The sequence below is a fragment of the Embleya sp. NPDC050154 genome (assembly GCF_044460165.1).
Lineage (GTDB): Bacteria > Actinomycetota > Actinomycetes > Streptomycetales > Streptomycetaceae > Embleya.
Window position 1 is genome coordinate 1 of record NZ_JBITJP010000044.1, and the last position, 41,892, is coordinate 41,892.

Here is a 41,892-nt window from a genome sequence, read left to right on the forward strand (position 1 = left end):
CCGCGACTCATCATCCACCTCGCGACTTCCCACACCCACGCATCGCGCGCCGCCGAGACCCGCCGGGGTACCGGCGGCGAGGATCCCGTGAGCCTGCGCAGACGTGCCGTCGAGTCGTCGACGCCGGAAACTGGGATGTTTCGAAGACGCCGAGCGGTTGTGGCGGACCGCTGCCGACACGAAGCATGTTCACGCTCAGACCGACCTGGGACGGATGTTCGCCGAGCAAGGGAACCACGACGAGGCCGCGGCGTTGCCGAAATCAGCCGAGATCTGCCACCAATGTTCTGCACAGCCACCCAAGGTTGAACAGCGCAGCCGTGTCGCCCGCGTCGGCACAACGCCGCTACCAGGTCTCGGCCTCCTCGTACCCTCTGGCGAAGTCTCAGGAGACGGTCTGGCTGACAGGCTGGTTTACGCCCCTCTGGGTCGATGCGTGTCTCATCGGAGTGGGCGTTTCTCATCGATGTCTGCCGTGACCGATGAGTTTCGTGCGGATCCGTGGTCGGTACGGCTGGATACACCGACGGCGATGGGTCTGTGCCGGGAACGTGCCGGCGCGGGCGGAAGCACGGGGAGGCAGTGATGAGCGTCGACGACTTCGACCGAGGGTACGCGATCCGGTCGAGCGGGCAGGGGACGCGAGTGGGTGGACCCAGCGTATTGGTGGCGGGGGCGAGCATCGCAGGGCCCGCGCTGGCCCACTGGCTGCGCCGGCGGGGGGCCGAGGTGACCGTGGTGGAGCGGGCACCCGAGTTGCGCGCGCAGGCGGTGGACGCGCGGGGGCGCCAGGGAGGTCATCGGGCGCATGGGGTTGGCCGCGGCGGGAGTTGAGACCCTCCATCGTGTACGTCTCAAGATCCGCGCCCTGCTCTCATCCGCGACGCCATTATCGCGTCGCTGTGAGAACGCGCTGGTCAGCCGTCGCGCCCATCAGCGGTCCGCACCGTTGGTCCGATGTCGGGAGACCTGTTCACGTGCCGCCCGCCACCGTGACCGTGTCTGCTCGACCACGCTGTCCCACTGCCGGCGGACCTCGTGGTCGGAAGGGCGTCGGCCTTCACGGATCCGACCGAGCTCGTCTCGTACTTCTCGTCCCAGCGCAGCCGATGCGACGAGGACGAGCATGGCCGCGAAGAGGGCCGAGATCATCGCGAAGACGGCACCGACCACCCCATAGCGCGAGACGGAGGCGTTGAACAGACGCGGCAGGTAGAGGCCGGCACCCACGGAATAGACCGCTGTCAGAACGGCCGCGGTGACACCGAAAGGGATCAGGTCGGGCCACACGATCCGCTTCGCCGACAGGATCCAGCCGCTCCAGACGAGAAACACGGCGGTCACCGGTGCCTCGCCGACGGCGGCCACCACACCGTGCCTGCTCCCGCCGAGGACGGCGGAAAGCCACCCGATGACAACCGTGTAGCCACCGAGAGCGAGGATCCACCACAGGTCGTTTCGCGTGTTGCGCACGCTGAGCGGCTTGAGTTCCCACGTCTGTTCGAAGAGCCGCTGGGCGGCTCGCGCGAAGCTCAGCAGCGAGATCAGCAGGAACACCGCCCCGAAGGTGCCCACGCTCGCGTTCGTGCTTTCGGCAGGGGAGAAGAGGGATTCGACCGCCTCGGCGCCCGCTCCGGTGAGACGGTAGCGCTTGATGATCCGCCCCCCGGAGTCGTAGCGGACGAAGTCGCCCAGGACGGCGCTACCGAGGATCGCCAGCGGAATCAGTGCGGTGAGAGCGCTGGACGCCAGGGCCATCGAGCGGTCGAAACCAAGGATCCGCTGAAACCGATTGACGACGCGCAGCGCGAAGGCCGGACGCAGCCAGAACGTCAGCGTTCCGACGAGACGCTCGCGATTGATCCTCGCCGTCCTGCCCTCCGTGAAAAGTCGGAACCTGCATGGCGGCGCGAGCTTAACGGACGATTCTGGGGTCGATGACGGGACGACACGGATGTTTCCCTCAAACGGCTGTCCTGCAAGACCTCCTCCGCATCACCTGTGCAAGCCACAGTGCACCGCGGGGCGGGCGTGGTCGACCTGCAGTGTTGGATCGAGAGAGCTGCGCAAGAGCGCTGAGGATTCTCGCCGGAGGGTTGTGCCCGAGACCGGCGCCTGGTTGTCGGCGCTACGCCCGCCGCATCCGGAGTGCGGTGAGGGCCTCGACGTGCTCTGGCGCCCAAGAAGCCTGTCGTTGGCGTGTCAACAGGGGGGCGTCGCAACGTGCCGGACTTCACGCCCGAGCGCGGGCCGTTCAGGAACCAGGGTGCTTCGACGTCCCGTTCGACGTCGGTGACGGTCATGCCGTCCACGCCGACGGTTTGGACGCCCTGGTCGCTCGCGACCAGGGCGAACGCCACGATGATTGATGGGGAGTAGTCGAGACCAGAACGATCTCGTCAGGCGTCTCCCGCTTCGAAGTCTTCAAGGACGCCCACGACCATTTCGCGCAGGAGGCGATGCATAGGCTGTCGCGAAGGTGCCGGCGTCGTTGGGGTTTGGGGCCCACCGAGCATCGCCGCGACTCGCACGGCACAGCTCCACGACAACGTCACACCGCTGCCGCCGTGTCCGTAGTTGTGCACGACTACCGGTTCATTGCGGGATTCGGCCTCGAGTCGGACGCCGCCACGACCCGGGTCGCGCGTGCAGCGGTAGCCGACGACGGCCCGCATCGACCGATCGCGGACATCAACCCCCGTGAGGCCGATGATCAGCTCGCGAGCACTCTCGGCGTGGACGGGTTCCGGCAGGAGGCGTGTCAGCCGCAAGTGCGTCGACCACCTCGCCCGGACCGCGAGCGTGTGCGCCAGGGCGAGAGCCGGCGCGGCCGGCATCACGGCCACCCGCTGCAGCGCCGCCTGCGGCCCACCCGTTCCGGAATGTCAGCTCGTCGACCTGTCTGTTGGGGCGCCCCGTAACCCTCGGCTGCTGCCACCGGATGTGAGGCAGGCCCGTTCTCTTTGCCGATCCAGGGACTGCGGATCAGCACCTCGATCGGGTCGAGAGGCGGCGGCACGGCGCGAAACTATTTGAACGACAGTACTAGTTGTACTATGGTTCAACTTGTTTGCCGGGGGTCTCACACGGACGGGAGAAGCCGATGCGTGCAGGAGCGAGAGAGTGGGCGGGATTGGGGCTGTTGGCGTTGCCGACGGCACTGTTGGGACTGGACGTGACGGCGCTCTATCTCGTGGCACCGAGCATGACGGCCGATCTCTCGCCCTCCGGGGCGCAGTTGCTGTGGATCATGGACGCGTACGGATTCTTCATCGCCGGTTCGTTGATCACGATGGGAACCCTGGGCGATCGGATCGGCAGGCGGCGCCTGTTGATGATCGGCATGGTCGCCTTCGCTGCGGCCTCGGTGTTCGCCGCGTTCGCGCCCACGGCCGAGTTGTTGATCCTCGCGCGTGCGCTGCTGGGAATAGCCGGCGCCACGCTCATGCCCTCCACGCTGTCCCTGATCTCGAACATGTTCCCCGATGTCCGCCGGCGCGCGGTCGCGATCGGCGTGTGGGCCACGATGTTCGCCCTCGGTATGGCAGCCGGACCCATCGTGGGCGGGCTGCTGGTCGACGCCTTCTGGTGGGGCGCGGTGTTCCTCTTGGCGGTGCCCATCGCGGTCATCGTCCTGATCGGCGGGCGCACCTTGCTGCCCGAGTACGCCGACCCCTCGGCGGGTCGGCTCGACCTGATCAGCGTGGGTCTGTCGCTGGCTGCAACCCTGCCGGTCATCTACGCCGTCAAGCACATCGCCGCCCACGGGACCGGCGGCCGGCCGGTGGTGCTCGCCGTCGCGGGCCTCGCGGCCGGTGCAGTGTTCGTGCGCCGGCAGCGTCGCCTGGCCGACCCGCTGCTGGACGTATCCCTGTTCGCCGATCGGGCCTTCACCGTTGCGCTCCTCGTGCTGCTGATCGGACTCGTCGGCGTCGGGGGCTCCATGTATTTGGTCACCCAGTACCTCCAACTCGTCGAAGGCCTCACACCGTTCGCGGCGGGATTGTGGATGGGCCCGCCGGCGCTGGCGATGTTCGCCGCCGCGGTCGGCGCACCCTTGATCGCCCGGCGCATTCGACCCGGCTACGTCATGGGCACCACCCTCGGTGTCTCCCTCGTCGGCTATGCGTTGCTGGCGACCGCCGGGCTCGGCGACGAGGTTTCCGTCGCGATCGGGTTCGCGTTCGTCTATCTCGGCCTGGGAGCGATCGCCGCCCTCGGCACCGACATCGTCGTCGGCGCGGCCCCGGCATCGAAGTCCGGCTCAGCCGCCTCGATGTCCGAAACCGTCCAGGAACTGGGCATCGCCGTGGGAGTCGCGCTGCTCGGCAGCCTCACCACCGCGGTGTACCGCGCTCAGGTCCGCGTGCCCGAGGAGCTTTCGCCGGAATCGTCGAACGCGCTCACCGACAGCCTGAGCGCGACGGTCGCGATCGCCGAGGATCGCCCGGGCGTGACCGTGGAAGCGGCCCGACTGGCCTTCACCACGGGTCTGAACGTCGCTTCCCTGATCGCCGGTGTGGCCATCGCCGCCGCTACCGTGCTGTGCCTTTCGATGCTGCGCCACGTCCCCCGCCTTGGACACAACCAGGACATCGACGCCAACATTTGAACAATGGTCCGACTATTCTGGAGGTAGGCGCGAGGAGGACTGCATGGCTGACAACGACCCCGATGAGCACGCCGACGGACGCCGGGCGCGCGGAGAGAAGCGCCGCGCCGGAATCATCGACGCCACCCTCGCCGTGGTCACCCGCGACGGTGCGGCAGGAGTCACCCACCGCACTGTCGCCAAACAGGCCGGCATCACCACGTCCCTGAGCACCTACTACTTCGCCACCCTCGATGACCTGCTGGTCGCCGCCCTGACCAGCGTCGCAGACGCCTATACCGCCCGTGTCCGCACCATCATCGACGGCGACGGTGACAAGCTCACCGGGCTGGCCGAACTGATCGCCGAGACCGCCGGCTCGGGAAGGGATCGAGCCCTCGCCGAACGTGAATTGGCGACTCTTGCCGCCCGCCGTCCCGCCTTGCGCCCAGTGGCACGGCGCTGGCGAGAGAACATCGCCGAACTGGGCACCACCCTCACCGACGACCCCCAGGCCATCGCGGCCCTCGTCGCCGCCTCAGACGGGCTCTGCACCGCGATCCTCCTCGACAACGGCCGCGCCGACATCGGCCATCTCCGCGCTGTTCTCCACCGAGCCGTCGACAAGTGACCGACGAGGCCAAGCCGCTCTTTGAGCGTTGGCAGCCCCGTCGATTCGCAGAGGCGCTCACCGACCCACCCCCATCAACCATCGGCAAGCGCGCCCAGATCCAGGGCGCGGTCCCGGTTGTGGCGATCGGTGCTCGTGGCCAGGAGGCGGCGGGCGTGATCGGCCAGTTCGCTGCGATGCCCGCCCAGGAGAGGGTGTTCGGCGAGGGGGATGGTGGCGACGAAAGCCGCGTCGCGGACGTCCGCGTTCTCGTGGCCGAGGAAGGGCCGGACGGCGGCGAGGATGACCGGCCGCAGGTCTCGAAACGCGCGCATCTCCGCGTACTCGTGGAGGAACCGCTCCCCGTGCCGGCGTTCGCCTATGGCGACGCATTCGTTGTCCGGGTCGTAGGTGATGTCGCCGAGCCATTCCAGCAGTCTCACCAGGGTCGGGCGTGACGGCGCTGCGGCGTCGGGGTCGAAGTCGCCTGCTGTGAGGTGGGGTTGGTCGAGGATGGCCGCGACGTAGCGGGCCACGGGCACGGTGGCCTCGTAGATGGTGTTGTCGACGAGGGTGACGTGCGGCGCGATCTCATCAAGCAGCAGGACGAGTTGCGGCAGGTCGGGACACCGGGGGAACGACGCCGATCCACGGGTTGTGCTGGGCTTTCCACACGACGATGGCCTGCACCTGCTCCCAGGGCAGACGGGCGAGGCACTCGCCGCGGATCGTCGTGGCGCAGATCGCAGGCCCGTCGACGTCAGCCCTGAAGTACCAGTCGCCACGCAGGGCGCCTGCCACCGTGCGGACCAGGACACCGCCGAAGAGTCCCCAGATCAGGATCGACATCATCGAACCGTGATCGGTGAAACCGGAGGCCACCATGACCGCGGCCGACGTTCGCGACCCGGCTCGGCGCAGGCCACCATTCGCTGTGACTGGTGGCGGTTTTTGAGCATCGGGGAGTTTGTGACAGGGGCCGGGGTCGACTACGCGGCGATGATCCGGGGACATCCGGCACGCCGGCGCAGTTCGGACGCGGCGTACTGGCTGGGATCGAGAGGCACGTGAGGCGACGCGTCGCCTACCTGGTGTATCTGCAGGAGGAGTTGTCCTCCGAGGAATTCATGCTCCTTGCAGCGGCGCCGAGCAGGGATGTCTCCGACCACTTCGGCATGCCCGGGTGGGAACCTCGTGTGCGGGCCGCGATGGACCGTCTCGGTGGCCAAGATCCCGACTTCGCGGAGCGGTTTCGGGACTGGGCCGGGCGAGTGGGCCGTTCACGATGGCGTTGTCGTTCATGAAGCTGCGAGCCCAACGTGCGGTGCCGCCGGTGATCGACCTCCCCGAGGGATGGCCGGGCGTGGCGCGTGCCGGCGGCACCGAGCTGGCACCGGCGGACGTGGTCGGTGGTCCCCACGATCCGATCGCCTTCGTCATCGGTATGCGGGTTCCGGGGTGTGTGCCGGTGTTGGTTCCCGGCGAGGGTGCCGGTGACGGCACGCTGTGGTTGACGGCCGGCGGTGCGGTTCCCTCGGTGGCCGCGGCGGGCTTTGCCGATGGTCGTCGTCCGAACGTCCTTCAGCCGGGGCCGCGTTCGCTGTGGACCGAGGTCGAAAAGGCTTACCGTTGGTGGGACCGGGTGGGTCGCCCGGAGGTGTTCGACTTCGGTCTGACCGTGACCGTCGGCGCGGGAGAGGTCCACCAGGTCCCCTGGTACGCGAGCCCGGATCGCGAGATCCCCGAACGCTCCTGACCCGGCCCTCGTCCCGCCGTGCCGGTCGGGCGGCAGGCGGTCCGGCAGCCGGTGCGCCGAACACGGGCGTGGTTGCTGTCGTGGACGACCGTGACCAACGGGGCTGTGCCGGTGGTGGGTGGTGGCCTGTGGTTCTCGCTCGGTTTTCCTGTCTGGTTTTCCGTACGACTTCCGGGCTCGGTTCCCGATGGGGGGGTGTCTTGTCAGTAGCGGGTCAGGGCCCGGTGCGTTCGGTTCGACGTCGATAACGAGGCAGGGGGCGCCACCGATCCGCCTGCTGGTTTGTGGGAGGACGTGGATCCGGTGGACGTGCCGGTATTCGGTGCAGGGTTCGGTCGGATCCGGGCTGACGTCGGTCCGGGCGGTGATGTCGGGTTTCACTCGGTCGGGCGCGTGAGGGTCGTGGCGGGCGGGGCAGGGGTGGTGGACGCCGTTCCCCTCTGTTTCCCGACCGGGGAGGGATGGCGTGTGGTGGGTGGGCGTCTCCTTCCGGCGGGGGAGGAGGCGCCCGACCGCACGGGTGCCGCCCGCGCCCGATGCCGTGTCGGGCCGCGCCGCCGGTTCGGGCCGTTGTGCCGGGAGTCACCGGATCGGCGCTGCGGTGTGCCGCGGGCGGCGGGCGCCGCTTCGCGGGCGGGTGGTCGGCCGACCACTTCACCGCGGTCCTGCGTACTGCGAACGTGCACCTCCCGATCCGTGTGGCGCCTGGTTCACGGTGGTGCGGGCGTGTGGTCGGTCCGGGTGGGGGTGACCGATGCGGGCAACTCGCGGGCGCTGGTGCGGAGTTTGATGCTTCGTTCCTGGGAGGTCCGCGAGAGGATCGCGAACGCGCGGTTGGCGTCCACGCCGTATCGGGCCATCGGCAGGCCCTTGGCCTGGTCGACGTCCGCCCGCGATGCCAGGGCCGGCGCAGGTGCCCGCCCCGTTGGCGGGACCGCTCCTGACGCGTCGGTTCCATGGGCGGCACCTTCACGGCCACGGTGTGGTCGAGTTCGCGGTCGACGCCTTGCCAGACCTCACCCATGCCGCGCGCGCCGACCGACTCCAGTTGACCGTCGCCTTGGCGTACCTGTCCGTGCAGGGCACGTTCAGCAGGCGTCCCAGCGCCAGGTCCCGGCCTCGAACGTCCAAAGTGGGACCCGCAGCCCCGCATCGCTGCGGGGCTGCGGACGCTGGAACCGGTTCCGTCGGACGAGGATCCCGTGCCGAGTGGGTCAGCGGTTCGGGGAGAGTTCGATGATCGAGCCGTTGGCCGCCCCGCTCACCACGATTGTGCCGTCCTCACGCGCAACCACATCCGACGTGAAGGTGAAGCCGGGAATCAACGTGATTCCGGTGATCTTGGTGGGCAGCCCGGTCGCCAGAACGGTTCGGCTCGCGGTCCCGGGAACGACGCGCAGCAGGCTGCCGGGAGCGGCGGGGTTCTGCTGGGCACTGCCCTGGGCATCGACGACGAGGAGTCGGCCCTGGCCGTCCAGCGTCACGCCTTCGGGCTTGTCGAGACCGCCGGCGACCGTGCCGGGGGTGCCGCCCTGGACCGGCACGGCAACCACGCGCCCGGCGCCCGCCTCGGCGATGTAGACCTGCTGCGTGTGGGCGTCGTACGCGAGGCCGGCCGGAGAATTCAGCCCCGTGGCGACTACCGTCCGGGCGCCGTCGGCGACGTTCACGCTGTAGACGTTGCCCAGTGCCTCGTCGGACACCAGCACGGTGCCCGCAGGGCCTTGCCGCACATGCCAGGGGATGACGAACCCGCTCGCGACGACGCTTCGGGTGCCGGTGCGGAGGTCGAGTTTCATCAGGCGTCCGGGACGCGAAGAGTCGAGCCAGTCGGTGTAGTACAACGTGGTGCCGATCTGCACGGCTCCGGGGGTGACGCCCTGGTTCCGGCTGATCAGGAATTGCGAGAGCGTCGTCACCCGGCCGCGGGGCGACACCGAGGCGAGCGACGTGGCACCGGCGACGAGGAGAGATCCGTCGGGGTTGAGGCTCAACGACGTGGGGGTGGCCAGCGGCCCGGTCGGGAAGACCCCGGTCAGCGTGCGCGTGCGCGGATTCACCCGCTGGATCCCGCCCTGCACGAAGTTCGAGACGTAGATCGTGCCGCTGCCCGGATCGATTGCCAGGTTGTCGAAGGCTCCGCGGCCGGCGGCGAGCAGCGTCTTGCTCCCCGAGGCCTGGTCCACCCGCCACACGTTGCCTTGGCCCGGAAGGTTCTCCACCAGGACCAACGACTCGGCCGGGTCGAGAGTCTTCGGCATCACCTTCACCGCCGACACCAGACCCTGGAACCGGGTGGAGAGTCCGGCGACAGAGCCCGGGTTGCCGGGGTCCACGACGGCGATCCGCCCGGCGTAGTACTCCGGTATGTATGCCAGACCGTCGGACGCCATGCCGAAGCCCTCCGGCACGCGAAGCCGGTGGGTGAGCTGCCTCGGAGCGGCTGCTCCTTGGGGATCGACCTGCCACAGGCCACCCGGGTGCGCGGGGTCGAACGCCAGATCGCTCACGAACAGCCGTCCGTCGGAGGCGAAGGCGATGCCGTTCGGCCCGGTGACCCCGTCGGTCACCTCGGAGGCGATGGTGGTCCGCGCGGAGCCGTCCGGCGCCATCCGGACCACCGACTTCTTCAAGGCGTTCGTGACGTAGAGGTTCCCGTCCGGGCCGACGGCCACATCGTCGGGAGATTGCAAGGCATCGGCCACCGGATCGGTGTCGTCCGCGATGCGCACGGCGGCACCCGTGGTGAGATCGATCCGCGTGATGCGGTCGTAGAGCGCCTGGGCCACATACAGGTTCCCCCGGCCATCCAAAGCCAACCCATTGGTTGATGGCAGCGGATTGGGCTGCACGAGGTAGCGCGCACTGTAGGCGTCGCTCTCGACCGCTGCCGCCGGCGCACCGCTTGGCGCCGCACCGCTTGGCGCCGCAACGCCGGGCGCCGCAACGAGCAGCGGAGCCGCTGTGAGGAACAGCACGGCGGACGGGCGGGTCGCCCACCTGCCGACAAGCCGGGATCGTGGTGTGCGAGCCATCCTGAAAACCTCCGTGTCACCAAGCACCTGCGACGCAGGCGGGTCTCGTTCCCGGTCGCGCGGCACAGCGGCGCCGGGCGACGAAAACCGTCTCGCGTCGTATACCGAGACCCTCGCAAGCGGCGCAGCATTGGAATCGGCGGTCCGCGCACAGCGAACAGGCGATCCGCGCACGGTGACCGGAAGGACCCCCGCACCTCCCGGTGGCCGTCCTCGGCCGGACACCGTCGGCGCGCCGCCCCTACGATGGGCCCTCGTCGATGGGCGGACGCTCCCCGATATGCCCACATTGGAAAGAAGTTGGCCGCATGACAGGTCCACGAGAACCCGACACGCCGCGTTCACGGAAGCGGTCGCTCGCGGGTTTGGGCTCCGGGAACGCCCCACGCCACCGCGTCGGTTCGGACGGTCGCCGGCGGTCGACGCCGCGCCCCGGTGCCGCGCCCTCGGTCGGCTCCGCTCCGGACGTCGACACCTGGCGCGAGATCCTGCGTGACGCGATCTTCCAGTTGGACGCCACCCCGTTCCGCCCGCCGGACCCTCGCGGCTATACGGGCTGGGTCAACGTCCACGACTTCGGCGCCGTCAGCATCAGTGATGTGGCCTCCGATCCGGTACAAGTCGCCCGAACTCCCCGCCTCATCAAGCGCAATCCGGTCGACATGTACCTCCTCCTGCTCGCAGTGCGGCCCAGCCGGGCCGCCGCCGGCACGTACCACGCTCTGCTGCGCCCGGGCGACGCCGTGCTGGTCGACTCGACCCAGCCCTACTCGCTCACCGCCGACGCCTTCGCCCACTACCTGTCCATCCACGTGCCACGCGCCGCGCTCCGGCGGGACCTGCGCACCGCTCCCGCCGTCGGTCGCGTCATCCCGGCCCACGACCCGACGCTGCGCGTGCTCACCGCGGTCGTCACCGAACTCGCCTGCAGCCCGCTCGGTCGACCGTCCGAGGTCCTGGCCGAACTCGGGCACACCACGTACGAGTTGCTCGTGTCCACACTTCGCACAGCCGCAGGACCAGGTATGTGGAGCTCCGACGTGCAACTCTCCCGGCGTGCACAGTCGACGCGCATGCGCGAGTTCATCCGCCTCCATCTGGCCGACCCGGACCTGTCCCCGAGAACGCTCGCCGCCGCTTTCGGCGTCTCGACCCGTTACGTCGACCTGGTCTTTCGCGAAGGCGACAGCTCTCCCGCCGAGTTCATCCGCGAGACCCGCCTCGACCAAGCCCGTCGCAGACTCGCCGATCCCCGGCAACGGCACCTTTCCGTCAGCTCGGTCGGCCAGTCCGTCGGCTTCACCGACCCCGGGGTCCTCACTCGCGGCTTCCGACGCCGGTACGGAGTCACCCCGGGCGAGTACCGCCGTACGCGCCTGCCGGAACCGCAGGGCAACGCCATGGAATTCGTCGACGTGACCGAACCGAAGGCGCAGATGGATGAACCGTGGGCGTGATTCCCGGGCCGATGGACGAGGAGCGAGCGGCACGCCCTCGCGGGCCCAGCCACGTTCGGCCACGCAGCGCGGGCCGGCACGTTCGCCTCGCGTTTTACGGATGTTCGCGAGGAGTTCTGCGGGTTTTCGGCCACGACAGCGTTGATTTCGTGCTGTTTCCTCCTTCCTGATAGATGCATCGTAACGGTTGGCCGGATATCGTCGGCAGGCCCCATGGCTTGTTCGTCTTCCCACGGACGGCCGATTCCGACAGCCCGGTCGCGCGCCACCCCTCACGTTCACACCGAGACCAGACCCGACCCGGGAACACATCGGCCGCAGAGACCCTGCCGGTTGCGAAAGTTCCCTGACGACCGTGAATCGCGTCACCTCCGATGCCGCCCACAGGCGGATCCCGACTGCGTATTCGAGATCACCAAAGGGTGCGATCCACACGACAGTTCATCGCACGACACCTATATCGACCAGGGAAATCGCCCTCGCCCGACTGGACATCGCCTGATGCAGATACCCCACGCACTCGCCGTGGTGCTGACCGTCGTCGCCGCCGCCGGCGTCATCGCAGTGCCCTGGCTGATCCGGACTGAACGGCGTGCACGCCGCCTTGGACGGGCATTGCACGAGGCCGAGGTCGGCACCGCCCGAGCCGAGCAGGCTCTCCAAGCACTCCGGATCGAGACCGACACGTGTCGTGTCGATCTCCGAGACGTCCACGAGGAGCTGCGTCACCTGGGCAAGGTTCGGCTCCCCGGCCTGATCACCCACCTCGCGCATCCCCACGTGCCCGTGCCGCCCCTGGACAATCCACGCTGGGCGGGGACCGAACTGGGCGAACTGCAACGACAGATCCTGGACGTCGTGGCCTCGGGCGTTCGCGACGAACGCATCCGCGTGGACGAGGCGGCGCAGGACATCCTGCGTCGCACGGCGGCCGGTTCACGAACCCTCTCCCAGCAGATGCAGCGCATCCTGATCGAGGCCCAGGACCGATTCGAGGATCCGCAGATCCTGGACAGCCTGGTCAAGCTGGACCACCTCAACGAGCGCACCAAGCGGCTGTGGCAGATCATGGCGGTCGCCTGCGGCGACTCGACCGGACTGTCGCGCGTGGACTCGCACTTGGAGGACCTGGTCGCCGGCGCCCAGGCGCGCATCGAGAGCTACCAACTGATCAGGCCCGTGAACAACCTCAGCGTCGAGCGACGCGTGGGCGTGGTCGCGCACGCGGCCGAACCGGTGGCCGTCATCCTCGCGGAGTTGATGGCGAACGCCGCCTACTTCTCCACGGGAACGGTGCCCGTCTCCGTCGCGATCCACGAAACGGCCACCGGAGCCTTGGTCGTCATCGACGACGCGGGCCCCGGAATCCATCCCGACGACCGGGAGTTCGTCGACCGGATGACCTCGGGCAGCAGGCGTGTGCTGTTGACCGAGCTCGGGTCACCGCCGCGGCTGGGCTTCGCGGGCATCGGCCGCTTGGTACGCGAGTATCCGATCGACGTGAACGTTTCGGTGTCCCAGTACGGAGGAGTGCACGCAGCCGTACACATCGCGAAGGACTTGCTGGTGTCGATGGATCCCGTCACTCAGCCGGTCTCGGCCGCCGCCGCCGTACCCGTGGGTCTGCTGCGGCAACAATCCCGGGCGTCGACGCCCGAAGCCGCGGCTGCGGCGCTGCCCGCCACCGCGCCCGACGGCATGCCCCGGCGGCGACGGCAGCGCCCGGACCCGAAGCCGGTATCGCTGGAGAGCGAACGACCGCAGGACGCGGACGAGGTGCGCCACCGCTTCGCCGGCTTCCAAGATGTCACCCGGCAGCACCGTGTCGACGCCGATCGTCCCAAATACATCGAAGGGAATCCCACATGACCCAGGCCCGTCGTCACTCGATGAACGAGCAGCCGGACCATTCAGCGTGGGCCGAGCGACTCGTGAGGTCCGAACCGGGCATCGCCAGCGCCCTGTTCTTCACCGCGGACGGTCTCAAGGCCGGTGCCCACGCGATGGACGTCGACACCCAGGACAGCGTCGCGAGCATGGGCTCGGGCCTGCACAGCACCGCGAAGGCGACGGTCCGCGCGATGGCTCCCGGTAACGGCGCCGAACTGGAGATTCGCAATGTGGTCGTGGACACCGATCAGGGCTACCTGATCGTCATGGACGCCGGGAAGAACACCCGCCTCGCGGCCTTCACCACGCCCGACGCGGAACTGGGCACGGCCGCCTACTCGATGCTCAAGCTGATCGCGCTGGTCGGGCGGGGCGTGGGCGCCGAGACACGGGAGGACGTCGCGCAATGAACGCACGCAGGCAGGCCCCACGGACCGTGCCTGCGTACCTGGCCACCGGCGGACGCAGCGCGACGCACCGGAACACCTACGACCAACTCACCAGGCTCTCACGGCTCGGGGAGTACGTACCCAACGGCCTGGACTCACCCCACCTTCGGCTCCTGGAGGTACTGGCCGGCGGGACGCTCACCATCGCCGATGCCGCGGCCTTCCTGCGCCTTCCCGTCTTCGTGATCCGCGTGTTGGTCGGCGACCTGGTGGACCTGGGCGTAGTGCAGGCCGTGCCGCCGGCCGACCTTCCCGACGTCGATCTTTTGGAGAGAGTGCTCAATGGACTCGTCAAGGCTCGCGAGAACGACCTCGCCCGTTGAACCGGCGTATCTCGACGAGTCGTCGACGTACCTGGTCAAGATCGTCGTCGCGGGCGGCCTCGGCGTCGGCAAGACGACGTTGATCCGCGCCGTCTCCGAGATGAGGTCGGTGCACACCGAGGAGGTGATGACGGCCGCGAGCGTATCCCTGGACAACCTCGAGTTCACTCCCGAGAAGACGACCACCACCGTCGCCATGGATTTCGGGCGGATCACGCTCGACCCCGGTGACACGATCCTCTACCTGTTCGGTGCGCCCGGACAGGGCCGCTTCAAAGAGGCGTGGGACGACGTCTCCTACGGAGCCAAGGGCGTCCTTGTCCTGTTCGACGTCCGCCGGCTGGACGCGAGCTTCGAAGCGCTCGACCTGGTCGAACGCAGCGGACTGCCGTACTGCGTGGCCGTCAACCGCTTCCCCACCTCACCCGATGTCAGCCCCGACGTACTGCGCGACCACCTCGACCTGGACGCGGACACTCCCGTGGTGTCCTGCAACGCCTTGGACTTCACGTCCTCGCTGGACGCGTTGATCGAACTGGTCCGCCACGCCCTCACCCGAATCCGCCTGGACGCCGCCTCGTGACCACACCGCTGTACTTGCCCAACGCCTACCAGCTGTACAGCCGGGAGTTCGCCCGGGACCAGCAAGGCCACTACCGCGACATGCGCGCCAACCACGGGGTGATCGCTCCGGTGGAGATCGCGCCGGGGGTGTACGGCCATCTGGTGATCGGCTATCGGGCAGCGCTGGAGTTGCTGCACGACACCGAGACGTGGAGCAAGGATCCCACGACCTGGGCCGCGAGCCTGTCGTCGGACCACCCCATCCTCGGCATGTTGGGGCCGCGTCCCAACCCGCTGTACACCGACGGCACCGCACACGAACGGTACCGCAGGGTGGTCACCGACTGCTTCGATCTGGTCGAGCCGCATCACCTGCGCGACCTCGTCCGCGAGATCGCCGATCAGCTCATCGACCGATTCGCCCACAGCGGGCAGGTCGACCTGATCACCGACTTCTCCCGTCCGCTTCCCTCCTACGTCTTCAACCGGCTCTTCGGCCAACGCGACGATGCCGCACCACAGTTGATCACCGCGCTGGCGAGCCTGCTGGAAAGCGGGGCGGGCGAGGCGGAGTTCTACGAGTACATGAACCGGCTCGTCGGTGCCAAGCTCGAGCGGCGCGACAACGACCTGACGTCCTGGTTCTTGGACCACCCGGCCGACCTGTCCACGGAGGAACTGCTGCACACTGTGGTTCTCACCGTCGCCGCCGGGCAGGAACCGACCACCAATCTGATCGCCAACACACTTTCGCTCATGCTCAGCGACAACCAGTACTACAACGACCTGTCCAACGGCGCGCTTAGTACCGAGCACGCGATCGGTCGCATCCTGCGGGAGCGACCGCCGATGAGCAACTTCGCCCCGCACTACCCCACACGCACGGTCAACTTCCACGGCACCACGATTCCGGCGCACACCCTCGTCATGGTGTCCTTCGCCGCAGCCAACACGGACCCGAACGGGCCCGGTACCGACCGGATCGCCGGGGGCGGCGCGCATCTGGCCTGGTCCGCCGGCCCGCACGCGTGTCCGGTGCGTCACGATGCTCTCGTGATCGCCACCACCGCGATCGAACAGCTCATCCGGCGCTGCACCGACCTCGAACTCACCATCCCCGAGGAAGAATTGGAAGCACGTATCGGCCCCTTCCACAGCGCCCTGGCGCACCTGCCGGCGCGGTTCACCCCGCTGCGGAGCACGAGGAGGGCAGGGAGTCGGGCGTGGCCGGGCAATCCGTTCTCGGCGGCGATCCCGACAACGACGAACTGACGTTCGTCGCCGAGCGGCCGGCGAGGCGGCGCCGAGACAGACGGAACGCGGGCCGTTTCGCCGAGCAGGTACCCGATCTGCGCTTCCGGTACGGACGTTGCACCGTGCTCCTGCGCACGATCCGCGAAGCGATCGCCCTCGCGCTCGGCGGCCGGGCCAGCCGCCCGTCTCACCGAGGTGCAGGCCATCGGCCTGGGCAAGGACGCCCTCCTGCGACTGATCCGGGCCCTGCCCGACCCGAAGGTCCGCACGGTCCGGGCGCTCGGGGTCGACGACTTCGCTCTGAAGAAGGGCCACGTCTACGGAACCGGGATCGTCGCCGAGTTCGGTTGGGACCCCGAGACCGTCCGCAGGTTCATGCGCGCCGACCCGGGCCAAGCCCGACCTCCTCCGCAAACGCGTCGTTCTCTACCGACGAAGATCAACACGAAGGAGATCGCGGAACTCGCGACAGAACCTTCGATCTGCCCGAAAGGGAGGGCCAGGGAGATGCTTGACAGTTCGGTCCTGGGACATCCCTGACGGTGTCTCGCGTGATGTTCGACGGTTCCGGTGATGGTTGACGGTCAGCGCGAGGCGTTGAAGCGGATGGTTCCTCCCAACGGAAGCGAGCTGATCCGCGACGAACCGTTGCGCCCCGGTGGAGGCGGGAAATCGCCTTCCGGCTCGGTCGCGACCCGACGGGTCCCGGATGTCACCGAGGCGGAAGCCCGGGCGCCGTGTCGGAGGTACTCCTGGCCCTTGTGATCGCCACGCGGTTCGACAGCCGGGGGTTCACCCTGGCCGACAGCGCGGCGGACAACGGCTCCCGCAACGGAGCGCGATTGTCGCCCTTGTGAAGACGCGCACCGGTGGGGTCGTGTGGAGCGGCTCGCCCGGGCCGATCGGACGGGGAACGCCGGTCCGACCGAGTCTTCGCTTTCGACGCGATCGGGATCAGGACCATGCCTTCGCCGGTCCGGCGGCCAGCCGGGTCACGGACCAACGTATGTCCTCGAGAAGGCGGTCGACGACCGTGCGATCGGTGCGCGGGTGGAGGATGCAGGCGCGTACGACCAGACCGACGCCGGGGAGTTCCGTCGTGGTCAGGTAGGTGTTCTTGCGGGAGCAGATCAGCTCGCACAAGCGGGCGTTCCGCCGGTCCTTGTTCTCCTGTCCGGCGTCGGCGGGGTCGGCGGCGGCGGTGAAGGTGACCACCGGCAGGACGGCGGGGTGGGCCTGGACCAGGTCGACGCCGGGCAGTTTCCTGATGCCTTCGGCGAGGTGGTGAGCGAGGTCCATGGTCGCGTCAAGGCGTTCCTCGAAGGCCCGGATTCCGTGCATCTTCAGCGGGAGCCACGCGGTGAGACCGCGTATCTCCCTGGAGAGTTCCGGCCCCAGGCCGCAGAAGTCGACGACGTCCTCGTTCTCGGTCAGGCCCGGGAGGTAGGCGGCACCGGGGACTTCGAAGGCGTCCGCGAGACGGCGTCGATCCCGGACAAGGAGTGCGGAGTTGCCGTGCGGGAGGAAGAGGGATTTGTGCGCGTCCACCGCGATCGAATCGGCGCGTTCGATCCCGGCGAGGGCGGCCTTTCCTCGGGTGGTGATGCGGAAGAAGCCACCGAAGCAGGCGTCGACGTGGAACCAGATGTCGTTGGCTTCGCAGTAGGCGCCGATGCGGTCCAGGTCGTCGATGGCGCCCGAGTTGGTGGTGCCGGCGGTCGCCACGACGCACATCGGGCTCAGCCCGGCCACGCGGTCGGACTCGATGGTCGCGATGAGTTCGTCGACGTCCAGAGTGTGGCTCGCGGTGGTGGTGATGGTGGTGATCGATGCCGCCGGCAGGCCGACGGTCCGGGCGGCTTTGGAGATCGAGAAGTGTCCTTCGCCGGAGACGTACATCCTGGGCGTGCGCAGGGTGGGGGAGATGCGCTCGTGGTGTCGGCGGGCGCAGACGAGGGCCATGAGATTGGCGATGGAGCCGCCGGTGGTGAGGTAGCCGAAGGACCCCTCGTCGTATCCGAGCATCGAGCAGTACCAGCGAATGACGTTGCGCTCGATCTGCTGGAAGCCCGGCGCGGCGATCCAGACACCGGCGAACCGGTTCACGGAGGCGGCCACGAAGTCGGCGACGGCGCTTTGGAGCAGGCCGCCGGAGGGGATGTGCGCCATGAAACCGGGATGGGGATGCATCGTGCCGTTGGTCATCGCCGGCCCGAAGAGCGTGTCCAGGAGCGGTTCGAGGTCCGTGGGTGCCGTGGGGACGTCGTCTTCGCGTAGTTCCTTCGAAACGCGCAGGCCGTCGGAGTAGGCCGCGACGTCGAGGGAGTCGTCGACGTAGGAGGCGGGATAGGCGCCGGCCGCGAGGTCTTGGTGGAACCTCAGCACATACGCGGACACGGTTTCCAGCAGTTGTCGCGACTGCGCGATCGAGAGGTTGAGTCCCGGCCCCGAGGGGCCGGCCGGTTCCGGGGCCTTGTCATGGGCGAATTCGGCCATGGATCGTCGTCGTCCCTCGTTCGCGGTGTGGGCGGAGAGTTGCAGGTGGGGCGGTATGCGATGCCTACGCGTTGTACAGTTCGGCGGGTCGCGATGACCCGACTCGGCGGCCGAATTCCTCGACGATTCGCTCCGCCTGGGACTCGGCATCGAAGGTGCGGAACAACTCGTACAGCAGCCGCCTGCCCCGGTCGTGCGTGTCCACGACCCGGTCGTAGGGGATCCGGGAGAATGCGACGCTCTCGTAGAGCCGGGTGAAGTCGTGCGGGTGTGCCTCCTGAACCAACCGCTCGACACGGTTGCGGTGTGCGAAGGTCGCGTCCGTCGTGTCGTCGGCCAAGGTGTCGAGGTGCGCACGTGAGAGGGCACTGATGGCGTGGCACGGACCGACGCGTGCCGCCGTGAACTCGGCCAACGTCTCGGGGACGAAGTCCCCCGTGTGACGTCCGCGAACGCGGTCGAGGATGTCGAAGAAGACGTGCGCGTCCTCGAAGCCGCAGTTGATGCCCTGGCCGTAGAACGGAACCATCGTGTGCGCGGCGTCGCCGACCAGGACGGCTCGGCCGTGGTGATAGCGTCCGGCCTCGATGATCCTGAGCGATGCGGGCGGCCGGTGCGGGAAATGGAGAGCCGTGCCCGGGAACAGGCGGGCGATGTCGGGGAATTCGGTCCGGAAGAATCGTTCCGTGTCCGCTGCCGTGGGCAGGTCTCGAAAGCTGGGAACGGCGAGATCGTCGACGCTCATCGGCAGGAACAGCGACGCCGAGTAGGAGTGGTCGCGGTTCGGCTGGGCGAGCAGCAGGTGGTCCCCTCGCGGCCAGACATGCAGTCCGGCAGGGAGATCCGGGTCCATGGCGGACTCGACCAGGATGTCCTGGCCGCGCGGGCCGGCGGGCATCCGTAGCTCGATGTATCCGTGCGTGATGTACTCCTGATGGACGTCGAGGCGGCTGCCGCCGCGGGACATCGCGTGGCGGACGACGCTGCCGGCTCCGTCGCATCCCACGAGAAGAGCGGCCTGTCCGTGGACGAGGTGGTCGCCGCCGGCGATGAACACGGCCCGGCCGGCGCGGGCATCGGCGCGGACGCACTCGTGGCCGAAGTGCAGTCGCGCCCCGGCGCGCTCGGCCTCGTCGAGCATGATGTGGTGGACCCGGTGACGGGGGATCGACAGCAGGTGGTGCCCGGGCTCGGAGCCGTACGCGTGCGCGGACAACGTCCCGTCGGTGTGATGGACGATGCGATGCCCGCACCGCACACCCTCGGACTCGAGCATGGTCCGGAGTTCGGGTTCGAGGACGCCGGTCCCGCGCAGGGTGAGTGTCAGATTGAAGGAATAGGTCCGCCGGGAGCCCGACGCGGGCAGCCTGGGATCCGGCCCCTTCTCGTAGACGTCGACCTCGAAAGCCCGGTCTCTGAGCCGTTTTGCCATGAGGCAGCCGATAGGACCCGCGCCGACGACTATTGCTTTCACTGCGTTCCCTCGATGACGAGCGGCCCCGCGAGAAGTCCGATGGTGGGGGTCCGGTGCGCGACGCGTTCGGCGTCGGCGGTGGGCCGGCCCTGTGGGGAAGGGGGCTCGCGGGCGTAGGCGCCCTGAGCGTGCGTCGAAGGCGGATGACACGTGACCACGTCAGGACCTCGGGCTTTCCCCGGCAATCGCGGCATTAAGAGGAATACGATCTTCCGCTTGCCCTTCGTGACTCGCTATCCATATTGCGCGGAGGGTGTGCCGGGCGCCGTCCGCACGTTGTGACTCCCAGCACCCGACATCCAACGGCGCTGGCCCGCGCTCGCCCAACCGGCGGGAACGGCCCGACCAACTCCCACTCGGAATCCGACGGACCACCACGCGCCACCCCCGACCATCATCGAACCCAGCCACGCACCACCGGGAATCCCCCGCGAGGCGTGGGGCAAGTCCCTCGGCTATCGCCGGGTGGTGGCGGATAGCTTGCGGGGCCCGCCGGTCGAGATCGCGGCGCACGATTACGGCTCCGGAACTCCCAGGCGCCGCGCACGGCGCCGGCGGCTACGGCTCGCGCCCGCTCGACATTCCCGCCACTCGGTGGACCGGTGGGCAGCACGCTGCCGACACATCGAAGGCGCAACGCCCTCATCGAACTCGACATCCCGTTCGTGCGCCCTGTCGCGGGGCTTCCACGCGCCTGGGAGCGCCACCGGGCCGGCGTCCTTGTCGGCTTGCGAACAGCGCTCGCCGGTCGCGGCATGCGCGGGCATCCGACGAGCGTGACGGGGTACCGGCGTGGCGAGAGTCGGACCAGTGGCGAGGGAGCACGAAACGATGACCGAGTACGGCTATTTCCTGTCCTGCGAGGAGTTCACCCCCAAGGAATTGCTCGACCAGGCCAGACGCGCCGAGCGGGCGGGCTTCACCCGTTTGGCGATCTCCGACCATTTCCACCCGTGGAACGACGCGCAGGGCAGCAGCCCGTTCGTCTGGTCGATGATCGGCGCGCTGTCGCAGGCCACTGACCTGCCGGTCACTACGTTGGTCACCTGTCCCACCGTGCGTCTGCACCCCACCATCACGGCGCAGGCCGCCGCCACATCCTTCGTTTTGCTCGGTGGGCGATTCGTGCTCGGCGTGGGCACGGGAGAGGCGTTGAACGAGCATGTGAACGGCAATCCTTGGCCTGCCTTCGCGGACCGGGGAGACATGCTCGAGGAAGCCGTCGAAGTCATGCGAAAGCTGTTCACCGGCCGCCTGATCAATCACCGGGGTCGGCACTACACGGTCGACAACGCGCGCCTGTACACCGCGCCCGAGGCGCCGCTGCCGATCTATGTGTCCGGCTTCGGGCCGAACGCGGCCGAACTCGCCGGGCGGATCGGCGACGGCTTCGTCACGATGACCCCCGACACCGATCTGGTGCGCGCATTCCGGGCCGGCGGCGGGCTCGACAAGCCGGTGATCGGAGGCGTCAAGGTGTGCTGGGGCACGGACCGGGACAAGGCCGTCGACACGGTGCATCGCCTGTGGCCCAATGAGCTGCTGCCCGGTGAACTCGCCCAGATCCTGCCCACACCCGCTCACTTCGAGCAGGCCGCCGAACTCGTCACCCGCGATATGGTCGCCGACGCCGTCACCTGCGGCGACGATGCCGACGAGCACGTGCGAACCGTCCGGGCCTACGCCGACGCCGGCTTCGACGAGGTCTACGTGGGCCAGATCGGTTCGCAGCACGAGATCTTCTTCGACGCCTACCAGCACCACGTTTTGCCCGCCCTGCGCGACTGACATGGGCGGTCGCCGCGAAGACGACGTGGCGATGACCCTCGCTGATCCGGCCGCCGGACGCGCCCGCGCGACGGTCGGCGTCGGTGATCGGCTCGCGTTCGATGCGTGCCTCCTGATGGGTGACCGTGACCGGCTTGACGCTTCCGACCGTGGACGGAGGCGTTGGTCAACCATTCGGTAGTCCGGAGGTGTTCACGCCGTTCGATGTGGTGGAAGCGCGTTTCGACACCGACCTGCACGCCCGGTGGCTTCCCGTGGGGTCGATTGCTGCTTGACTACGATGCCGATTCGCGTAGGTGGGCCGGTTGTGGCGGAAGCCTGTGCACGCTGGGAGAAGAAGAGCACACCCTTTCTGGCGGTCCTGGCCCGGTGTCCGTGACCGCGGTTCGTCGTCAGCGAGGCCACCGCCGCACGAGTTCGCAGGTGATCGTCGCGGTCGTCGGACGCATCGGAGCACCGTGGGATACGGCGACCTGCGCCTCATCACGCCCGGTGTTCGGTCGGGGACGTTTGGCGGGCGCTGCTCAGAATGCCGGAGGGAGCGTGATGCAGCACACTGCGGTATAGGGGCCGGCGCACTCCGCGCAGGCCATGGTGAGGTGTTCGGCGTGCTTGAGGTCCCGCTCTGGTTGTGGGGGGCGTTCGCCGCGACGGTGGTGGTGTCGCTGGCGGTGGACCTGCTGGCCCACCGAACCGCGCACGTCATCGGTTTCAAGGAAGCCGCCGCGTGGAGTGCCTTGTGGGTGAGCCTCGCCCTGATCTTCGGCGCGGTCGTCTTCCTCGTCCTCGGCACCACTGCGGGCACGGAGTACACCACCGCGTGGCTGCTGGAGAAGAGCCTGTCGGTCGACAACCTCTTCGTCTTCGCCGTGATCTTCGCCTACTTCAAGGTTCCCCGCGCCTACCAGCACCGCGTGCTGTTCTTCGGCGTCATGGGCGCCCTCGTCTTCCGCGGGATATTCCTGTCTCTCGGCGTCGCCGTCGTCAGTCGCTTCACCGCCGTGCTGTTCGCCTTCGCTGCCATCCTCTTCTACAGCACCTACAAACTCCTCAACGACGAAGAAGAAAGCTTCGACCCGGGCAAGAGCTTCACCGTCCGGCTGCTCCGCAAGATCATCCCGGTCCGCGACGAATACGCGGGCACGAAGTTCTTCGTCAAGGAGGCCGGCAAGCGAATCGCGACCCCGCTGCTCGCGGTGATCGCCGCCATCGAGGCCGCCGACCTGATCTTCGCCGTCGACAGCGTCCCCGCCGTCCTCGCCGTCAGCGACGACGCCTTCATCGTCTATACCAGCAACGCCTTTGCCATTCTCGGCCTGCGGGCGCTCTACTTCATGTTGGCGGGCCTCCTGGACCGTTTCCACTACCTGAACAAAGGCCTGGCGATCATTCTCGCCTTCATCGGGGTCAAGCTCATCCTTCAGGCTTCCCACAAGATAGTCAGCCCCGGGATCCCGGAAATCCCCTCACCGGTGAGCCTCGCGGTCATCGTCATCGTCCTGACCGGTTCCGTGGTGCTCAGCCTCAGAAGGCCGACCCCGACAGGCGATCCGGAACAGGTTGACAAACCGAGGGACGCCTCCGCAGCCACCGAGCACTTCGAGGCGCCCAACGCCCCACCCGTGGTGGATGGCCCCGAGTCCCCGGCCGGTTCACCGGGTCGAGACGGGGAATCCCCTCTGCCTCGAGTCGGCGACGAAGAAAAACACTTTCCGACATATAAAAATGAACATACTAGAAGAAATAGTCAAGATGAAGAGTGAGGTCGACGCGTACGTGTGTCCGACCTGCAAACAGCCCGTGCCAACCGCAGTCCACTGCCGCAAAACCTTCGGGGGATTCGTTCCCGTGCGGGGTCCGGGTGCAGTGCATGTCAAAACCGAGACCGTCCCGACTTCCGGTTGGAACCCGGCCGCAAGCAACGTGGGCTCGGAGTGACACAGTGCGCCCCGCCCCCACGTCCGCGTGGGGGCGGGGCCGAGCCGTTCGTGCGCCTGGACCAGGCCCGCTGTGCGAGGACCCACCGTCACCGGCCGTTACTTCGCCTCGTGTTGCTCGTGCGGGGTGACGCGGTGCGGCGGTTGACGCTCGAGGTGTTGGACGGGCTGAACGCGGACGACGCCGCCGGTGGCGGAAGCGCCGCGGAAGCGGCGCTCGCACGCATCAGCGCCGAGGCTGCGTGGGGTACGACCGTGGCGGCCTGGGCCGACCTCCTCGCACGCCTGGACCCGACGGACCGCGACCACGACATGTTCGGAGACGGCTCGGCCGGCGTGGACCGCACGTCGCGCAACGTTGCGCGGGGCCTGGTCGACGCGGCCGCCTGCGGCGAGGAGTTCGCGTTGATCGCGGCGCGCGAGGCGCTGCTGAAACTGTCGGAGCTGCATCCGTGGGCCACGACCTGAGGCGCCGGCGTGGGCGGTGCAGCGCGCCCTCGACGCGGCCGGTGGGCTGTGGCGGGTGCTCGCCGTGCTCGCGCTGCCTCTCGTCGTGGTGCATGGCGAGGCCGACCAGGACATCCGGACGAGGCCCGAGCGCGCCGCGCTGGACCGGATGACGCGGCCTGACCGATCACAGGCTTCCTGCTCGCCGCCCGCTTGGGGCGTCGCGATCGGAGCCCTGGTCGTCGGCGCCATCCTCACCCTGATGCCCTGGAAAGCGGGCGGCGGCCAGGACACCGACCTCCACACGCCGACCCCGGCCGTCAACGTCACGGTCTACGGTGCGCCTGGTGGTCCGGGGTTGGCGGGTATCGGTACTGCCGGGCTGCTCGGTGCCGGGGGTGGCCGGTTGTTGTCCTCCAATTCGACCTTGGCGAGAGAGGCCAACACGACCACTGCGGTGATCAGCACGGCACACAGCACCGCCACGAACTGGCGCCGGGGGCTCGTGTGTGGTTGGGCCTCGTCGAGGCGGCGGTTGAGAGCGGCGAGGCGGGCGGCGAGGTCGGGATCGTCATCGGCGAGGCGCTGTTCGATTCCGGCGAGGACGCGGTCGTCGCCGTTCGAGGTATCCATGTCGGTTCACCTGCCTTGTGCCGACGGCCGCCTGCGGGGACGGGCGGTGAGAGGCCGCCGGCACGGGTTACGCGGGTCCGGTCTTGGCGGCTGTGGAGGCTTGCTCGGGTGGTTGTGGCGTATCGGTGGACGCGGCGGTGGCGGGTTGGCGCAGCAGGTCGACGAGGGGCAGGATTTCCATGGGGAGGGGGAAGATGAGGGTGGAGTTTCGTTCCCCGGCGACTTCGGCCGTGGTCGACAGGATGCGCAGGTGGAGGGCTGCGGGGTGTTCCTCGAGGGGGATCGCGGCGGCTCCGAGCGTTTCGGCGGCTTCGAACTCTCCGCGCGCGTGGATGACCTTGGCGCGTCGGTCGCGTTCGGATTCGGCCTGCCGGGCATGGCGCGCCTCATGGTCTCGGGCAGTTCGACGTCCTTGACCTCGACGAGGGTGACCTTGATGCCCCAAGGGTCGGTGACCTGGTCGATGATCTGCTGTGGGCGTTGGTTGATCTCGTCGCGGTTGACGAGGAGTTCGTCGAGGTCGACCTGGCCGAGGATGCTGCGCAGGGTGGTCTGGATGTGGTTCTCGACGGCGACGACGGAGCGGTTGGGGTCGACGACGTTGAAGTAGGTGACGGCGTTGACGCGGACGGTGACGTTGTCCTTGGTGATGACGTCCTGCGGTGGGATGTCCATGGTGACGGTGCGCAGGGACACGCGGACCATGCGGTCCACGAACGGGATGATGAGGAACAGTCCCGGGCCCTTCGCGCCGATGTCGACCCAGGCCTGGCCGGTGGGTCCGTCGGCGTGGTGGACGACCGCGTCGTGTCCGACGAGTGCTTCCTGGCCGGTGGTGGGTCGGGCCTTGCGGGCTCGCCATGCGAGGCGCCCGGCGAGCAGCGCGCCGGCGCCGGTGACCACCGCGGTCGGCCACAACACCGCGGGGTCGACGCCGACGTCGCCGTCGAACAGCAGGAGACCGCCGAAGACCAGGGCGGCGGTGCCGCCGACGGCGAAGACCCCGAATCCGGCCGTGAAGACCTCGGCGGCGAACGACGCCGCCGCGAGCAGCAGCAAAAGCAGGCCCGCGACGTCGAACGGCAGGACACTCAAGGCGGTGAGCCCGAGGACCAACAAGACGACGCCGGCGACGCCGGCCAGGCCCACGGCGGGAGCGGCGAGTTCGTAGACGACCGCGAGCGTGCCGATGAACAGGAAGAGGAAGGCCAGTTCCGGGTTGGCGAGGGTCTGGCGTACGTCATCGAAGAAGCCGAGGTCGTGCCCGACCTCCTTGGCCCGGGCCGTCTGCAGCGTCACCTGCCGGTCGGGTGCCACGGTGACTTCACGGCCGTCGAGGCCGGCGAGCAGCTCGCCGCGGGTGGCGGCGGTGAGGTCGACGACTCCGTTGTCCAGCGCCTGCCGGTCGGTGATGGCCGTACCCTCGCGGACCATGTCCTCGGCAAAGGCGGTGTTGCGGCCAGGCTGTTCGGCGATGGCGATGGCGATGGCGATGGCGACGGCGAACGCCGCAGCGTCGTTGACGACTTTACTGCTCGCCGTATCGCCGCTTCCCGTGACGGGCGTACCGGCGCCGATGTGGGTGCCCGGCGCCATGGCCGCGACGTTCGAGGACAGCACGATGTATGCCCCCGCCGAGGCCGCCCGCGCGCCCGACGGAGCCACGTACACCACGACCGGCACGTGCGCGCCGAGGAAGTCGCCCACGATGTCGCGTGTCGATTCCAAAAGCCCGCCCGGAGTGTCCAGCTCGACGATGTACGCCTGGTGCCCGTCCCGCTCGGCGACCCGCACGCCGTCGGCCAGATGGTCGGCGATGACCGGGGTGATTGTGTCGTCCACCCGTGTGACCAGCACCGTTGACCCCGAGGCAGGAGGGGCGAGCGAGAGGGCTGCGACGGCGAACACGCCGATCACCGCGAGCAGCGGAGCCCGCGTCACAGCCACTCGGCCTCGAGGCATCGTCCTTTCCTCTCGCCATCCGATGCCCGCCGACATCGCAAGCGCCTACATCAGGCGTACCCGCTGCGGTCCGGCCGACCCGAGCCACAGATGTCGAGGTCCAGGACTCCTCGGATCGCGGGCTCGATAGCCCGGCTGATGGAGGGCGTCGAGGGCATCGCCAGGCTGCACGCCCTGGTCGCCCGGCACGGTGGCGAGCATCAGGAACCCGAGCAGGTGGTGGTCGGGATCGAGACCGACCGCCCGCGCCCGCTGCGACGAGGCCAACGCCTGGGCTCACCGTGGCGACCTCGCCGCGGCTTGACACCCAGCGTCATGGGATGTCTCAACCGACAAGACCACCCCGTCGGCCGAGACCCGCGACGCCTCTATGCCCGAACGCCTCACGATGTCGAGGGTGCCGAGTGTCCCGTCGCCGGTGATCACCGTGGGCGCGAGTCGCAACCCGGGCGTGGGCAGCGCGGGCGTCGTCCACGAGTGCTGGGCCGATCCCGACCGAGACGACGATCTCGTTGCCCAGGTATCGGGCGAGGAGGGCCGCGATCCGGCCGAGGCCGGTGCCGATCTCCAGGACGACGCGGCGGTGACCCTCTTGCCCGCGGTGGCGGCCATGATCCCCGAGATTCGCCGGCGCACACAGTGCCGTCCCGGGTGAGGCCGACCGGGACGCCGTTGCGGCGGTTAAGCAAGGCCGCTACTCGTGGGAAGACCCGAATGCTGATGCCCGGGCGGATCAGGGGAGTGCGCGACGCGTCCAGGATTCGCTGCCGGTCGATGACGTTGTCTTTACGGCGCCGGGGACGTCGGCGGTTGTCGGTCGGTGTCATGGGTGTTGGTGGATGTCGGGGATGCCGTCGTGGTCGAGGTCGGCGTTCTCGGCCTTGAACAACCTGCGGTAGAGCACGTCACGGCGTTTGAGGAGCGGCACGGCCAGGGCGGCGGCGAGCAGGGAGCCGACCAGGACGGCGGCTTTGACGTGTTCGGCGGTGGCCGGGTCGGTGAAGGCGAGTTCGCCGATGAGGAGGGCGACGGTGAAGCCGATGCCGGCCAGGACGGCGAGGGCGAGGACGTCGGCCCATGCGAGGTCGGGGTTGAGGCGGGCGCGAGTGAAGCGCGCCGCCAAATAGGTGCCTGCGAAGATCCCGACAGTCTTTCCGGTGACCAGCCCCAAGACCACGCCGAGCGGTTCGGGGTGGGTGAACACATCGCCCAGCGCGGGCCCGGAGAGTGTGACGCCGGCGGCGAAGAGCGCGAACAGCGGTGCGGCCAGCGCGGCGGAGACCGGGCGCAACAGGTGCGCGGCGCGGTCTCCCGGCGAGGCGTCCTCGTGGGGATGGGGTCCGGTGCCGTCGTCGGGGCGGGTACGCAGGATCAGTCCCATGGCGACGCCGGCGACGGTGGCGTGCACGCCACCGTTGTACATCAGCGCCCAGATCGCCACGCCGAGCGGGGTGTACCACCACCAGCCGCGCACCCGCAGCCGCTGCAGGACGTAGAAGACCACCAGCCCGCCGGCCGCGCCGGCAAGGGCGAGGGGGCTGAGGTCGGAGGTGAAGAACAGGGCGATGATCAAGATGGCGCCGAGGTCGTCGACGACGGCGAGGGTGAGCAGGAACGCCCGCAGCGCGGACGGCAGACGGGTGGAGAGCACGGCGAGGACAGCCAGGGCGAAGGCGATGTCGGTGGCCATAGGCACCGCCCACCCCTGGGTACTGCCCCCGCCGACGCCGACGGTGGTCAGGTAGACCGCGGCGGGCACCGCCATCCCGCACACCGCGGCAACCACCGGCAGGGCCGCGGTGGCCGGGGTGCGCAGATCGCCGACGACCAGTTCGCGTTTCAGCTCGATCCCGGCGACCAGGAAGAACACCGTCAGCAGCCCGTCCGCGCTCCAGTGCCCCACCGACAGGTCCAGGCCGAGCGCGGAGATCCCGAAGTGGAAGTCCCGCGCGTCGGCATAGCTGCTGCTCCAGGGGGAGTTCGCCCACGCCAGCGCCACCACTGCGGCGACGAGCAGCACGATTCCGCCGACGGTCTCAGCGCGCAGCGCGGACGCCACCGCAGCCCGCTCCGGCCACGACGGCAACCCCAGAAAGGTGCGGGGTTCCTTCTCGGATGCCATGACGATGGTGCCTTCCGGACTGGTTGAAGGGCGCACTCGCCCACCGACGCCGACCAGACTTCCCGGCACACCCTGCGCCATCGACGCGTTGCTCACACCTTGACCAGGCGGGATCGGCCGCACACTCGCGATCGGTGCCGCAACGGACGGGCGCGTTCACGGCGGCGGCGGGAAGGTTCCGGCGAGGTCGTACCCGGTCGGGCTTCCGACGCGGTCCCGCCGGTGGATGAGGGCGCGCACGCTCGGCCGGGGGCAGGGCCTTCCGCCAGGGCGTTCACGGTTGCTCGTGGTCCGGCCAGCCCAGCAGTCGGGCGCCCATGGCGGCGGTTTCGAGGGTGAAGCGTTGCATGGGGTCGGTGGTGTCGTAGCCGGTGAGGGTTTTGATGCGTTGGAGGCGGTAGGACAGGGTGCGGGGGATGATGTTGAGGCGGCGGGCGGCTTCGGCGCCGTTGTAGCCGGCCTCGGCCAGGACTGTGAGGGTTTCCAGGAGCGGGTCGGGGCCGCCGCGTGCCTGTTCGAGGGGTCCCAGGACGGTGCGGACGAGGTCGGCCATGGCGGCTCGGTCGCGCATCAGGACGGGGAAGACCAGCAGGTCGGCGGCGTGCAGGAAGGTGGCGGGCAGGTCCAGGCGGGTGGCGAGGTCGAGGGCGGCGAGGGCTTCCTCGTAGGAGCGCACGACTCCGCCGGCGCCGGTGTGCGGGCGGCCGAAGGCGACGGTGTCCGCCCCGGCTCGGTCACCGCCGGGATGGGTGGCGTATTTGGCGAAGGCGTCGAGTGCGGCGCGTTCGGTGCTTGCCGCGATGCAGACCATGCGGCCGTCCTTGGTGGTGAGCAGGATGTCGCGGTCGCCGAAGCGGCCGACGAGTTCGCGTTCGACCCGCCGGACCAGGGGGTGGACGTCGTCGTACGGGTCGCCGCCGACGGCGACGGCCACCGCGTGGGCGTGCGCCAAGCGCAGTCCGAAGCGTTCGGCGCGCTCGGCCAGGCGCCCCAGGTCGCTGCGCCCGTACAGGAGGTCGTCGATGAACTCGCGGCGTGCCGCCTCCTCCTGACGGACCGCCAGGCGTTGGGCGTGTTCGTGGCCTCGGGCGAGGGCGTCGACGGCGGCTTCGAGGGCCGTTATGACGTCGGCGCCGGCGGTGGCGGCTCGGGTGGTGTTCGTGGGGCGGGCGATGCCGGGGAGGGTGGTCCAGTGTTTGCGGGTTTCGGCGAGGTAGAGGGTGATGAGTTCGCGCCATCCGTAGCCGGCTTCGGCGGCGTATTCGCCTTGCGCGCGCAGCGCGTCGAGTTCGGGGCGACGCAGGCGGCGGCCGGTGGTGGAGACCTCCGCGAGCATGTGAGTGTAGGTGTCGAGGTAGTCGTCGGGTATCGCGGCGCGGGTCATGCGCATCCTCCCGGGCGTGTGGTGGGGAAGTACCGGTGACCGGTCGTCGCGCGCGACGGGTGGGGACTCGCCCGAGTGCTCGTTCACCAGGTCATGTGCGCGCATCACGAACTCCCTTTTTGCTCGCCGGCGGTGGTTCCGGTTCCTGGTGTGTGCACGTGCGGCTTCTTGACGGCCACGGCGTGGACGGGGGCCGCGTCGTCGTCGGGGATGCCGACGAGGTCCTCGACGTCGAAGGCGCGGGCGACGGGAACGTCCGTGCTGCTGTGCGCGACGATCGAGAAGGCTATGCATACCGCGATCACGGTGTATGCGTCCTCGCCGTGCGGGATGCCCGACTGGAGCACCAACAGGCCGTAGACGACGGACGCGAATCCCTTGGGCCCGAACCACGCCGCGGCCAGGCGCTCGCGCCGGTCGATGTCGGTGCCCACCAGCGACACCAGGAGCGAGGCCGGGCGGATCACCACGATCGCCAACACCACCGCGACGTAGCCGCCCACCGACAGGTCCCCGAACAGGCTCGGCGTCAGCAGCGCCCCGAACACCAGCAGCGCGGCGAATTTCGCCAGCTCCGACAGTGCCTCCCCGAGCGGCTCGAACACCACCTTGGACTCCGGTGAGATCGATGCCAGGACGGCGCCGGCGGAGAACGCGGCGAGGTAGGGGTTGGCGTGGGTGAGGTGGCAGGTCGCGTACAGGATCACCCCGGTCGCCAACGGCAACAGCGGCTGCAGTTTGGGTTCGGCGCCCAACAGCCTGAACCGGGTGAGCAGGTGGACCAGCAGCGGCAGCACGACGCCCAGGGCGAGTCCGGCGACCAGTTCGGCGCCGATCTTCGCCGGTGACGCCTCGGCGGAGTGCGCGGTGGGTCCGGCGGCGGCGATCAGCAGCAGGACGACCGGCAGGGCGAGGCCGTCGTTGACGCCGCTCTCGACGTTGAGCAACTCGCGCAACCGGGCCGGGACTTCCTTGCGTCCGACGATCGCCGACGCGAACACCGGGTCCGTCGGTGCGAGCACGGCCCCGACCAGGAACGAGGTGGTCCAGTCCAGGCCGACGAGGTAGTGCGTGGCCAACGCCATGCCGACGAACGCCAACGGCATCCCCACACCGAGTGCGCGGGCGGGGTTGCGCCAGGTGGTGCGCAGTTTGGGGAAGGAGACGTGCATGCCGTCGGTGAACAGCACCGCGAACAACGCCAGGTCGGCGGTGACCGAGACGATCCCGCTGCCCGGGGTGATGTGGATCAGCCCCAGGAAGCCGTCGCCGACCAGCGCGCCGCCGCCCAGGAACAGCAACGATGTGGACAACACCGATCGCGCTGCCAAACCGGACAACAGCACCGCAACCAGAAGCGCGACACCGAACACCGCGATGAGCACCACGACAAGCCCCCGATCGACGAAGAGAGTTCTCTTGACCGCCGACCAGGCTTCCCGGCACACCGAGGAGGAACTTACACGCTCTTGACGCGGCCGCGACAGGGAGGAAGAGATACCGGCGAGGGCCCTCTTCGCTGCCGGAACCCGGCAGTGGGCCTCCCGAATCGGTGCCGCGAGGGCCGGTGCGCGGATATCCGTGCGGCGCAACGGGTACGGCGGCGAACTCCCGCCGGGCGGCGTCCGTGATCACGAGGGTAGTTTCTTGCGGATGATCACTGCCTCGGGAACAACACGCACGGCGATCGCGGCGCTGGGCCTTTCGGCCGTCGTGGTCGCCTCCGGATGCACCTCGGACTCGCCCCACGAGGACGAGGCGATGTCCGTGCAGGACCTGCGCGAGCGCACGCGCAAGGTCGACAAGGGCACGCCCTGTCCGTTCCGTTTCGATGTCGCCGCGGCGGCCCGCGCGGCCGGGATCACGCAACCGGTCCGGCCCGGAGACCCGCAGAGCGAGGGCAGCGAGACCCCGGCGCGTCCCGCGCAGCCCGCCACACCCGCCGTCGGCACCGCGCCCGCCGGGCCCGAGATCCCGGCGAGTCCGGCCGTGTGGGGCATCACCTGCAACTACGAGGTCGGCGCTTCACGACTGGAAGTACACGTGGTGGGCAGCTCCGCCGCCGACACCGCGATCAACATGTTCGCCCCGGTGATCCAAAGGGGCGGCGCGTTGAAGACCGACGACCTGGTCGGGTTCCTGCGCGATGCCACCGCCGCGGGGCCGGGCACGGTGATGGTCACTCCCGGCCGAGGAACGGTCGCGACGGCGCGGCTGCCTGTCGCCGGCGACGGCGACATCGCCGTGGTCCTCACATCGACGCATCAGGACGCTCTCGCCGACCCGGCCCCATCGGGGCCGGCACTCGTGTCGATGACCGAGGCGATTCGAGAGGGTGCCCGATTCCGAGGCGACGGCGGGGACAGCCGGGAATGATTACGCTGCCCGGACGTGGCGGCGCTGCGGGTACCCGTCCGTCGGGTCCTCCCGTGCGGGCATGAGCCGGGCCGATTCAGCACAAGGGCGCACGCCCCACCGCCGAACCCTCGTTGGCGTTGTCCGGCATCGCCCACAGGACGTCCTGGGGCGCGGGCCCAGTTCGGGCCCCCGTCGTCGACGGACGCATCCCCTGTCGGGGGCTCCGTCCCACGCCGGGACAGGCCTGGCCTCGCAGCGGATGGTCTCGGACGTGGTCTGGGCCGTGTGTTTCCGTCGGGACGGACCGAACTCGGACCGAGCACCGACCGAGGGCCAATCGTGGCGGACCTGCGCGAAGACAGCGCGAACACTGCCGGAATGCGGCAGTGCACGCGGCCGGGCCGTTGCGCCAGCATCGAGCCCGTCCGGCACGGTTCGTGGGCCGTTGCCGACAGGTCGGCGGGCCGGTCGCGGCGGCGCGGTGCACGCACGGATCCCGCGCGCCCCGGGCGGGTTCCCCAGCGGATGACAGGGGTCGGGTGCGATGGGCAGGCAACATGGGGAAACAAGGACCCTGCGGTACTGCGGGCGGCTCGTCCTTCCGGCTGCGGCGGCCGTGTTCGGGTGCGGTGTCCTCGTGCTGAATCTGCTCGCGGTCGTTGCGGGGCGTGGGCCGTTCGCGTCCCGTCTTCCCCATGGCCCGGTGCCGTGGGTGTTGTGGACGGTGTTGACGCTGGTGTGTGTCCGGGGATCCTTGCGTCGGGTGATCCTTGGGCCGGACGGTGCCGTGGTGGTCGGCGTCTTCGCGAGCAGGCGCATCCGGTGGGCGGAGGTGGCGGAGGTGGAGTTGGCCCGGCGGACCGTGCGTTCCTCGGCTGCGGGACGTTGGCGGGTCGTGCTGCGCATGCGCGATCACGCCACCGTGTGGGTCCCCGGGTTCCTGCACGGCTCGGTGCTCGGCGGCCTGGATCGCAGCCTCGGCGAGATCAAGATCCTGGACCGGAGCCGCTATCCCGTGGGGCACACCGAAGCGCCCCCGGAGGCCCCTGCGGATCTCGCCCGGCTGCATCGGGAGTTGCGGACCGCGTGGCTGCGGGCCGGCGGAACTCCGGTGGCCCACGAGGCGCGGGTGCGCGAGATGGGCGGACGGCGGCGCGAACGGCGGGCCGCCGTCGAGAAGCACAGTGCCGAACTCGCGGACCGGGTGGCCCGGATCGAGTCGAGGGCCCGCGACCTCGGTATCGCGCTCCCTGAACCGCCGCCGGCCGCGGCCGGGCTCGATGGTGCCACGGCGCAGGAACGGATCGATGCCCTTCGGCGGCACCTGGACGCGGTGCGACGCCGGATCGAGGAGCACGCGAACGGCCGACCGATCTGATCGGTGACCAGGGCGGGACGCGGAATCCGTACCGCGACTCGGATTTGCCGGTGTCGGCCGTGCCCTGTCCCGGCCTCGCGTGCTCGCTCATGTGACCGTCTCGGGGTCGGGGCCCGTGCGGGAGTAGGGGACTCGGGCGGTGACGGCTTTGCCGGTGGGGGTGTCGAGGACCGAGAGGACGGCGAGGGAGCGCACCAGTTCGAGGCCGTGGCCGTGGGGTCGCTGCGGGTCGCGGGGGCGTGGTACGGGGTGGGCCCCGGCGGTGTCGTGCACGGTCACGCGTACCCGGGCTTCGGTGTGCTCCAGTTCCAGGACGCAGGGGCCGGGGGCATGGCGGACGGCGTTGGTGACCAGTTCGCTGACGACGAGTCCCACCGTCTCGACGAGGGTGTCGTCGGCGCGGGGGTGGTCGGTGACGAAGGCGCGTGCGGCTGTCCGCGCGGCGGCGACGACGCCGGGGGCGCCGGCGTCCAAGGGGATCGAACGTGTGGTGTGGGCGCGCGCCGACGGCGCCGGGTCGCGGCGGCGCGGCGCGGGTGTTGCCGGTCGGTCGTGCGCGTCGGACACGGTGCTCTCCGGGGTGGGACGGTCTGCGGCCGGGCGGTCGACGTGTGACCGTGCGTCGAATTCCCATGGACAGGGGCCCGTCGTGCGCGTTCGAGGTGTTCTTTGTGCTCCCGGCGCGCACTTCGAGGGAATCGGGAAGGCTCTCTCTACAAGGCGACCTGGTCGGCGGGCGGGCCCGGCTGGCTGTGCGGCATGGTTGTGGGCTGGATCTCGTTCGAGGTGGTTCGGTCGCCTGCCGCTGCGATCACGAACGCGGCGATACGTGCGGGGCGAGTGGGGCACGGAGGCGGAACACGCCCGTCCGGCGGGGCCACAGGGCATCCGTATGCGGCCGGTTCGCCGGAATCCCGGGTCATTGCGGGGGCAGGGGCGGGATCGTGACGGGTTTGCCGAAGTCGCCGTAGTCGGTGTGAGCGGTCAGGTGGGCGCGGGTGGATTCCTGGCGCAGGATGTGGGGCGGTCCTTCGGCGGCGACGCGGAAGAGGGCGGTCTCCCGTTCCGTCGTCGCGTTGACGGTGTCGGTCCGGGTGCCGTCGACGGCACCGCTGTTGCCGAAGGTCAGGGTCGCCCCCGGGGAAACGGGGATCGTGAACAGTCGGGAGCGGCCGCCGGGCACTCGGGAGAGGACGTAGTCGGTGGCGTCCGCCGGGTCGTCGCTGGTGAGTGACCGGCTCGTCGCGGAGACTCCGTCACGGCAGATGATTCGGCCGATGACCTCGAAGTTGCGTTTGACGACGGAGTGCAGGCCCTGGGCGGGGTCGTACCAGGTTTCGACGGTGGCATTGGACACCGCGGTGGTCGTCCCCGTGGCGTGGAAGGTCGTTGCCTCCATTGCCGCGTTTGCGCGCTCGGCACGCGCTGCGGCCGCGCTGTCGGTGGTCGGCTCGCCATCGCCGTCATTACCGCAGCCGGTCACGAAGACGGCCGACAGCGTCAGCGCCGCTGCTACCCCCGCGTCCGGGCACCTCGCGCGGCGTCGGGACGGAAGAGGCGACGAAGGTCGTCCACGGGTGGCCTTTCGAGTCGGCGGGTGGGGGCTTGGTTCCGCGGGGGAAGGTGTGTGCTCATCCGCAGCCGAGGCTTTCCGCGACGAGGTTGAGGACGGCTCGTTTGCTGTGGGCGTGGTCGGCGTCGGTGCCCGTGGTGATCAGGTGGACGTAGCGGCGTTCGGTGCCGCAGACGACTTCGGTGACGCCGTCGCGGTCGTAGCGCAGGTCCTCGTCGGTGAGGACGAGTTGGGCGCCGCGTGTGGCGGTGACGGTGGCGCGGATGCCGGTGGGTGAGAGGGCGGCCACGACCTTGGGGTCGTGGACGAGGGTGACGCCGAGCAGGCCGGGGCCGAACGCGGCGGAGCCGGCGGCGTCTTCGCGCTTGATGACGGCGCAGCGGCTGATGGCGTCGGCGATGTCGATGGTGCCCAGTTGGGCCAGGTCTTCGCCGTTGCCGTCCAGGGACGGCGGCAGTCCGGGGATGCCGCAGGGGGTGGGGTCGGCGTTGCGGGGGCGGGGGTCGAGTTCTTGCAGGTGGGCGGCGGGGAAGGGGGTTTGCCCGCCGCAGTCGCGGATGCGGGTGTCGCCGACGGCGAGCAGCAGGCGGGCGGTCAGGTCGATGCTCGCCCGGTCGTCGGTGCCGGAGGAGGGGACGTCGGCGTTGACGATGCGGTTGCCGCACGGCCCGAGGTACAGCCACCCGTCGGTGCGCTTTTCGCCCGGTTTGACCATGCCGGGCAGGCGGCCCCCCAAGGGCACGGCGCCGAGTTGCCACCACAGGTGTGTGCGCAGCGGGGTCTTCATGACGGTGACCGTGGTGGTCCAGTCGCCCTTGCGGATGGTGCAGGTCGCATCGCCCCGGTGGTCGGTGCCCTCCTTCACCTTCCACGCGCCGTTGCGGGGTGCGGCGTTTTCGAGGTCCCGCGCCTTGATCGAACCCCAGCACGCGCGGTCGGGCAAGCCGCCGGTGTGTTGGGCAGCCCAGATCATGCAGCCGGCCGCGACCAGGATCAGGACGGCGGCGGCAGCGGCCAGGCGCTTGGCGTTGCGATCGATGACGGGGGCGGTCACAGCGCGGCCTCGGCCCGGGGCGCGGTGTCGGCGTGCTCGATCCGCGCGGCGGTGGCGATCAGGGCGAGACCGGCCAGCAGCAGTGCCCCTCCGGCCATGGTGCAGGCGGCCACCACCGGTGGCGCGGCGTCGGCGATCCGGGGCACGGCGTTGAGCGGCGCTATCGCCCACCCGGCCGCCAGTCCCCACGATCTGCGTCGCCGCGACCGCGGGCTCGTCAGGCCTGCCCGGGGTGGCAGGCGCCCCGTGTGGGTCGCCCAGACGAGCGGGAGCAGCATCATCGTGGCCGCGGCAAGGGCTATCGCGTGGTAGGCGGGGTTGCCGTTCATGGTCCGTCCTTGGGGGTGTCCGAGTGGGGTGGGTGCCTATCGGATGGGTGGGTGCGGGCGGTGGCGCGAGGGTGGATCGACGCGAAGTCGAGCCGGTGGCGGCGACACCGCGAGTCGGCCGTTCGGGGCTTCGTCCATGTGGGTGGGCACCGGTGTCTTGGCCGAGCGGGGAGCGTGGCGGCCGGTGTTCGCCCGGCGGCCGGGTGGTGGCGGGCGTGTCGGTACGCACGGTGACGTACTCCCGGTGCCCGGCGGGGGCACCCGCCCACGCGAGTGGGCCGGCACGGGACGTGCGTCTTGTCGGTGAGCAGCACCGCGAACACCGCCGAAGCCGCGGCAATTTGGACCACCATGCTGTCGGCTGTGATGCGGATCGCCCCGGGGAATCCGTCGCCCGCGGTCGCGCCGGCCCGGGTGATGGGCAACGGCAGGGACGTGCACCGTGCGGACCGGGTTGCCGGGCCGGAGCCCGGTACCGGGAGAACGAGGGAGTGCGACACCGTGGACGGCAACCAGCACCATGATGTGAGCCCCGATCAGCGAAGAGATTGATCCCTTGTTCGCCGACCAGGCTTCCCGGCACTCCACCGGGAACTCTACCGGTCCCCCATGCACCCCCGACAGACCTTCAGCGTCTCCTCGACGTGACGCTGCGTCAGCAAAGCGGGGCGGGTCCGACGCGGGTAATCACCGGAGCGGAACCGGAAACCAGGTGAGGAGCGGCGGGAGTTCCTTCGGCCATGCTCGGTGGTCCGAAGGTCCGAACCGCGATCCGGACGTCTCGGAGAGGACACAAGCGATGGGCGTCAGCCTCAGCAAGTGCGGAAACGTATCCCTGACCAAGGCCGCCCCCGGTCTGTTGGCCGTGGTGATACGGCTTGGGCTGGGACGTGCGCACCACGACCGGTACGGACTTCGACCTGGACGCGAGTGCGCTGCTGTGTGACGCGTCCGGCAAGGAGTTGTCCGATCAGGACTTCGTGTTCAACAACCTGATCAGCCCGGACGGTTCGGTGCAGCATACGGGCGACAACCTCGCCGGTGAGGGTGAGGGCGACGACGAGCAGATCAAGGTCAACCTGGTCGCGGTGCCCGCGAACGTGGACAAGAGCGTCTTCCCGGTGTCCATTCACGACGCCGAGGGCGCCGGTCCCGGAGCGGGGTTCGTCGGACCTGTTCGAGACGGCGCTGCCGGCCGGTGGTCCGGGTCGGGCGGCGGACGTGGCCACGGTGACCTTGCAAGCGCGCGGGATCGTGCGGATCGAGGCCGACGGTCGCGTCGCCGATTCGGGGACGCAGGCCCTGGGGGATCCGATCGCCGGTGCGGTGGTCGAGGCACTACGACGACACGGTGGCGTGGCGTCGCTCGTCGAGGTGCGGGTGGCGGCGGCGCAGAGCCCGTCCGTCCTGGCCGTCGAGAGCGGCTCTTCGGCATGAAGTTGCTGAACCCGGCCGCGCGGGAAGCAGGCCGCGGTCGGCTCGGGTGGCCCTGGCGGTCGTGCTCGTTCTCGCCGGGAGCGCCGGATGCGCGTTCATGGCGTGGTGGCTGTCCGAGCGCTATGACGAGTTGGAGGGTCCGCTGCCGGAGCACGGTCGGAAGTACCCGGAGCGGCTCGCGCTGTACCCGCAGTCGAGCCTTGCGAACGTCGAGGCGGCGCAGCCCGGCGGCTCGGGGTTGGGGTTGTTCGCGGTCGCCGGGCCCGAGCGGTTCGGGGATCCGGCGTTGGCGTCCGTGCTGATCCCGGCGGGCCGGAGCAGCGCAGCCCGGATTCGCAGTCGTGGTTGGACCGAGGACCAGTGGCATCGGGCGGCGAACGCCCGCGGCCCGCTCGGCGGCCCCTCGCACCTCGACCAGGCACGTGCAGCCCCTGCCGGATACGGTTCGCCGAACGGGGCAGAGGCGGGTTGGTCCGAAGCCAGGTACGCGCAGCCGCCGTGGCACCTCCTCGAGGAACCTCAGGGGTAGGAGCTCACGTTGGTCGATGGCTCGTCGACTCCGGTCGACCCCGACGACCCCGCCGTACCCCTCGGGGCGCAGGGTGGTTGTCGCTTCATTTCCACTTTCGGAGGACAGGACACACCGTGGGCATCATCGCGTGGATCATCCTCGGTCTCATCGCGGGCGTCATCGCCAAGCTCCTGGTCCCGGGACGCGATCCGGGCGGGTGCCTGATCACGATCCTGATCGGTATCGCCGGCGCGGCCCTGGGCGGGTGGATCGCCGCCGAGGTCTTCGACCGCCCCTTCGAGAAGGACTTCTTCGAGCTCAAGACCTGGGGCGCGGCGATCGGCGGATCGCTGGTCCTGCTGATCTTCTACCGGATCTTCTTCGGCCGAGCCCGACGCTGACCTGCCGGTGCCCGTGAAGACGGCGTCCGTCCCCGATCCCATCGGGGCGGACGCCGTCTTCGTGCGATCAGACCCGATTGGGTCGGTGGCCGACGAGTTCCTTCAATACGTCGGCCATGGTGACCAGGCCGACGAGTTCACCGCTGTCGTCGGTGACGGCCGCCAGGTGGGCGCCGCTTTGGCGCATGACGGTGAGTACGTCGTCCAGGCGGGTTTCCGCGGCGACCTTGGTGATCGGGCGCAACGCGTCGGCGACGAAGGGGTCGTCGCGATCGGTGGCGTCGAGGGCGTCCTTGACGTGGACGTAGCCCAGAACGCTGCCCTGGTCGGTGACGGGGAATCGCGAGTAGCCCGTCTCGGCCGTCAGTTGCTCCAGTCGTGCCGGTGAGACGTCGGGGCCCACGCGTACCACCCGGGACAGCGGGAGCGTGACCTCCGGGACGGGGCGCTCGCCGAGTTCGAGGGCGTCTCGAAGCAGGACGCTCTCGCTACGGTCGAGCAGGCCGTTCTCGCGCGCCTCGTCGACCATGTCGGCGAGTTCGTCGCCGGTGAACGCGGCGTTGACCTCGTCCTTGGCCTCGACCTTGAACAGCTTGAGGATGGTGTTGGCGATCGTGTTGATGCCGAAGATCAGCGGACGCAGGGCCTTGGTCAGGGACACGAGCCCGGGACCGAGCATGAGGGCCGCGCGGTCGGGTGCGGCCAGGGCGATGTTCTTGGGCACCATTTCGCCGATGAGCATGTGCAGATAGGTGGCGAGGGACAGCGCGAGCACGAACGCGATCGGGTGGACGGCGCCGTCGGGGACGCCGATCGCGTCGAAGGCGGGCTCCGCGAGGTGGGCGATGGCGGGCTCGGCGACCATGCCGAGCACGAGCGAGGAGATGGTGATGCCCAGTTGCGCGGTGGCGAGCAGCGCGGACAGGTGTTCCAGGCCCCACAGCACCGATCGCGCGCGACGGTCGCCTTCCTCGGCGCGTGGTTCGATCTGGCTGCGGCGTACCGAGATAAGGGCGAATTCGGCGCCGACGAAGAACGCGTTGGTGAGCAGCGTGAGCAGCCCGATGACGAGCTGTAGGGCGGTCATGCGTTCTCGTCCTCGGTGTCGTCGACCTTGGGTGGCTCGATCAGGCGCACGCGTTCCGCGCGGTGCCGGGTGACTTCGGTGACGGTCAGCGTCCACCCGTCCACCATCACCGCATTTCCAGGGGCGGGGATGCGCGACAGTTGGTCGGTGACCAGGCCGGCGACCGTCTCGTAGGGGCCGTCGGGTGCGTCGAGACCGAGCTCGTGGAGTTGGTCGAGGCGATATCCGCCGTCCACGTCCCACCGCGGGTTGCCCTCGTCGTCGTGTCCGTCGGCGACGATCTCCGGTCGTTCGTACGGGTCGTGCTCGTCGCGGACGGCGCCGACCACCTCCTCGACGATGTCCTCGAGGGTGACCACGCCGGCCGTGCCGCCGTGCTCGTCCGCCACGATCGCCATGGTCTCCTCGCCGCTCGACAGGTCGAGCAGTTCGTCGACGGGGAGCGTGTCCGGGACCAGTACGGGTCGGGGGCCGAGTTCGGCGACGGTGCGGTGCAGGCGTTCGGCCTCCGGTACCGCGAGGGCGTGCTTGAGGTGGATGACGCCCTGGACGTCGTCGAGGCTGTCGGTGAATATCGGAAAGCGTGAATGTCCCGTGGCCCGGGTCAGGTTGACCACGTCCGCGGCCGTGGCCGACACGCGCAATCCGTGCACGCGCACGCGTGGCGTCATGATCTGCTCGGTGGACAGCTCGCCCAGGGTGACGGCGCGTGCGAACAGGTCGGCGGTGTCGGAGTCGAGGGTTCCGGCCTTCGCCGAGTGCCGGGCCAGCGCGACCAGCTCCTGGGGGCTGCGGGCCGAGGCGAGTTCCTCCGCCGGCTCCATGCCGAGCCTGTGTACGGCCCGGTTCGCGGTGCTGTTGAGGTGGTTGATCAGTGGTGAGAACACCGCGGTGAAGGCCCGTTGCGGCCCGGCCACGGCCTTGGCCACGGGCAGCGGATGCGAGATGGCCCAGTTTTCGGGACGAGTTCGCCGAACACCATCAAGTCTGAGAGGACGACGGGGAGAACACGGGGGCCGGCCACCCGTTCACGCCGTCCGATCACGCGGCCGGCCCGGCGGCGTTCACGATGCTCGACGGCGTCGGGCGTTCACCGTCGGAGCGGTGTTTCCCCGGGGTCGGCCGGAGCTTGGCTCGTGTGGTGTTTCGCGGTGAGGTGTCCCGGGCGTAGCCCGAGCAGGAACGCGTGGCGACGGGCGGCGCCGATCGCCGCGGCGCCGGCGTCGTCCAGGATCCGGATTGCGGAGAAGTCGAAGTCGATGTCGACGATGTGGTCGGGTAGCGCGTTGATGCTGTGCAGGAGGGCTTGGCGCACTCCGTGGGCGACCGTCGCGTCCACCACCTGGGGGAGTGTCACCAGCGCCCGGCCGTCGTCGATCACGCGCACACGGACTTCGCCGTCGTCGGTCACTGTCTTCCTCTGTCCGTAGGGATCGACCTCGCCTCCGACGTTGTGGTGTCGGTCGAGGATTGGTGCCGTGACGTGTGCGGTCGGTCGTCGGGGGGGTGGCCCCCCCCCCCGCCGGCGGGGGGCCACCCCCCCCCCCCGCGGGGGGGGGGGGGGGGTTTGGCCCGAGGGGGCGCCCGCGGGG

Annotated in this window: 39 protein-coding genes and 2 pseudogenes; 21 read left to right on the top strand and 20 right to left on the bottom strand. The window is 69.5% G+C overall.

Features of this window, described 5'->3' with window-relative positions:
* Positions 1-585: 585 nt before the first annotated feature.
* Positions 586-817, top strand: a pseudogene (locus ACIBSV_RS48205) (NAD-binding protein); the annotation flags it as partial.
* Between the two features lie 116 nt (positions 818-933).
* On the opposite strand, the gene ACIBSV_RS48210 reads toward ACIBSV_RS48205, so the two are convergent.
* Complete coding sequence (locus ACIBSV_RS48210; protein ID WP_395873944.1) at positions 934-1,758, bottom strand: hypothetical protein; 825 nt, start codon at positions 1,756-1,758, stop codon at positions 934-936.
* A 1,345-nt stretch (positions 1,759-3,103) separates the two neighbouring features.
* Between ACIBSV_RS48210 and ACIBSV_RS48215 the strand changes: the two genes are divergently transcribed.
* Both ACIBSV_RS48215 and ACIBSV_RS48220 read left to right on the top strand, forming a co-directional pair.
* Entirely contained in the window at positions 3,104-4,612 is a 1,509-nt protein-coding gene (locus tag ACIBSV_RS48215) for an MFS transporter (protein WP_395873945.1), read from the top strand.
* A gap of 43 nt (positions 4,613-4,655) precedes the next feature.
* On the top strand, positions 4,656-5,222 hold the full coding sequence (locus tag ACIBSV_RS48220; protein WP_395873946.1) for a TetR/AcrR family transcriptional regulator: 567 nt from the start codon (positions 4,656-4,658) through the stop codon (positions 5,220-5,222).
* A gap of 74 nt (positions 5,223-5,296) precedes the next feature.
* Here the strand turns inward: ACIBSV_RS48220 and ACIBSV_RS48225 are convergent, their stop codons facing one another.
* Both ACIBSV_RS48225 and ACIBSV_RS48230 read right to left on the bottom strand, forming a co-directional pair.
* Complete coding sequence (locus ACIBSV_RS48225) at positions 5,297-5,743, bottom strand: hypothetical protein (RefSeq protein WP_395873947.1); 447 nt, start codon at positions 5,741-5,743, stop codon at positions 5,297-5,299.
* Between the two features lie 52 nt (positions 5,744-5,795).
* Positions 5,796-6,086: a hypothetical protein gene (locus tag ACIBSV_RS48230; protein ID WP_395873948.1), complete on the bottom strand. Its 291-nt coding sequence runs from the start codon at positions 6,084-6,086 to the stop codon at positions 5,796-5,798.
* Positions 6,087-6,501: 415 nt separating this feature from the next.
* Here ACIBSV_RS48230 and ACIBSV_RS48235 point away from each other — a divergent pair, with 415 nt between their 5' ends.
* Complete coding sequence (locus tag ACIBSV_RS48235) at positions 6,502-6,957, top strand: hypothetical protein (RefSeq protein ID WP_395873949.1); 456 nt, start codon at positions 6,502-6,504, stop codon at positions 6,955-6,957.
* 710 nt (positions 6,958-7,667) lie between these two features.
* Here the strand turns inward: ACIBSV_RS48235 and ACIBSV_RS48240 are convergent.
* Positions 7,668-7,970 (bottom strand): ANTAR domain-containing protein, encoded by a 303-nt coding sequence (locus ACIBSV_RS48240; protein ID WP_395874017.1) that lies wholly within the window; start codon positions 7,968-7,970, stop codon positions 7,668-7,670.
* A 201-nt stretch (positions 7,971-8,171) separates the two neighbouring features.
* Entirely contained in the window at positions 8,172-10,166 is a 1,995-nt protein-coding gene (locus ACIBSV_RS48245) for a hypothetical protein (RefSeq protein ID WP_395873951.1), read from the bottom strand.
* 134 nt (positions 10,167-10,300) lie between these two features.
* Between ACIBSV_RS48245 and ACIBSV_RS48250 the strand changes: the two genes are divergently transcribed.
* From ACIBSV_RS48250 to ACIBSV_RS48280, 7 genes are all read left to right on the top strand, one after another.
* Entirely contained in the window at positions 10,301-11,449 is a 1,149-nt protein-coding gene (locus tag ACIBSV_RS48250; RefSeq protein WP_395873953.1) for a helix-turn-helix domain-containing protein, read from the top strand.
* 501 nt (positions 11,450-11,950) lie between these two features.
* Entirely contained in the window at positions 11,951-13,318 is a 1,368-nt protein-coding gene (locus ACIBSV_RS48255) for a sensor histidine kinase (RefSeq protein WP_395873955.1), read from the top strand.
* Entirely contained in the window at positions 13,315-13,749 is a 435-nt protein-coding gene (locus tag ACIBSV_RS48260) for a roadblock/LC7 domain-containing protein (RefSeq protein WP_395873957.1), read from the top strand. Before ACIBSV_RS48255 ends, ACIBSV_RS48260 begins: the two co-directional genes overlap by 4 nt.
* Positions 13,746-14,111, top strand: a complete 366-nt coding sequence (locus ACIBSV_RS48265; RefSeq protein ID WP_395873959.1) for a DUF742 domain-containing protein — start codon at positions 13,746-13,748, stop codon at positions 14,109-14,111. Before ACIBSV_RS48260 ends, ACIBSV_RS48265 begins: the two co-directional genes overlap by 4 nt.
* Positions 14,071-14,694 (top strand): GTP-binding protein, encoded by a 624-nt coding sequence (locus ACIBSV_RS48270; protein ID WP_395873961.1) that lies wholly within the window; start codon positions 14,071-14,073, stop codon positions 14,692-14,694. Before ACIBSV_RS48265 ends, ACIBSV_RS48270 begins: the two co-directional genes overlap by 41 nt.
* Entirely contained in the window at positions 14,691-15,947 is a 1,257-nt protein-coding gene (locus tag ACIBSV_RS48275) for a cytochrome P450 (RefSeq protein ID WP_395873963.1), read from the top strand. The genes ACIBSV_RS48270 and ACIBSV_RS48275 overlap by 4 nt, the downstream gene beginning before the upstream one ends.
* 177 nt (positions 15,948-16,124) lie before the next feature.
* Positions 16,125-16,469 (top strand): hypothetical protein, encoded by a 345-nt coding sequence (locus ACIBSV_RS48280; protein WP_395873965.1) that lies wholly within the window; start codon positions 16,125-16,127, stop codon positions 16,467-16,469.
* A gap of 414 nt (positions 16,470-16,883) precedes the next feature.
* Here the strand turns inward: ACIBSV_RS48280 and ACIBSV_RS48285 are convergent, their stop codons facing one another.
* Together ACIBSV_RS48285 and ACIBSV_RS48290 are read right to left on the bottom strand one after the other, a co-directional pair.
* On the bottom strand, positions 16,884-18,425 hold the full coding sequence (locus tag ACIBSV_RS48285; protein ID WP_395873967.1) for a pyridoxal phosphate-dependent decarboxylase family protein: 1,542 nt from the start codon (positions 18,423-18,425) through the stop codon (positions 16,884-16,886).
* Between the two features lie 64 nt (positions 18,426-18,489).
* Positions 18,490-20,049 carry an FAD-dependent oxidoreductase gene (locus tag ACIBSV_RS48290; RefSeq protein WP_395873969.1) on the bottom strand — a complete coding sequence of 520 codons (1,560 nt, stop codon included), beginning with the start codon at positions 20,047-20,049 and terminating at the stop codon, positions 18,490-18,492.
* 681 nt (positions 20,050-20,730) lie between these two features.
* On the opposite strand from ACIBSV_RS48290, the gene ACIBSV_RS48295 reads away from it, so the two are divergent.
* From ACIBSV_RS48295 to ACIBSV_RS48305, 3 genes are all read left to right on the top strand, one after another.
* A complete protein-coding gene (locus tag ACIBSV_RS48295; RefSeq protein ID WP_395873971.1) occupies positions 20,731-21,687 on the top strand; it encodes a TIGR03557 family F420-dependent LLM class oxidoreductase in 957 nt (318 codons plus the stop codon).
* 608 nt (positions 21,688-22,295) lie between these two features.
* Entirely contained in the window at positions 22,296-23,450 is a 1,155-nt protein-coding gene (locus ACIBSV_RS48300) for a TerC family protein (protein WP_395873973.1), read from the top strand.
* 285 nt (positions 23,451-23,735) lie between these two features.
* Complete coding sequence (locus tag ACIBSV_RS48305) at positions 23,736-24,092, top strand: hypothetical protein (RefSeq protein ID WP_395873975.1); 357 nt, start codon at positions 23,736-23,738, stop codon at positions 24,090-24,092.
* A 312-nt stretch (positions 24,093-24,404) separates the two neighbouring features.
* On the opposite strand, the gene ACIBSV_RS48310 is transcribed toward ACIBSV_RS48305, so the two are convergent.
* Genes ACIBSV_RS48310 through ACIBSV_RS48320 form a run of 3 tightly spaced genes read right to left on the bottom strand, consistent with a single transcriptional unit; the run spans position 24,405 to position 26,933 of the window.
* Positions 24,405-24,704, bottom strand: coding sequence for a DUF3040 domain-containing protein (locus ACIBSV_RS48310; RefSeq protein WP_395873977.1), 300 nt, complete (start codon positions 24,702-24,704; stop codon positions 24,405-24,407).
* A 6-nt stretch (positions 24,705-24,710) separates the two neighbouring features.
* Positions 24,711-26,666, bottom strand: coding sequence for an SPFH domain-containing protein (locus ACIBSV_RS48315; RefSeq protein WP_395873979.1), 1,956 nt, complete (start codon positions 26,664-26,666; stop codon positions 24,711-24,713).
* A 45-nt stretch (positions 26,667-26,711) separates the two neighbouring features.
* Positions 26,712-26,933 (bottom strand): hypothetical protein, encoded by a 222-nt coding sequence (locus tag ACIBSV_RS48320; RefSeq protein ID WP_395874024.1) that lies wholly within the window; start codon positions 26,931-26,933, stop codon positions 26,712-26,714.
* A 130-nt stretch (positions 26,934-27,063) separates the two neighbouring features.
* Here ACIBSV_RS48320 and ACIBSV_RS48325 point away from each other — a divergent pair, with 130 nt between their 5' ends.
* Entirely contained in the window at positions 27,064-27,321 is a 258-nt protein-coding gene (locus ACIBSV_RS48325; RefSeq protein WP_395874026.1) for a hypothetical protein, read from the top strand.
* Positions 27,322-27,489: 168 nt separating this feature from the next.
* On the opposite strand, the gene nhaA is transcribed toward ACIBSV_RS48325, so the two are convergent.
* From nhaA to ACIBSV_RS48340, 3 genes are all read right to left on the bottom strand, one after another.
* Positions 27,490-28,788 carry a Na+/H+ antiporter NhaA gene (gene nhaA, locus ACIBSV_RS48330; protein WP_395873981.1) on the bottom strand — a complete coding sequence of 433 codons (1,299 nt, stop codon included), beginning with the start codon at positions 28,786-28,788 and terminating at the stop codon, positions 27,490-27,492.
* A gap of 274 nt (positions 28,789-29,062) precedes the next feature.
* Positions 29,063-30,172, bottom strand: coding sequence for a PucR family transcriptional regulator (locus ACIBSV_RS48335; RefSeq protein WP_395874019.1), 1,110 nt, complete (start codon positions 30,170-30,172; stop codon positions 29,063-29,065).
* 104 nt (positions 30,173-30,276) lie between these two features.
* The gene (locus ACIBSV_RS48340; RefSeq protein WP_395873983.1) at positions 30,277-31,560 is read right to left on the bottom strand and encodes a cation:proton antiporter; all 1,284 of its coding nucleotides are present in this window, start codon (positions 31,558-31,560) and stop codon (positions 30,277-30,279) included.
* A gap of 265 nt (positions 31,561-31,825) precedes the next feature.
* Here ACIBSV_RS48340 and ACIBSV_RS48345 point away from each other — a divergent pair, with 265 nt between their 5' ends.
* The gene (locus ACIBSV_RS48345; RefSeq protein ID WP_395873985.1) at positions 31,826-32,548 is read left to right on the top strand and encodes a hypothetical protein; all 723 of its coding nucleotides are present in this window, start codon (positions 31,826-31,828) and stop codon (positions 32,546-32,548) included.
* Between the two features lie 745 nt (positions 32,549-33,293).
* Complete coding sequence (locus ACIBSV_RS48350) at positions 33,294-33,908, top strand: PH domain-containing protein (RefSeq protein WP_395873987.1); 615 nt, start codon at positions 33,294-33,296, stop codon at positions 33,906-33,908.
* A gap of 87 nt (positions 33,909-33,995) precedes the next feature.
* Here ACIBSV_RS48350 and ACIBSV_RS48355 read toward each other — a convergent pair whose 3' ends face one another.
* From ACIBSV_RS48355 to ACIBSV_RS48370, 4 genes are all read right to left on the bottom strand, one after another.
* Positions 33,996-34,475 (bottom strand): ATP-binding protein, encoded by a 480-nt coding sequence (locus tag ACIBSV_RS48355; protein ID WP_395873989.1) that lies wholly within the window; start codon positions 34,473-34,475, stop codon positions 33,996-33,998.
* A 352-nt stretch (positions 34,476-34,827) separates the two neighbouring features.
* The gene (locus ACIBSV_RS48360) at positions 34,828-35,307 is read right to left on the bottom strand and encodes a hypothetical protein (RefSeq protein WP_395873991.1); all 480 of its coding nucleotides are present in this window, start codon (positions 35,305-35,307) and stop codon (positions 34,828-34,830) included.
* Between the two features lie 232 nt (positions 35,308-35,539).
* Positions 35,540-36,535 (bottom strand): hypothetical protein, encoded by a 996-nt coding sequence (locus tag ACIBSV_RS48365; protein WP_395873993.1) that lies wholly within the window; start codon positions 36,533-36,535, stop codon positions 35,540-35,542.
* Entirely contained in the window at positions 36,532-36,864 is a 333-nt protein-coding gene (locus ACIBSV_RS48370; protein ID WP_395873995.1) for a hypothetical protein, read from the bottom strand. Before ACIBSV_RS48370 ends, ACIBSV_RS48365 begins: the two co-directional genes overlap by 4 nt.
* A 799-nt stretch (positions 36,865-37,663) precedes the next feature.
* On the opposite strand from ACIBSV_RS48370, the pseudogene ACIBSV_RS48375 reads away from it, so the two are divergent.
* From ACIBSV_RS48375 to ACIBSV_RS48390, 4 genes and pseudogenes are all read left to right on the top strand, one after another.
* Positions 37,664-38,033 (top strand): annotated as a pseudogene (locus tag ACIBSV_RS48375) (TerD family protein); the annotation flags it as partial.
* Positions 38,034-38,052: 19 nt separating this feature from the next.
* Positions 38,053-38,301: a hypothetical protein gene (locus ACIBSV_RS48380; protein ID WP_395874020.1), complete on the top strand. Its 249-nt coding sequence runs from the start codon at positions 38,053-38,055 to the stop codon at positions 38,299-38,301.
* Positions 38,302-38,362: 61 nt separating this feature from the next.
* Positions 38,363-38,830, top strand: coding sequence for a hypothetical protein (locus ACIBSV_RS48385; protein WP_395873997.1), 468 nt, complete (start codon positions 38,363-38,365; stop codon positions 38,828-38,830).
* 116 nt (positions 38,831-38,946) lie between these two features.
* On the top strand, positions 38,947-39,213 hold the full coding sequence (locus ACIBSV_RS48390; protein ID WP_395873999.1) for a GlsB/YeaQ/YmgE family stress response membrane protein: 267 nt from the start codon (positions 38,947-38,949) through the stop codon (positions 39,211-39,213).
* Positions 39,214-39,280: 67 nt separating this feature from the next.
* Here the strand turns inward: ACIBSV_RS48390 and ACIBSV_RS48395 are convergent, their stop codons facing one another.
* The 3 genes from ACIBSV_RS48395 to ACIBSV_RS48405 all read right to left on the bottom strand — a co-directional run bounded on the left by ACIBSV_RS48395 (position 39,281) and on the right by ACIBSV_RS48405 (position 41,711).
* Complete coding sequence (locus tag ACIBSV_RS48395) at positions 39,281-40,300, bottom strand: hemolysin family protein (protein WP_395874001.1); 1,020 nt, start codon at positions 40,298-40,300, stop codon at positions 39,281-39,283.
* Positions 40,297-41,229: a hemolysin family protein gene (locus ACIBSV_RS48400; RefSeq protein WP_395874003.1), complete on the bottom strand. Its 933-nt coding sequence runs from the start codon at positions 41,227-41,229 to the stop codon at positions 40,297-40,299. Before ACIBSV_RS48400 ends, ACIBSV_RS48395 begins: the two co-directional genes overlap by 4 nt.
* A 161-nt stretch (positions 41,230-41,390) precedes the next feature.
* Entirely contained in the window at positions 41,391-41,711 is a 321-nt protein-coding gene (locus ACIBSV_RS48405) for a hypothetical protein (RefSeq protein WP_395874005.1), read from the bottom strand.
* Positions 41,712-41,892: the final 181 nt, after the last annotated feature.

Excerpts from the sequence above, each read along its gene's own strand:
- ACIBSV_RS48210 (WP_395873944.1), bottom strand. The coding sequence starts at position 1,758 with ATGGCCCTGGCGTCCAGCGCTCTCACCGCACTGATTCCGCTGGCGATC.
- ACIBSV_RS48215 (WP_395873945.1), top strand. The coding sequence starts at position 3,104 with ATGCGTGCAGGAGCGAGAGAGTGGGCGGGATTGGGGCTGTTGGCGTTG.
- ACIBSV_RS48220 (WP_395873946.1), top strand. The coding sequence starts at position 4,656 with ATGGCTGACAACGACCCCGATGAGCACGCCGACGGACGCCGGGCGCGC.
- ACIBSV_RS48230 (WP_395873948.1), bottom strand. The coding sequence starts at position 6,086 with ATGGTGGCCTCCGGTTTCACCGATCACGGTTCGATGATGTCGATCCTG.
- ACIBSV_RS48235 (WP_395873949.1), top strand. The coding sequence starts at position 6,502 with ATGAAGCTGCGAGCCCAACGTGCGGTGCCGCCGGTGATCGACCTCCCC.
- ACIBSV_RS48250 (WP_395873953.1), top strand. The coding sequence starts at position 10,301 with ATGACAGGTCCACGAGAACCCGACACGCCGCGTTCACGGAAGCGGTCG.
- ACIBSV_RS48255 (WP_395873955.1), top strand. The coding sequence starts at position 11,951 with ATGCAGATACCCCACGCACTCGCCGTGGTGCTGACCGTCGTCGCCGCC.
- ACIBSV_RS48260 (WP_395873957.1), top strand. The coding sequence starts at position 13,315 with ATGACCCAGGCCCGTCGTCACTCGATGAACGAGCAGCCGGACCATTCA.
- ACIBSV_RS48265 (WP_395873959.1), top strand. The coding sequence starts at position 13,746 with ATGAACGCACGCAGGCAGGCCCCACGGACCGTGCCTGCGTACCTGGCC.
- ACIBSV_RS48270 (WP_395873961.1), top strand. The coding sequence starts at position 14,071 with ATGGACTCGTCAAGGCTCGCGAGAACGACCTCGCCCGTTGAACCGGCG.
- ACIBSV_RS48285 (WP_395873967.1), bottom strand. The coding sequence starts at position 18,425 with ATGGCCGAATTCGCCCATGACAAGGCCCCGGAACCGGCCGGCCCCTCG.
- ACIBSV_RS48295 (WP_395873971.1), top strand. The coding sequence starts at position 20,731 with ATGACCGAGTACGGCTATTTCCTGTCCTGCGAGGAGTTCACCCCCAAG.
- ACIBSV_RS48310 (WP_395873977.1), bottom strand. The coding sequence starts at position 24,704 with ATGGATACCTCGAACGGCGACGACCGCGTCCTCGCCGGAATCGAACAG.
- ACIBSV_RS48315 (WP_395873979.1), bottom strand. The coding sequence starts at position 26,666 with ATGCCTCGAGGCCGAGTGGCTGTGACGCGGGCTCCGCTGCTCGCGGTG.
- nhaA (WP_395873981.1), bottom strand. The coding sequence starts at position 28,788 with ATGGCATCCGAGAAGGAACCCCGCACCTTTCTGGGGTTGCCGTCGTGG.
- ACIBSV_RS48335 (WP_395874019.1), bottom strand. The coding sequence starts at position 30,172 with ATGACCCGCGCCGCGATACCCGACGACTACCTCGACACCTACACTCAC.
- ACIBSV_RS48345 (WP_395873985.1), top strand. The coding sequence starts at position 31,826 with ATGATCACTGCCTCGGGAACAACACGCACGGCGATCGCGGCGCTGGGC.
- ACIBSV_RS48360 (WP_395873991.1), bottom strand. The coding sequence starts at position 35,307 with ATGGAGGCAACGACCTTCCACGCCACGGGGACGACCACCGCGGTGTCC.
- ACIBSV_RS48370 (WP_395873995.1), bottom strand. The coding sequence starts at position 36,864 with ATGAACGGCAACCCCGCCTACCACGCGATAGCCCTTGCCGCGGCCACG.
- ACIBSV_RS48395 (WP_395874001.1), bottom strand. The coding sequence starts at position 40,300 with ATGACCGCCCTACAGCTCGTCATCGGGCTGCTCACGCTGCTCACCAAC.